Origin of the sequence: Methanobacterium sp., assembly GCA_030017655.1 — an archaeon.
In the GTDB taxonomy this organism is placed as follows: domain Archaea; phylum Methanobacteriota; class Methanobacteria; order Methanobacteriales; family Methanobacteriaceae; genus Methanobacterium_D.
Genome location: JASEIM010000014.1, coordinates 1 through 57027 on the forward strand (window position 1 = coordinate 1; position 57027 = coordinate 57027).

Annotated in this window: 70 protein-coding genes; 28 read left to right on the plus strand and 42 right to left on the minus strand. The window is 32.8% G+C overall.

Going from position 1 to position 57027, the window contains the following annotated elements; genetic code table 11:
* Positions 1-41 precede the first annotated feature (41 nt).
* From QMD61_07240 to QMD61_07260, 5 genes are all read left to right on the plus strand, one after another.
* Positions 42-245: a DUF2795 domain-containing protein gene (locus QMD61_07240; GenBank protein MDI6724424.1), complete on the plus strand. Its 204-nt coding sequence runs from the start codon at positions 42-44 to the stop codon at positions 243-245.
* A 189-nt stretch (positions 246-434) separates the two neighbouring features.
* Positions 435-1289, plus strand: a complete 855-nt coding sequence (locus QMD61_07245; GenBank protein ID MDI6724425.1) for a hypothetical protein — start codon at positions 435-437, stop codon at positions 1287-1289.
* A 4-nt stretch (positions 1290-1293) separates the two neighbouring features.
* Complete coding sequence (locus tag QMD61_07250; GenBank protein ID MDI6724426.1) at positions 1294-1791, plus strand: MarR family transcriptional regulator; 498 nt, start codon at positions 1294-1296, stop codon at positions 1789-1791.
* A gap of 57 nt (positions 1792-1848) precedes the next feature.
* Positions 1849-2391 carry a flavodoxin domain-containing protein gene (locus QMD61_07255; protein ID MDI6724427.1) on the plus strand — a complete coding sequence of 181 codons (543 nt, stop codon included), beginning with the start codon at positions 1849-1851 and terminating at the stop codon, positions 2389-2391.
* A gap of 28 nt (positions 2392-2419) precedes the next feature.
* The gene (locus QMD61_07260; protein MDI6724428.1) at positions 2420-2992 is read left to right on the plus strand and encodes a flavodoxin domain-containing protein; all 573 of its coding nucleotides are present in this window, start codon (positions 2420-2422) and stop codon (positions 2990-2992) included.
* A gap of 14 nt (positions 2993-3006) precedes the next feature.
* Here the strand turns inward: QMD61_07260 and QMD61_07265 are convergent, their stop codons facing one another.
* A complete protein-coding gene (locus tag QMD61_07265) occupies positions 3007-3912 on the minus strand; it encodes a DMT family transporter (GenBank protein MDI6724429.1) in 906 nt (301 codons plus the stop codon).
* Positions 3913-4112: 200 nt separating this feature from the next.
* Here QMD61_07265 and QMD61_07270 point away from each other — a divergent pair, with 200 nt between their 5' ends.
* The 5 genes from QMD61_07270 to QMD61_07290 all read left to right on the plus strand — a co-directional run bounded on the left by QMD61_07270 (position 4113) and on the right by QMD61_07290 (position 6898).
* Positions 4113-4544, plus strand: a complete 432-nt coding sequence (locus tag QMD61_07270) for a hypothetical protein (GenBank protein MDI6724430.1) — start codon at positions 4113-4115, stop codon at positions 4542-4544.
* Position 4545: 1 nt separating this feature from the next.
* Entirely contained in the window at positions 4546-4893 is a 348-nt protein-coding gene (locus QMD61_07275) for a hypothetical protein (GenBank protein MDI6724431.1), read from the plus strand.
* Positions 4877-5086 carry a helix-turn-helix transcriptional regulator gene (locus QMD61_07280; protein MDI6724432.1) on the plus strand — a complete coding sequence of 70 codons (210 nt, stop codon included), beginning with the start codon at positions 4877-4879 and terminating at the stop codon, positions 5084-5086. The genes QMD61_07275 and QMD61_07280 overlap by 17 nt, the downstream gene beginning before the upstream one ends.
* A gap of 68 nt (positions 5087-5154) precedes the next feature.
* Complete coding sequence (locus QMD61_07285) at positions 5155-6246, plus strand: ABC transporter permease (GenBank protein MDI6724433.1); 1092 nt, start codon at positions 5155-5157, stop codon at positions 6244-6246.
* On the plus strand, positions 6239-6898 hold the full coding sequence (locus tag QMD61_07290; GenBank protein ID MDI6724434.1) for an ABC transporter ATP-binding protein: 660 nt from the start codon (positions 6239-6241) through the stop codon (positions 6896-6898). The genes QMD61_07285 and QMD61_07290 overlap by 8 nt, the downstream gene beginning before the upstream one ends.
* A 41-nt stretch (positions 6899-6939) precedes the next feature.
* Here the strand turns inward: QMD61_07290 and QMD61_07295 are convergent, their stop codons facing one another.
* Complete coding sequence (locus QMD61_07295; GenBank protein MDI6724435.1) at positions 6940-7644, minus strand: CDGSH iron-sulfur domain-containing protein; 705 nt, start codon at positions 7642-7644, stop codon at positions 6940-6942.
* Positions 7645-8017: 373 nt separating this feature from the next.
* On the opposite strand from QMD61_07295, the gene QMD61_07300 reads away from it, so the two are divergent.
* Together QMD61_07300 and QMD61_07305 are read left to right on the plus strand one after the other, a co-directional pair.
* Positions 8018-8398, plus strand: a complete 381-nt coding sequence (locus tag QMD61_07300; protein ID MDI6724436.1) for a 4Fe-4S binding protein — start codon at positions 8018-8020, stop codon at positions 8396-8398.
* Positions 8399-8624: 226 nt separating this feature from the next.
* Positions 8625-9683, plus strand: a complete 1059-nt coding sequence (locus QMD61_07305; GenBank protein ID MDI6724437.1) for an alpha/beta fold hydrolase — start codon at positions 8625-8627, stop codon at positions 9681-9683.
* Here QMD61_07305 and tsaA read toward each other — a convergent pair whose 3' ends face one another.
* From tsaA to QMD61_07385, 16 genes are all read right to left on the minus strand, one after another.
* A complete protein-coding gene (tsaA, locus tag QMD61_07310; GenBank protein ID MDI6724438.1) occupies positions 9684-10079 on the minus strand; it encodes a tRNA (N6-threonylcarbamoyladenosine(37)-N6)-methyltransferase TrmO in 396 nt (131 codons plus the stop codon).
* 105 nt (positions 10080-10184) lie between these two features.
* Positions 10185-11021, minus strand: a complete 837-nt coding sequence (locus tag QMD61_07315; protein MDI6724439.1) for a UbiA family prenyltransferase — start codon at positions 11019-11021, stop codon at positions 10185-10187.
* Between the two features lie 98 nt (positions 11022-11119).
* A complete protein-coding gene (gene ftsY, locus QMD61_07320; protein ID MDI6724440.1) occupies positions 11120-12280 on the minus strand; it encodes a signal recognition particle-docking protein FtsY in 1161 nt (386 codons plus the stop codon).
* 259 nt (positions 12281-12539) lie between these two features.
* Complete coding sequence (pfdA, locus tag QMD61_07325) at positions 12540-12974, minus strand: prefoldin subunit alpha (protein ID MDI6724441.1); 435 nt, start codon at positions 12972-12974, stop codon at positions 12540-12542.
* A 5-nt stretch (positions 12975-12979) separates the two neighbouring features.
* Positions 12980-13210 (minus strand): 50S ribosomal protein L18Ae, encoded by a 231-nt coding sequence (rpl18a, locus tag QMD61_07330; protein ID MDI6724442.1) that lies wholly within the window; start codon positions 13208-13210, stop codon positions 12980-12982.
* Positions 13207-13881 (minus strand): translation initiation factor IF-6, encoded by a 675-nt coding sequence (locus tag QMD61_07335; protein MDI6724443.1) that lies wholly within the window; start codon positions 13879-13881, stop codon positions 13207-13209. Before QMD61_07335 ends, rpl18a begins: the two co-directional genes overlap by 4 nt.
* Before the next feature lie 9 nt (positions 13882-13890).
* Positions 13891-14136 (minus strand): 50S ribosomal protein L31e, encoded by a 246-nt coding sequence (locus tag QMD61_07340; GenBank protein ID MDI6724444.1) that lies wholly within the window; start codon positions 14134-14136, stop codon positions 13891-13893.
* Between the two features lie 9 nt (positions 14137-14145).
* Positions 14146-14301 (minus strand): 50S ribosomal protein L39e, encoded by a 156-nt coding sequence (locus tag QMD61_07345; GenBank protein MDI6724445.1) that lies wholly within the window; start codon positions 14299-14301, stop codon positions 14146-14148.
* Positions 14302-14344: 43 nt separating this feature from the next.
* Positions 14345-14935 (minus strand): hypothetical protein, encoded by a 591-nt coding sequence (locus QMD61_07350; protein MDI6724446.1) that lies wholly within the window; start codon positions 14933-14935, stop codon positions 14345-14347.
* A complete protein-coding gene (locus tag QMD61_07355) occupies positions 14932-15267 on the minus strand; it encodes a DNA-binding protein (protein MDI6724447.1) in 336 nt (111 codons plus the stop codon). Before QMD61_07355 ends, QMD61_07350 begins: the two co-directional genes overlap by 4 nt.
* Before the next feature lie 36 nt (positions 15268-15303).
* Positions 15304-15741 carry a 30S ribosomal protein S19e gene (locus QMD61_07360; GenBank protein ID MDI6724448.1) on the minus strand — a complete coding sequence of 146 codons (438 nt, stop codon included), beginning with the start codon at positions 15739-15741 and terminating at the stop codon, positions 15304-15306.
* A gap of 214 nt (positions 15742-15955) precedes the next feature.
* On the minus strand, positions 15956-16198 hold the full coding sequence (locus QMD61_07365; protein ID MDI6724449.1) for a YhbY family RNA-binding protein: 243 nt from the start codon (positions 16196-16198) through the stop codon (positions 15956-15958).
* Complete coding sequence (locus QMD61_07370; protein MDI6724450.1) at positions 16191-16562, minus strand: ribonuclease P protein component 4; 372 nt, start codon at positions 16560-16562, stop codon at positions 16191-16193. The genes QMD61_07365 and QMD61_07370 overlap by 8 nt, the downstream gene beginning before the upstream one ends.
* A gap of 252 nt (positions 16563-16814) precedes the next feature.
* Positions 16815-17363: an adenylate kinase family protein gene (locus tag QMD61_07375; GenBank protein ID MDI6724451.1), complete on the minus strand. Its 549-nt coding sequence runs from the start codon at positions 17361-17363 to the stop codon at positions 16815-16817.
* Positions 17364-17367: 4 nt separating this feature from the next.
* Positions 17368-18147 (minus strand): sulfide-dependent adenosine diphosphate thiazole synthase, encoded by a 780-nt coding sequence (locus QMD61_07380; protein MDI6724452.1) that lies wholly within the window; start codon positions 18145-18147, stop codon positions 17368-17370.
* 44 nt (positions 18148-18191) lie between these two features.
* Positions 18192-19286, minus strand: coding sequence for a GTP-binding protein (locus QMD61_07385; GenBank protein ID MDI6724453.1), 1095 nt, complete (start codon positions 19284-19286; stop codon positions 18192-18194).
* A gap of 231 nt (positions 19287-19517) precedes the next feature.
* On the opposite strand from QMD61_07385, the gene QMD61_07390 reads away from it, so the two are divergent.
* Positions 19518-19898 (plus strand): CBS domain-containing protein, encoded by a 381-nt coding sequence (locus QMD61_07390; protein ID MDI6724454.1) that lies wholly within the window; start codon positions 19518-19520, stop codon positions 19896-19898.
* Positions 19899-19958: 60 nt separating this feature from the next.
* On the opposite strand, the gene QMD61_07395 is transcribed toward QMD61_07390, so the two are convergent.
* The 7 genes from QMD61_07395 to QMD61_07425 form a co-directional block, all read right to left on the minus strand.
* Positions 19959-22361, minus strand: coding sequence for an STT3 domain-containing protein (locus QMD61_07395; GenBank protein MDI6724455.1), 2403 nt, complete (start codon positions 22359-22361; stop codon positions 19959-19961).
* Positions 22362-22547: 186 nt separating this feature from the next.
* Entirely contained in the window at positions 22548-23330 is a 783-nt protein-coding gene (locus QMD61_07400; protein ID MDI6724456.1) for a class I SAM-dependent methyltransferase, read from the minus strand.
* A gap of 429 nt (positions 23331-23759) precedes the next feature.
* The gene (locus QMD61_07405; GenBank protein ID MDI6724457.1) at positions 23760-24383 is read right to left on the minus strand and encodes a TMEM175 family protein; all 624 of its coding nucleotides are present in this window, start codon (positions 24381-24383) and stop codon (positions 23760-23762) included.
* A 26-nt stretch (positions 24384-24409) separates the two neighbouring features.
* Positions 24410-25051, minus strand: coding sequence for an NAD(P)H-dependent oxidoreductase (locus tag QMD61_07410; protein ID MDI6724458.1), 642 nt, complete (start codon positions 25049-25051; stop codon positions 24410-24412).
* 95 nt (positions 25052-25146) lie between these two features.
* Complete coding sequence (locus QMD61_07415) at positions 25147-25338, minus strand: 2-hydroxymuconate tautomerase family protein (GenBank protein ID MDI6724459.1); 192 nt, start codon at positions 25336-25338, stop codon at positions 25147-25149.
* A gap of 16 nt (positions 25339-25354) precedes the next feature.
* Positions 25355-25828, minus strand: coding sequence for a nuclear transport factor 2 family protein (locus QMD61_07420; protein ID MDI6724460.1), 474 nt, complete (start codon positions 25826-25828; stop codon positions 25355-25357).
* Between the two features lie 61 nt (positions 25829-25889).
* A complete protein-coding gene (locus tag QMD61_07425) occupies positions 25890-26399 on the minus strand; it encodes a nitroreductase family protein (protein ID MDI6724461.1) in 510 nt (169 codons plus the stop codon).
* Positions 26400-26589: 190 nt separating this feature from the next.
* On the opposite strand from QMD61_07425, the gene QMD61_07430 reads away from it, so the two are divergent.
* Complete coding sequence (locus QMD61_07430) at positions 26590-27027, plus strand: MarR family transcriptional regulator (protein ID MDI6724462.1); 438 nt, start codon at positions 26590-26592, stop codon at positions 27025-27027.
* A 41-nt stretch (positions 27028-27068) separates the two neighbouring features.
* Here the strand turns inward: QMD61_07430 and topA are convergent, their stop codons facing one another.
* A complete protein-coding gene (topA, locus tag QMD61_07435; GenBank protein ID MDI6724463.1) occupies positions 27069-29198 on the minus strand; it encodes a DNA topoisomerase I in 2130 nt (709 codons plus the stop codon).
* 367 nt (positions 29199-29565) lie between these two features.
* On the opposite strand from topA, the gene QMD61_07440 reads away from it, so the two are divergent.
* A complete protein-coding gene (locus tag QMD61_07440; protein ID MDI6724464.1) occupies positions 29566-30093 on the plus strand; it encodes a metallophosphoesterase in 528 nt (175 codons plus the stop codon).
* Between the two features lie 141 nt (positions 30094-30234).
* Positions 30235-30840 (plus strand): SAM-dependent methyltransferase, encoded by a 606-nt coding sequence (locus QMD61_07445; protein ID MDI6724465.1) that lies wholly within the window; start codon positions 30235-30237, stop codon positions 30838-30840.
* A gap of 316 nt (positions 30841-31156) precedes the next feature.
* On the opposite strand, the gene QMD61_07450 is transcribed toward QMD61_07445, so the two are convergent.
* Positions 31157-31279, minus strand: coding sequence for a hypothetical protein (locus QMD61_07450; protein MDI6724466.1), 123 nt, complete (start codon positions 31277-31279; stop codon positions 31157-31159).
* A 651-nt stretch (positions 31280-31930) separates the two neighbouring features.
* On the opposite strand from QMD61_07450, the gene QMD61_07455 reads away from it, so the two are divergent.
* Complete coding sequence (locus tag QMD61_07455; GenBank protein MDI6724467.1) at positions 31931-32152, plus strand: hypothetical protein; 222 nt, start codon at positions 31931-31933, stop codon at positions 32150-32152.
* Between the two features lie 40 nt (positions 32153-32192).
* On the opposite strand, the gene QMD61_07460 is transcribed toward QMD61_07455, so the two are convergent.
* Positions 32193-32627 (minus strand): hypothetical protein, encoded by a 435-nt coding sequence (locus tag QMD61_07460; protein ID MDI6724468.1) that lies wholly within the window; start codon positions 32625-32627, stop codon positions 32193-32195.
* A gap of 153 nt (positions 32628-32780) precedes the next feature.
* On the opposite strand from QMD61_07460, the gene QMD61_07465 reads away from it, so the two are divergent.
* From QMD61_07465 to QMD61_07485, 5 genes are all read left to right on the plus strand, one after another.
* Positions 32781-34781, plus strand: a complete 2001-nt coding sequence (locus QMD61_07465) for a minichromosome maintenance protein MCM (protein ID MDI6724469.1) — start codon at positions 32781-32783, stop codon at positions 34779-34781.
* 126 nt (positions 34782-34907) lie between these two features.
* Positions 34908-35315, plus strand: a complete 408-nt coding sequence (locus QMD61_07470) for a translation initiation factor IF-2 subunit beta (protein MDI6724470.1) — start codon at positions 34908-34910, stop codon at positions 35313-35315.
* A 45-nt stretch (positions 35316-35360) separates the two neighbouring features.
* On the plus strand, positions 35361-36446 hold the full coding sequence (locus QMD61_07475; protein MDI6724471.1) for a 60S ribosomal export protein NMD3: 1086 nt from the start codon (positions 35361-35363) through the stop codon (positions 36444-36446).
* Between the two features lie 130 nt (positions 36447-36576).
* The gene (locus QMD61_07480; GenBank protein MDI6724472.1) at positions 36577-37536 is read left to right on the plus strand and encodes a tyrosine--tRNA ligase; all 960 of its coding nucleotides are present in this window, start codon (positions 36577-36579) and stop codon (positions 37534-37536) included.
* Positions 37537-37572: 36 nt separating this feature from the next.
* Entirely contained in the window at positions 37573-37770 is a 198-nt protein-coding gene (locus QMD61_07485; GenBank protein ID MDI6724473.1) for a hypothetical protein, read from the plus strand.
* A 17-nt stretch (positions 37771-37787) separates the two neighbouring features.
* Here QMD61_07485 and QMD61_07490 read toward each other — a convergent pair whose 3' ends face one another.
* Both QMD61_07490 and tmk read right to left on the minus strand, forming a co-directional pair.
* Positions 37788-38225, minus strand: coding sequence for a hypothetical protein (locus QMD61_07490; protein ID MDI6724474.1), 438 nt, complete (start codon positions 38223-38225; stop codon positions 37788-37790).
* A gap of 136 nt (positions 38226-38361) precedes the next feature.
* A complete protein-coding gene (gene tmk / locus QMD61_07495; protein MDI6724475.1) occupies positions 38362-38976 on the minus strand; it encodes a dTMP kinase in 615 nt (204 codons plus the stop codon).
* Between the two features lie 216 nt (positions 38977-39192).
* Between tmk and QMD61_07500 the strand changes: the two genes are divergently transcribed.
* Positions 39193-41778 (plus strand): DUF3656 domain-containing protein, encoded by a 2586-nt coding sequence (locus tag QMD61_07500; GenBank protein ID MDI6724476.1) that lies wholly within the window; start codon positions 39193-39195, stop codon positions 41776-41778.
* Positions 41779-41800: 22 nt separating this feature from the next.
* Here the strand turns inward: QMD61_07500 and QMD61_07505 are convergent, their stop codons facing one another.
* Complete coding sequence (locus QMD61_07505) at positions 41801-41953, minus strand: hypothetical protein (protein MDI6724477.1); 153 nt, start codon at positions 41951-41953, stop codon at positions 41801-41803.
* A gap of 722 nt (positions 41954-42675) precedes the next feature.
* Here QMD61_07505 and QMD61_07510 point away from each other — a divergent pair.
* The 3 genes from QMD61_07510 to QMD61_07520 all read left to right on the plus strand — a co-directional run bounded on the left by QMD61_07510 (position 42676) and on the right by QMD61_07520 (position 43818).
* Entirely contained in the window at positions 42676-42885 is a 210-nt protein-coding gene (locus tag QMD61_07510) for a hypothetical protein (GenBank protein ID MDI6724478.1), read from the plus strand.
* 73 nt (positions 42886-42958) lie between these two features.
* Positions 42959-43414, plus strand: coding sequence for a universal stress protein (locus QMD61_07515; protein ID MDI6724479.1), 456 nt, complete (start codon positions 42959-42961; stop codon positions 43412-43414).
* A gap of 68 nt (positions 43415-43482) precedes the next feature.
* The gene (locus QMD61_07520; GenBank protein ID MDI6724480.1) at positions 43483-43818 is read left to right on the plus strand and encodes a hypothetical protein; all 336 of its coding nucleotides are present in this window, start codon (positions 43483-43485) and stop codon (positions 43816-43818) included.
* 12 nt (positions 43819-43830) lie between these two features.
* Here QMD61_07520 and QMD61_07525 read toward each other — a convergent pair whose 3' ends face one another.
* From QMD61_07525 to QMD61_07555, 7 genes are all read right to left on the minus strand, one after another.
* Positions 43831-46539: an HAD-IC family P-type ATPase gene (locus QMD61_07525; GenBank protein MDI6724481.1), complete on the minus strand. Its 2709-nt coding sequence runs from the start codon at positions 46537-46539 to the stop codon at positions 43831-43833.
* 37 nt (positions 46540-46576) lie between these two features.
* Positions 46577-46924 (minus strand): P-II family nitrogen regulator, encoded by a 348-nt coding sequence (locus QMD61_07530; protein MDI6724482.1) that lies wholly within the window; start codon positions 46922-46924, stop codon positions 46577-46579.
* Positions 46921-47631, minus strand: a complete 711-nt coding sequence (locus tag QMD61_07535; GenBank protein ID MDI6724483.1) for a DUF1538 domain-containing protein — start codon at positions 47629-47631, stop codon at positions 46921-46923. The genes QMD61_07530 and QMD61_07535 overlap by 4 nt, the downstream gene beginning before the upstream one ends.
* Positions 47631-48335 (minus strand): DUF1538 domain-containing protein, encoded by a 705-nt coding sequence (locus tag QMD61_07540; protein ID MDI6724484.1) that lies wholly within the window; start codon positions 48333-48335, stop codon positions 47631-47633. Before QMD61_07540 ends, QMD61_07535 begins: the two co-directional genes overlap by 1 nt.
* Before the next feature lie 105 nt (positions 48336-48440).
* A complete protein-coding gene (locus QMD61_07545; protein ID MDI6724485.1) occupies positions 48441-49688 on the minus strand; it encodes a preprotein translocase subunit SecD in 1248 nt (415 codons plus the stop codon).
* Entirely contained in the window at positions 49661-50503 is an 843-nt protein-coding gene (locus QMD61_07550) for a protein translocase subunit SecF (GenBank protein MDI6724486.1), read from the minus strand. The genes QMD61_07545 and QMD61_07550 overlap by 28 nt, the downstream gene beginning before the upstream one ends.
* Positions 50504-50840: 337 nt before the next feature.
* The gene (locus QMD61_07555) at positions 50841-51023 is read right to left on the minus strand and encodes a hypothetical protein (GenBank protein ID MDI6724487.1); all 183 of its coding nucleotides are present in this window, start codon (positions 51021-51023) and stop codon (positions 50841-50843) included.
* A gap of 661 nt (positions 51024-51684) precedes the next feature.
* Between QMD61_07555 and QMD61_07560 the strand changes: the two genes are divergently transcribed.
* Positions 51685-52104: a hypothetical protein gene (locus tag QMD61_07560; GenBank protein ID MDI6724488.1), complete on the plus strand. Its 420-nt coding sequence runs from the start codon at positions 51685-51687 to the stop codon at positions 52102-52104.
* 355 nt (positions 52105-52459) lie between these two features.
* Here QMD61_07560 and QMD61_07565 read toward each other — a convergent pair whose 3' ends face one another.
* The 3 genes from QMD61_07565 to QMD61_07575 form a co-directional block, all read right to left on the minus strand.
* A complete protein-coding gene (locus QMD61_07565) occupies positions 52460-52618 on the minus strand; it encodes a hypothetical protein (protein ID MDI6724489.1) in 159 nt (52 codons plus the stop codon).
* Positions 52619-52665: 47 nt separating this feature from the next.
* Positions 52666-53106 carry an SHOCT domain-containing protein gene (locus tag QMD61_07570; GenBank protein ID MDI6724490.1) on the minus strand — a complete coding sequence of 147 codons (441 nt, stop codon included), beginning with the start codon at positions 53104-53106 and terminating at the stop codon, positions 52666-52668.
* 480 nt (positions 53107-53586) lie between these two features.
* Positions 53587-53976 carry a hypothetical protein gene (locus QMD61_07575; GenBank protein MDI6724491.1) on the minus strand — a complete coding sequence of 130 codons (390 nt, stop codon included), beginning with the start codon at positions 53974-53976 and terminating at the stop codon, positions 53587-53589.
* A gap of 439 nt (positions 53977-54415) precedes the next feature.
* Here QMD61_07575 and QMD61_07580 point away from each other — a divergent pair, with 439 nt between their 5' ends.
* Positions 54416-56482 carry an ATP-binding protein gene (locus tag QMD61_07580; GenBank protein MDI6724492.1) on the plus strand — a complete coding sequence of 689 codons (2067 nt, stop codon included), beginning with the start codon at positions 54416-54418 and terminating at the stop codon, positions 56480-56482.
* 209 nt (positions 56483-56691) lie between these two features.
* Here the strand turns inward: QMD61_07580 and QMD61_07585 are convergent.
* Positions 56692-57027 (minus strand): sulfite exporter TauE/SafE family protein (locus tag QMD61_07585; GenBank protein ID MDI6724493.1); only part of this gene is annotated, 336 nt, incomplete at its 5' end.

Here is a 57027-nt window from a genome sequence, read left to right on the forward strand (position 1 = left end):
TGTTCGACGGCGCAAAAATAAAAAATTTTTGAGGTGATACTATGGCCCGACGTGGTGGAATTACTATAGAAATAGAAAGAGCCCTGAAAGGTATGCATTACCCTGCAAAAAAACAGGACCTGGTAAATCAAGCTAAACAAAATAATGCAAACCAGGATGTTATTCAAACCATAGAAAACTTACCTTCAGATAATTTTAACTCTCCACTAGATGTTCAAAAAGCATTTGGACGGGGACGAAGGTAAATTTAAACTTTTATTTATTTCTTTACACTTATTTTTAAAAATTAGTCTTTCTGAATACAAAATTTAAGGATGAATTATTTTTGAAGATAAAATTTTCAATAAACCAAAAAGTTTATATACTATGTCTGCATTATTAGGTAATATATTACCTAAATATGTAATATGTTACCTATGGAGTTGAAGATAAAAATGAACAAAAAAATAATATATATAAATTCAATGGCCATCGCCCTTCTGGCACTGGTGGCAACATTATCCGGACTTTTCTGGAAAGGACTATATAAACACGACACAATATCCGGTGTAGCTCAAATGATGGGGCAGGATTTAGTTACATTGGTAATCTGCATTCCAATATTAATTGGAACACTTTATTTAATCTCTAAAGATTCATTCAGAGGACGATTGATTTGGATGGGGACGATCTTCTATTTCCTGTATTCATATGCATCAATGTCTTTTTTGACATCATATAATCAACTATTCCTTGTTTATGTGGCCATATTTTCTATATCATTATATACACTGCTTGGAGAACTATTGTCTCTTGATATTAAAAGTATCAAGAAAAGTTTCTCTCCAGGACCCGTTAATAAAATTACTGCAGTACTCCTTGTAATCATTGGATTAATGCTTGCTGCAATGTGGCTTAAAATGATTATAGATTCTTTATTAACCGGAATTGCACCTTCTGCACTTGAAAGCTACACAACACTCGTAATTCAAGCTTTAGATTTAGGAATAGTTGTTCCTGCTGCTGTAATTACAGGAATACTTCTATTTAAAGGGAAAGAATGGGGATGTGTACTTGCTTCCATATTTTTAATAAAAGTTTCACTACTAGGAACCGCAATACTTTCTATGATATATTTCATGGTTCAAAATGGTGTAAACATTGAATTAGGACAGGCTATGTTCTTCATAATTATCACTGCACTTGGAATTATAATTTCAGCAGCATTCTATAGTAAAATAAAAGGTTCTATAAATGGAAATAAATATATGGAAGTCAATAACGGTGATAAAGGAACAGTAAGCAGGTAAGATAATGAAAGATTCAGATGAAATAAAAGCTGAGTTCTATGCGGAAAGAGTAGGAATGGAAAAATATATACTTGTTGTTTTATTCTTAATACAGCAACGATGGGGCTATATAATCAATAAAGAACTTTCAGAAGATCGAATAACAACCAAACAATGGTTAATGATGATTGTTATATCTAATGCCTTTAATCACGCCCCATCAATGCAGGAAGTCGCAGATGCAATGAGTATAACCCATCAAAATGTCAAACAGCTTGCTGTACGGCTTGAAGATAGAGGTTTCCTAAAAATTGAGCGGGACCCCAGTAACAGACGTATATTGAGATTGAAGGTAACTGATGAATGTCATAAATACTGGGAAAAAAGGACACCTGAAGATATTAAATCAGTGAATGCACTCTTTAGAGGTCTGGAAGATAACGAATTAAAAACTCTGTTTGAAATTATGGGTAAACTTGAAAAGATATCTGCAAATCTATATCAGGAAGCTAAAAAAATGTAAAAAACTGAAATAAGATTATTTGGGATTAATAATTGAAATAATTAAGGAGAAATGAAAATGAAAGCATTAGTTGTTTATGGTACCAGATACGGTACAGCAACCGGGATTGCTGAAGAAATTAGTCGAGTTTTAGAAGATGAAGGACTTGAAGTGGATTTAAAGAATGCGAAAAAACTCAAAAAACATGATATAGCTCCTTATGAACTTGTAGTTGTTGGAAGCGGGATTAAAATGGGTAAATGGACTAAAGATTCACTTAAATTCCTGAAAGATAATAAGACAGGTTTAAAAGATAAAAAAGTGGCATTATTTGTCACCTGTGGGGCTGCAAATGATCCTGAAACCGTGGCTGAAGGGCAGGAGAAATATTTAGACGAAGTAGCAGAAAAATACCTCATTAATAAACCAGTGTCCACAGGACTCTATGGAAGCTATTATGATCCTGAAGCAAATCACGGTTTGTTATATAAATTAACATCAAAATGGATTAAAGACGAATTAAAAAAACAGGGCAAAGATATAGATAAACCCTATGATTACAGGAATTGGGATGAAATACGTGCATGGGCCCGTAAATTAGCTGAAGTAGCAAAAAAATGATTAATAGTTTAAAATAGGGGCAAATATAATGGAAATCAATAGATTATTAAAATTGACAGGTTTAGGGGCAATTATAGTCATACTTGCAATTTTTGGTGTAATGGGATTTGTTATGTACGATGTTATGAGTTATACTGCTACTGATTCCCAGAATCTTAGCCCCACAGTACCAGAGGTTGGAAAAGCACTTGTTGTTTATGATCCCGGTATCAGCGGACAGGGGAAAGATGCGGCAGAGGTAATCTCAAAGGATTTACAGGAAAAAGGATACTTTGTCACTTTAGCAGGGATTAGCAGTGAAAAAGCTAAAAATACGGCCGGATACAATATTATTGTTGTTGGAGGGCCAATCTATGCTGGAAATGCCAGTAAATCTGTTCAATCTTATTTGAGCACTCTTAAACCAGATAATGGTGCAAAGATTGCTGTATTTGCAGTAGGTGAAGATGCAGATGTACTAAATAATCCAGAAATGCTTAAAAAAGAAGTTGCAACACTTCCCAAAGGCAGTTCACTCCAGATAGTTGCTGTAACGAAATTCATCCAGAATGAAGATTTTAATAAAAAGAGTGAAGGGTTTATAAACTCTATTTTAAACTGAAACCTTTAATTTTTTTATTTTTCATCAATATAAAGAATATAAACACCTGCAACCATTAAAACTCCAAATGAAAGTTGTACGATAGTTAAAGGTTCACCAAGCACTACAAATGCGGTTATGGCTCCAAAAATTGAACTTAGGGCAAATATAGATCCTGTTCTTGTTGAACCAATAATCCTGATTGCATAATAAATTAAAGGCAACGAAAAGCTTAGACAGATAAGTCCAATAAAAAGCAGCAAAGGAAGTTTATCTAAAGGCAGTGAAAAGTCCAGTCCCATAATCAATGAAATTAAAAGCAAAATTGAACCGCCTATTGCAGTTTTTAAAGCTGTAATGAATATTATATTCCTTTTATGGCTTAGATATTTGCTTAAAATTGTATCCATGCTCCAGAAAAAGGACGCTGAAATTACAAGAAGACTTCCAAACATGCTCTGATTAAATGAAAGGTCTTGCAGGTTATTTGTGCTTAAAAATATAGCTCCAATCAATATGAAACCAAATCCAAAAATATCTTTTTTACCAACATGCTCCTTTAAAAAGAGAACTCCAAGAATGATAATGAATAAAATCTCTGAATTAGCCAGAAGAGCAGCATTTACAGCAGTTATCCTAAACAATCCACTTAAATACAGAGCAGGTGCAATAAATGAACCAAAAGTTGCGGTTAAAAATAGAATAAAATATTCTTTTCGTGTTATAAAATCTTCAACATCACTTTTGCGATTTATGAAGTTTAATATTCTACTTTTAAGGGGAGAAAAGTTAACAAAAAACAGGAACATACTTGCTATAAGATATGTTGATGCTGCAAGGGCAAAAGGATGAAGATATCCAAGAAGCGTTTTATCCAGTGAAAACCAGACTCCAAAAAGAAGAGCAACCATCAATGCACTTAAATATCCCCATAATTTCATATTTAACCCCTCATTTAAATTTAATTAAAGGTTCTGATTCTTAATGTTAAAAATCATTATCTTTCTGTTTTTACGGCATGTCTAATTTAATTTCCTTTAAGAATGTAATCTATTTTTTACAAAATCAAAACATTTATATAGAATGTAATATATTCGTTACATTAAATGTAATATATTTTTTACAAAAGGGGTTAGAAAATATGATAATCGCACGATCAGAATGGTTTGGAAGAAGAAAATACGGTGGATGGGGAGTAAGTATAAAAACCTGGCAAGGAGCCGTATATTTTGCAGGAATGTTTGCACTTCTAATTGCGCTACAACTTATACCTAATCTACAAACAGAATTCAGATCAATCATTACTGGAATATGGGTTGCATTTTTACTTTTAGATATGGCAGATGTTATGTGGAATCTTAAAAAGGATGAAAGAGAACGAATACATGAAGCAATTGCCGAAAGAAATGCTGCATGGGGAATGATGCTGGTTCTGGTCATTGGAATTTTTATTGAACTAACCTATTATGCATTACAGCAGCAAATATATGTAGATCCATTCCTTATAACTGCTTTAATCGTTGGAGTAATAATAAAATCTGTAACAAACTATAAACTCGAAAGAGAAGATTAAAATGAAAAATACACTTTGGTATCTGGGATTTTTAAGTCCGCTGAGCCTGTTATATCTTGTAACTGGAGAAATTGGATTTTTAGGCTTTGCTGTCTTTGCTCTTTATTTTACCATCTACAAAGAAAATGATGAAAGATTACAGATTAATGCAGGTTTAGCTACAAGAAATGCTTTTCTATACGTGATATTAATTGGAGCTGTATCATTATTCTACATAAATATAACTCAAGATAAGTCATTATTCCCAATAGCTTTTGTGCTGGTGTTTTCAGGCAGCATAGTTATTAGCGTGCTCTCCTATGGATATTATAACTCAAAAGAAGAGAAAATGTATGAAAACCAGAATTAAAGAATACCGGAAAGAACTCAAAATGACTCAGGAGGAATTAGCAGAAGCTGTAGATGTAACGAGGCAGACCATCATAGCCTTAGAGCAGGGCAGATATAATCCCTCCCTTATACTTGCCTTCAAAGTTACCAGGGCGTTGAAAAGGAGGTATATTGAAGAAGTATTTGATCTTGAAGAAATAGAAGTTAAATAAATTGTTAATTGAATAATGATGATATTATGATGATTTATCATTAATTTATGGTTAAACGGAGGAATGAAATGAGTATTTACAAATTATCATTTAAAAATCTTAATAGAAGAAAACTCAGAAGCGCTTTAACAATGTTAGGGATAGTTATCGGAGTTACAGCACTTGTTGTTCTTATGGGCCTTGGCTCTGGAATGACTTCTTACATGAAAGGGCAAACTGAATCCATTATGGGAGATGTTTCCATCATGAACAGCTCTGCAGCGGCGTTTATGGGATCTACAGGCGATTCATATATAAATAAGGAAGCAGTAGCCAAGATAAAGAATATGTCACAACTCTATGACATTAGAGAAGAAACACAGTTTCAAACTAATATTCAAAGGACACCAGTAATAGTAGTCGGGATGAGTGACTGGAAACAGATTAAAATAAATGGAACTCCAGGTGTTGTTATTAGTAAATCCCCATTTGTAGACAACTTTGGTTATAAAATCGGAAGTAAAATAAAAATTAAAGAGGAAGAATTCGTAATAACTGGGATAACAAATGAAGGTGGATTTGGTATGGGAATTGTTTTCTTAAACACTAGTCTGGCGCTCCCTTTAAACGATAACAAAGTATCAAGTATTACTGCAAGCACTAAAAAAGATCCAGAAGTTGTAAAAAAAGAAATAGAAGCTCAAGTAGATGGTATATCAGCTTTAACAAAATCTGACTATGCTAAACAAATTGATGAAATAATGAGTGGAATCACACTTTTTGTTGGATTAATAGCAAGCATTGCCCTTTTAGTTGGAGTTATCAGTATTGTGAATATTATGCTTGTAAATGTTTCAGAGCGTACAAGAGAAATAGGAGTATTAAAAGCGATAGGATTTACAAATAGAGAAATATTGGGAAGCATACTAATGGAAGCGGGGTTATTAGGTTTGATAGGCTCTGTTGCTGGTTTGATTATTGCTGCACTTCTATTAGAACTTGGAATCATATATTTGGCCCCACAATTAAATATGGATGGCATTAAATTAGTTCAAATGCTTCCTTTATGGCTAGTTGTAGGTGTAATTGGCGGATCTGCAGTTTTAAGTGTTTTAGCTGGTTTATACCCTGCATGGAGAGCATCAAGACTAAATGTCGTGGAGGCGTTAAGATATGAATGATAACGTACTTGAATTCAATCATGTGTGGAAAACATACAAAATGGGGACAGAAAAAGTAAAAGCACTCCGAGGTGTTAATCTAACCATCAAAAAAGGATCATTTATAGCCATAATGGGGCCTTCAGGTTCAGGTAAATCCACATTACTTCATCTTGCAGGAATTTTGGACACCCCGACTGAAGGAACTGTTCTAATGAACGGAAAGAATATCAAGGATTATTCTGGAAATGAACAGGCAAAACAAAGAAGAAGTGACATTGGATTCATATTCCAGAGATTTAATTTAATGCCCCATCTTACAGCCCTTGAAAATGTGATGCTGCCCATGATTTCTCCCAATGAGGAAAAAGCTAAAATTTTACTGGATAAAGTTGGATTAAAGGATAGATATAAAAGATTTCAAAAACAGCTTTCTGGGGGAGAACAACAACGTGTGGCAATTGCAAGAGCTCTTGCCAATGATCCTGCCATTTTACTTGCAGATGAACCCACAGGGGAGCTTGACACCCAAAATACAAAATTAATAATGGAACTACTTAAAAACCTGAATGAAAAGGATGGATTAACTATTGTGGCCGTTACACATAATCCACTGGCTGCCGAATATGCAAATGAGATAATTAAAATGCAGGACGGGAATATAATCACCTGAAAATCGAATTGGAGATATATTCTTCCCTTTTCTTTATTTTATTATTTCTCGTCAAGGCCCCATTTTCTACGGAATTTTATTTTCTGCTCTGCCGTCATCCAGTGACTGCCATCACAGTAAGGTTTGTTCTCTGATTTACCGCATCGACAAAGAGTTTGCCGATTTCGAACCTCGTAAATGGTTCCATCTGCAGATTCTACAGGAATTCCTCCACGAACCCATATTGGACCTTCACATCCTTTCTGTTTGTCATGTACCATTACAATTGATGGTTCAAATTCCTTTTCAAATGGTTTACCTGTCTTTTTATCCCATAGAACAAGTCTTCCTGAAGGGCATATCATGGCCTCTTCTATAGCTGTTTGTCTGGCCTCTGGATCATCAGATTTCTGTATTAGATTCCTTATTCCGCCTGATCGAAGACAGAAACGTGAATGATCGCAGAATTCATGTGCATCAGTTAATTTCAGGTCTTTTCCTTCGAATATTTCAGCTTTTTCTATATATGGTTTCCTGCTGGCTGTTTCTGTACCATCAAAATCGATCTTATTATGAGTTCCATCACAGTAGGGTTTATTTTTTGATACTCCACAACGACACAGAATATATTTATCTTTAGGAGGGTATTCCCTGACATCCAGCAGTTCACGAGTATGACCTGCTTCATCAGTTGTAATTACTTGTTCAAGAAGAGGTACACCCCCTGAAACTAAATATGGGCCGTTTTTTAAGATTTTTATTTTCATATTCTCCTTTTCAGCTGCCAAATTTATCTTCCCCCATATTTTAATTATATTTAAAATTATTATAATTTTTCCATAATAGTCATAAAGATTTATTTTTTAACTTATAATATAATTATATAATTTCCCTCTAAATGTCTATTTTTATATTTATAGAATTTAAATGTTATATTTATGAATAAAATTGCTAATAAATTAATATATTATATAATAAGTCCATTTTAGGCATTATTTTAATTATTTCATATCCAAATATTTTTATACTATAATTATTAATAATTATAAATAATGATTAATCATTATTAATATTATAAGATATCTTGAAATACCCAAGGTCAGTTAAACCGTCTGAAATAAAATTAAAAGGAGGGATAAATTGAATCCAAAAATAACGGTTTCAGACCCCTTAAGGTGCACAAAATGCCATAATTGCGTAACTGCATGTCAAAAAACCCATGGAAGCAGTAGAATAAGAAAAAGTGAGGGTTTAATATTTTGTAGACAGTGTACAGAAGCTCCATGTATGAATATCTGTCCTGTAAACGCTATTCAATCCCAAAATAATATTCCAATTATAGATAAGCACAGATGCATAAGTTGTAAACTTTGCGTAGAATCTTGCCCAAATGGAGTCATATACATAGAGAACATGGTTGCACACAAATGTACATTATGCTTTGACACTGACAATATACTTCCTGCATGTATAGTTGCATGTAAAGATAATGTATTAAGTTTAATTGCAGATGATCAGTGAATATTCTCAGTATGTATTTTTTATCATTCCTTTTTTTTATGGTAAATTTTAACCTGATTTTTTAAATATCTCATGAATACCAATTAAACCAACAAATAATCGAAAACACTTTAAAAATATCGAAACATAGTAATAATTGATATAAATGAAATTTAATTTCCCAGTTGGATATCATGATTTTCATAAAGTAAAAATTATTGATTTCCAGCTAAATAGATGGTATTCATTGGGTTATACCAAATTAGAAGACACTATTGAAGTATCTAAAAATATCCATAAGTTAGAAGACTGGAAACCAGAAATGATCAAATTAGCCGAAAAAACTCTTGAAGAAAAAAGATATTTAAATGCTGCATTTTATTTTAGAGCTGCAGAATTTTTTACACTGCCATCCGATCCAGATAAAGAAAAATTGTACGATAAATTCATAAATATTTTCTATAATGCTGCTTTTAAAGATGAACCTATAGAAAGGTTTTCTGTTCCATATGAAAGTTCATTTTTACCCGCAATAAGAATTAAATCCCAAAAATCAAAGAGCATAGGTACTATTGTAATACATGGCGGATTTGATTCATTTATAGAGGAATTTTACTCAATGGCAAGTTATTTTGCTGATTTAGGATATAATGTCATCATGTTTGAAGGCCCTGGACAGGGTGCTGCTTTGAAAAAACAAAAATTACCCCTTAACTATAAATGGGAAAAATCTGCTAAAGCAATCCTTGATTATTTTGAACTTGATGATGTAACATGGCTCGGTATTTCCATGGGAGGATGGCTTTGTTTTAGAGCAGCTGCATTCGAACCAAGAATTAAAAGAGTAATCGCATTGAGTGTCGCTTTTGATTATATGCAAATACCCAATCTTTTTATCCGGTTAGTGGCCAGATTCTTCCTTCTATTTCCCAGATTTTTAAATTATGTATCCAGGTTACAAATGAAAGGCGACTATCAGGAAAGATGGGGAGTAAATAATTTAATGTACATTACCAAGAAAAAAACACCATATGATGCCAGTCAGGTATTGTTACAGTTTAATGAAAAAAATATACATTCAGAAAAGGTAAAACAGGATGTTTTAATTCTTAGCGGTGCTGAAGATCATTTTATTCCACTTAAAATGCATTATAAACAGGTGGATGCATTAATAAATGCTAGTTCGATTGAAGAGCATGTTTTTACCAGGGAAGATCAGGCGCAGAATCACTGCCAGATTGGAAATATTGGTCTTGCCCTGGATGTTATGTCCAGATGGATATCTGAAAAATCAAGGAATAAATAACTATATACAATCTGTTTCAGCCCAAAAAGGCTTAATATCAATAAGAGGAGACCCATCAAGAGCATCCAACCATTTTACGCTTAATGTATTCCCTTCAATCTTAACAATCTCTACAAGACACATTGCTATTGGATTTGGTCTTGCAGGGGATCTTATAGAAAAAACTCCCCTTTCTTCTGTTCTTCCCGGTGGAATCCCCTTTAATTTATCGCGTTCAGCCCTGTCCAACCAGTAGAAGACATAATAATATTTTTTACGCCCAATATCTTGTAAACCCTCTTTATATTCATCGAAAACAGTTATTTTACTTATCTTTTCAGAATATCGTCCCTGCCGAGGAGCATCTCCCCTTTTTTTATAAGGTGAGTTTATTATTCCTATTGGCTTTAACTTCATAAATGAATATTATGATTTACAAAATAGTTATAAATTGTGTTTATTTTTATTTTCTAAAATATATTTTAATCTCAATGCATCTGTACGCCCTTATTAATCTTGGATTTAAAATAGAGAAGCTAAAAATGGCGAACCCAGTGCAAAAGCCAGAAATGTTATTCCCATACCAATTTTAATTCTTTTTGATACTTTTGCAGAATTTATGGCTGATTGATCTTTCAATATTGACGCTGCACCTATCAAGAACACCACAATAGCAGCAAAGAGTACTGCAAGGTAAAGTAAATTAAAAATTCCTATAAAATAAAGCACGGGACTGGTGATACTTGCAATTATCATGAAGCTTGCTGCAAGGATTGATGATATTTTTGCTCCATAGATTATTGGTAATGTTTTTGCCCCTTCTTTTTTATCTCCTTCCACATCTTCCATATCCTTTACAATTTCTCTGGCCATGGTCATCAGAAATGCATAAAACCCTAAATATATAGAAGTAATGATTTCACCTACAGCTATCCCACCAAAAACAAAACAAAGGCCTGTAAGAAATGAAATACTTAAATTTCCAATTAAGCATTTACTTTTCAAGCTGTATGCATAATATATCATTAAAAGGGAGCTCAAAAACGCTATCATGCCCAATAAAAAATTTATATAGAAAGCAGCGATGATTCCAATGATAAACAGGGAAAGTGAATAAATTCCTGCGGTTTTTCTTGAAATCCTTCCAGATGGAATGGGTCTTTTTGGTTTATTAATAGCATCAATTTTATAATCAAAATAATCATTTATGGCATTCCCTGCACCAGTAACAACAAAAACAACGAATCCTGCTAAAAATGCACCTAATGTAAAATTTCCACTTATAATTATCATTAAAAAGATTGCTATTACTGCCATTACTGCATTTCCCGGTCTTAAAATTTCTAAATATGCATTCATGAAATCACTTTAAAATTAGATAGAATTAATTTGTTTATATAATATTTAAGTTAATGTGATTATTAGATAATTTAATAAATTAAATTTAAAAAAATGAATTAAATAAGCTGATCAACCATCCATTCAGACTTAAATTCCATTATATCTTCATAAGATTGACCTATGCCTAAAAATAGAATTGGTTTACTGATTACATAACCAATCGAAAGTGCTGCACCGCCCTTTGCATCGGCATCAGCTTTTGTGAGAATTATTCCATCAACACCCACAGCTTCATTGAATTTCATCGCCTGTTCCACTGCATCGTTTCCAGTAAGGGAATCACCGACATAAATTATGACATCGGGTTTTACAACACGTTGAATTTTCTTCATTTCATCCATAAGGTTAACATTGGTCTGCATTCTCCCCGCAGTATCTATTAAAACTATCTCTTTTCCTTTAGCCTTTGCATGTTCTACTGCATCATAAGCAACTGCAGCAGGATCTGCACCCTTTTTATGCTTTATTAGTTTAACCCCAATATTTTCAGCATGATGCCCTATCTGTTCAATAGCCCCTGCTCTGAAAGTATCTGCAGCGGCAATTACTGGCGTATATCCTTCATTTATAAAATAAGTAGCAATTTTTGCTATTGTGGTAGTTTTTCCAGTTCCATTTACCCCTACAAACATTATCTTAAGAGGTTGGCCAGATTTCTTTGCATCTTCTGCCATTTTTTTAAGATCTCTGGTTTCAACACCTAATATTTCAGAAATAGCGTTTTTCAGGGCATTTCTTGTAAATTCTGCAACGTCGCTTCTTCTTTTAATTTTTTTTCCCACAAGATCTTCTTTTACAGAATTAATTATCTTTTCTGCAACTTCTAGAGCAACGTCACTTTCTAAGAGTGCCATTTCAAGTTCAAATAGAATATCATCAATATCTTTTTCTGATATTGTCTTTTTAGTGACAAATGAGAACATTCCAGATTTTTCTTCTTCAGAAGGAACTTCTTCCTGCTTCACTTCAGGTTTTTGCACTTCTTCTTTTTTTTCCCTGGAAAAAATTCCGGATATTTTTCCTTTAACTCCACTTTCCTCATCTTTCTTAGAAGGTCCTTCCATTTCTTCAGAAACTTTTTCTGGAATAGTTTCCTCTTTTTCCTGTGGAGTTTCTTCTAAAAGAGTATTTTCTTCTGCTTTCTCATCTTCTTTAGAAATCTTATCGCTGATTTTTCCAACAGTACCACTAAATTTCTTTTTAAGTGATTCAAACAAAATACTCACTCCTTTTTAAAACCCTCAAAAACTTTGTTCTTGGTTAAGAAAAAAGTTAAGCATGCAAAAACTTCGTTTTTGCGGCCTGCAATCTATGATTTGCAGTTCAGGAAATCAAAGCATACGAATCTTCGATTCTTTGCGTCAAAATTCGTAGAATTTTGACAGATTTCTTTCAACGTTAAAATCGGAGCTTACGAAACTTCGTGTTCGAAGGCTCCAAAATCCGTATGATTTTGACAGATTTTTTGAATGCAAGTTACTGGTGTTTAGCTTCTTCAGTTTCAACTTTTCTCAGCAGTGCTTCTGCTTCAGGGCTCTTTTTGACAATATAATCTGTTAACTTCTGCACATCTCCAACCATTTTATCAACTAACTGTTCAAGCTCTTTTTTTTGGGAAGATATGCTCTCTTTAGCTTCTCCAATATTTTTCTTTGCAGCGGCACCTGCACCAAGACCCATTACAACCTGATCTGTGTTTTTAATCTCTGCAATTACAAAAGAGCCTGCACCAATTGGAACAAAGGTTTCAGTGTTCTCTTTTCCTTCAATTGCATTTAAAGATTCTTCAGCAGATGTTAATTCTGCAATAGAAGCTCTTACTGTTTCAATTTGTTGTTGTAGAAGTTCCAGCTGGCTCTGATACATGTTAATTTCATTAACCATCTGTTCGAGCCTTTGTTTATCATCCATAAAAATCACCCTTCAATTAAGGCTTTGATTATTGGATCCTGTACTTCATCTTCTGAAATTTCTTTAATCTCTTCTATGATTATTTTGTTTCTCTTGATTCCGTGTTTGCTTCCAAAATCAGAATAAATCTTTTCCTGTATATCTTCTTCTTTTATAGCTTTTAACTCCTTTGTAAAAGGTTTAAAGCTTTTTCCCATCATAAATTTGCCTTGAATTCTAAATATTTTTGTTTTCATTCATATCCCTCAAGAAAACCTAATGCTTCTTCAATTCTTGCAAGTTCAGGACCTGTTGTATCTAATCCGACAATAACACCCTCAGAATTTGCTATTGTGCATGCGCCAACAAGCCTTATGCCTTTGTTTACAGTTCCAATATCTGCTGGAACCTTCATCACATTTTCAATAAATTTAAGTTCTTCTGCTGATGCAGATGGATGAGCTAATACTCCTTTATTAGTGGCCACTGCAACAGATCCTGTTATTTTAAAGCCGGCTATACTTCCTCTTTGAACTTCAACGTCTAGAACGTTTTCGATTATCTCCAAGGATTCATCAGAAAGCAGTGGATTTACAATTGCACCGTTATCATTTGCAAGGACTATATTACCTACAGCAGTGAATCTATCAGGAATTCTTTCCACTTCTATATCCATTTCTTTAATGGTTTCTATTTCGCTTTCAAGAGCGAATGGAGAAACTAAGAATCCCTTTGAATTTCCCACTGCCAGTGCTCCAGCAAGATTACTACCACTAATTGGGGTTTTAATTACTGTTACTCCTAAAGTGTTTTCTATCAGATTTTCCATTGCTTCTGATAAATTAGAGGGAACTATAGCTGCATGATCTGTAGCTGATATTGCAACTCCAATATTTGAGTTCCCGTACAGGTTAGCTTTCCTAATCATTAAGTTCACCTATTCAACCAAGGTGACTGCCACTGAACCGTCTTCCTCTTCAACAGCTTTTACTTTAATTTTAGGAGGTATTTTCTGGATTCCTCTTTCCCATATTTTTTCGTTTACAGATGCATCGATCTTAATGTCTTCTGCTTTCATATGTTGTTTTATAAATTCTTTTACGTAACGTACTGCTCTCGGGGACCTCATTGTCCTTGGAACATTTTTTACTTTTCTTAAAGGTATAACATAGACTCTTTCCATTTAAATCCCCTACACTTTTAGTTTACTTCTTCTCCATTGTCTCATTTTAGGATGAGTTCTTACTTTTCTATTTGTTTTAAGCATAACCCATAAAGGTACACGCCTGTTCTGCTTATTGGCTTTAGCAAGCCTTAATTTCTTAGCTAATGGCCTATTCCTACTCATTTTTTCACCACATTAATTTAAGTTTTTATAATTATAATAAATTTTATTTTTTCCAGCCTATTACTCTTGATTGAACATGTTCTGGGAATATTTTCTGTGCAAAATTTTCCCCCTTAATTGCATCTATAAGATATCTTATTTCTATCTCATAATCAGAATTATTTTCCATATTTGTCTGTTCTTTTTTAACTTCAAATATCTTTTTTGAGAGATCGTTTATGGTCTTATGTCCAAATCCTCGTAGATTAATATATTCAACATTTCCCCGCGCTTCAAGACTGTTTATTTCACCAGATTTAAGTTTTGGAATTTTATCATCCCTTCGCGTTCCATCTGCCACCACTTCATAGTTTTCTGAAACCAGATATAATACTTCTTTATGAATGTAATTTATTCCATTATTGGGAAACCCATCATTAATAATAATACTGGTTGCATTTTCTATAAGGGATCTGTCGGCTTTAAAAACACGATGCTTAAATCCAAGGGAAGATGCTGATTCTACTGCAGGTTTAAATGAATCAAAAACCCCGAAATTCAGAGTTACAAGTTCAATTTCGTATCCTAACTTTTCGAGAATCACAGCCATTAAAGAGCTGTCCTTTCCTCCACTGTATAGAACACATGCTTTCATTTTCTTGTTATATTAATCTCTCTTCTTTGACCGGCAAGGTTTTTTAGAAGTTCTTTCAGCTGTTCATCAGTTATTTTTGATTTAATTCTTCCCATCTGGGCAAGTTGAATTAACTGAAGTTCAATCTGATCAACCATTTCCGGTTTAGTTAATCTGAGGTTTGCAAGTCTGCCCCTGGCTTCAGGGGTAAGGATTTGCATCATAGCCTGTCTTTTTTGAGCTTCTAATTCGCGTCGGGCCTGTTCCTGCTCCTGAGATGCCGCTTGCTGTGCTGCAGCTTGCTGTTGTAATTCCTGCATTCTTTTACGTCTTAATTCTTCAATATCGCTCAAAATTGGACCTCCATGATATTATATGTTACCCTCAATCTAGTAGTTTGCAAGTTCTGGAACTTCTTTTTTAACAATATTTGATGTTTTGTCAAGGAAAGATTTTCCTTCAGGAGTTACAATTCTTCCTTCTTTAACCTTTGCAATGTATCCAGCATCTTCAAGCTGTTGTAGGGCTGTTCTAATTATGGAACCGCTTCCTTTTGCAAATTTTTCAGGACTGGAACCTCTATCCTTTTTTCCACCGTAGTATGATCTTAAACTGTTCATTCCGACAGGGCCGTCTATGTACACTCTTCTTAAAAGAGATGCACATCTTGTGTACCACCAGCCCATTTCTTCGGGTCTTCTTTCTTTGTGAACTCCTGTTTTAACAAATTTAGCCCATTCTGGCGGGTTTATTTTCTTATTCTGGCTTAATTCTTTTGCAATTGTACTTATCAGTAAATCTGCAGGTACATCATAAACTGTAGTCATATTTATCCTCCTAATTATCTAATTATCTCACTCAAAAATTCTTTCAAAATCTTCGATTTTGATGTTTACGAAGCTTTGCTTCGTAACCTCGAAAAATTTCATTTTTCACATGCAGCAAAAATCAAAGATTTTTGCATGCTATGAATTTTTGGTGCTTGCAAAACCAAATGTTTTGCAGCCGTGAAAATTTTCAATTTTCACATGCCCTGAAAATCTATGATTTTCGAGGGCTTTTTTTAAATATTACAGCAACATTTCCTCTTAAATCAACTAGTTTAGAGTTAGATTTTTCGATTATATTGTTTATATAATTTTGTTTTTCTGAAGATATATTTTTTGCAAACTTTAATTTTATTACTTCGTGAGCTTTAAGCTGTCTTTTTATTTCATCAATAACATTCTGGTTGATTCCAGATTTTCCAATATTAATGGTGATTGTTGAAAGTGATCTATTCATTAATTCCTTTTTTGATAATGCAGGATTCAATCTTTTTCCTCCTTTTATCCTTTATCTCTCTTATATATGGAACCTTCATTACATTTCCACATTCAAAACATTTAATAGTAACCGATGAATCTTTTAACCTGATCTGGCAGTTCTTTCCTGGTTTCAGGAATTTATAACAGTTTTTACAGAATCTCCTCTTCCAGATTCTGGGCATTCTTATATTGTATTTGGTTGCAATGTTTCTGGCCATCTGGACGTATCGGTGCGACCGTTCAGGATGGGTATTGAATGATTCATCTGCAAGTTTAAAGAGAATATCAATCCTTTCTCTTGCTATTTTTAACATCCATTGCGGTCTTCTTCCCCTTCTCAAATTATGGCCCCAAAGCAATCGTTGTTAATATTCAGAACATAGAAATTGGTCTTAAGCTCTTATGCTGGGGGTTTGAATTGTTAAATCCATATTTAATACAGTATTTTATTTCATGGAATTAACATCATCAATAATCCTCAATATAACATATAATATACTTAAGAATAATATTGTAATTTATTTAATATTCTCTTTAAAAAGCTTTTCCCTTTTCTGTTAAATAATAAAAATGATTTTATATTAAACTTTATGTTAAAAATCATTTAAATATTCCAAAAAATCCACACTACCTGCTGGAAACTTTTTATCACCATTTATCACATCAATTATTAAATCTACAACTTCTTCAGGCGCAATACTGCTTGTATCTATTTCATTTACCTTATCTCCATGAATTTCGTGTGCTTCATAGGAACAGAGATCAATTGCCTCTGCTTCAATATTTTCACGGATTTTACTTTTTTCCCATCCTTTGGTTTCCATACGCCGCTTCAAAACATCAGGATTGGCTCTTAAAACTATGACAATATCAGAATTTTCAAAAAGATGTGAAAGATGCCCTTCAATGATAGTAAAATTATTATTAATTTCACCTACTATTCTGTTCATTTCATCAAATAAAGCATCTAAATCCACAATTTTATATTTCCGTACTTCATCAATACTTGTGTACAGATGTTTTTCCTCTACAAGTTGATTGATATCAATAAGACATGCATCTAACCTTTCTGCAAGCAGGCTTGAAACTGTTGTTTTTCCAACTCCTGGTGTTCCAGTAATGAGTATGATCATGCTATTCATAATTTTATTTTAATTTTTCAATGAGTATCTGGGCTATTCTTTCCCCTGATAGGAGCATTCCACCAAATATTGGACCCATTCGTGGGGATCCATAAACTGCGTTTGCAGCCATTCCTGCAACGTACAATCCCGGATAAACTTCTTTTGTATTATCCATCAGGGCTTTTTCTCCAATATCCGCCCACATTGGTTTTTCTCCAATGATTCTACCAGTTTCTGTGTTGAGTTTAGGCCCTACCTTTCTTTCTACAACTTTTACCACTTCACAATCGTGTCCTGTGGCATCAACAACTGCTTTTGTCCGTATGGTGAGTGGATCAACATGTAATCCTCCCATTTCAACTGCACTCCAGTTTAAAACAAGTCCAGTTATATCTGGCTTTTCCTGGATCATTACATCTTCAATACTCATTAAATTAAAGACTTTAAGACCTGCTTGTGTTGCTTTAGAGCATAAAGTTGATACAGATTCTATAGAATCAGCCAGATAATAATCCTCTTCATATCTCACTGTTTTTATACCAAATTCGTCTAGAATTCGCCTACTTTCTTCCTGAACAACTATTTTATTAAACATCATGCCGCCGCCCCACATTCCGCCGCCGATGCTTAATTTTCTTTCAAATAAAGCTACTTTAATGCCTGCTTTTGCAAGATAATACCCTGCTGTAAGTCCTGCAGGGCCTCCTCCACCAATAGCAACATCAATATCAGTGTAATCCAGGAAATCTTCCATAAAGCTTTTTATTATCGCTTTTGATATAACCACATCATCTAATTTCATTTTTTCACCATTCTATTTTATGATCATTCTTTAATTAACGACAGTTATTTTTTAACTATTATTCTTAAAACATCTTTATCATTTAACACATGTTCAAGGCCCACCTTCTGCCCTTCGAACTTTACCGATGTCCCCCAAACTTTTGCATGCCTGAAATTCCTTACAAAATCACGATGGAGCTTATTTGCCACATCCCTAACAGTTGATCCTTTTCGAATTATTAAGGGCTCTTCATAATCTGCTTTTTTACCCTGCGGTTTCAAAAAGATACGGATTAAAGCGAGCTTATCAAATATTTTTCGTTTAAGATCCTCAATATTAGTTTGCTTATTTGCAGATATAAAAATCGCATCAGGTATATCTGATTTAAGTTCCTCCAGATATTTTTTATCAACCAGATCTATTTTATTTACAACCTTTAGCATGGGAATGTAGCAGCAGCTTAAATCCAGACTGTCAATAAATTGATCCATGGTCACATTATCACGAATCAGAATATCTGCACTGTGTATTCCATATTCATTCAGGATGGATCTGATCGTCTTTTCATCTATATTGGTAAGTTCTACTGTAGAAGAAATTGTAAGGCCTCCAAGCTTTTTAGGCTTTACAGTAACATCAGGTCTGGTCTGGTTTGGCCTTATGCCAATATTTTTCAACTCTTCTGTAATTACGTTAATATGCTGGGGATTAAAAACGTCAAGAACTATTAAAACCAGGTCTGCATTCCTGGCAACAGATAAAATCTCCTTTCCTCTCCCTTTACCCTTGGAAGCTCCAGTAATTATTCCAGGAATATCAAATATCTGGATTTTAGCCCCTTCATATTCCATAATCCCAGGGATTATCTCAAGTGTTGTAAATTCGTATTCTCCAATTTTAGATTCTGCATTGGTAAGATCATTGAGAAGCGTTGATTTTCCAACAGATGGAAATCCAACCAGCACTACTGTAGAGTCTCCACTCTTTTTAACATGAAATCCTTTCCCCTTAGTACCTGAACTGCTCCTTTGCAGGGATTCTTCTTTTAACTTTGATAATTTAGCCTTAAGTTTACCTATGTGGTGTGATGTGGCCTTATTATACGGCGTTTTTTGAATTTCTTCTTCAATTTTTTTAATTCTATCTTCAAGAGCCATAAATCTCACATAAAAGTAGTTAGATTAATAAAATGATTTATAAAAGTATATTCTAAATCAGGGTTTTCTAATAATTTCTAATACATAAATACTGCATATAAAATTCTACTTTAAATCATAATAATGATTATTTAGTTAAATTTGATTAATATTAATCTTTTCATCCTTAAAAAAGTTTTTAATTATAAAATTTTATATCGTATAAAACTCATATCTAACCATGGTGATATGATGAATGTTAAAGAAATTATGATTGAAGGTGTGGAAACCATTGGTGAAGATGAAACTCTGGATACTGCTTTGAAAAAATCCACCGAGGAGGGTGAAGGTGGAAGCCTTATAGTGGAAAAAAACGGAGAAGTTGTGGGAATAGTGACAACATGGGATGTTCTGGAAGCCATAAGCAGTAAAAATAAATTAAATAATACTAAAGTTCATGATGCAATGGAAACTCACCTTGTAACTGTCCATACTGATACCCCTATTGAGGAAGCAGCGAAAGAAATGGTAGATCATGGTATTTGGAGATTACCAGTTGAAGAAGCAGGCCAGATAGTGGGAATCATCAGTGCAACAGACATTCTTCTAAATGAAATACGAAGCATGATGTAAATCTAAAAAATGACAAAAAAAATAAATTATTAGATTCCAGCAGTAGGAATCTATTCATCTTTAACTTACATTCCAGACAATTACACCTGGTTGAGCATGGGCGAGCTTAAATCTGGTCAGTCCATAACCACCCATAAACATCAATCTTGTAAACATTGAATCTTCAAGTTCTTTATTCATAGCCACTGCTATTAATGAATTGTTCTCCTGTATGAACAGGATACTTACAGGACTATCATTAGTGACAATCTGATTATATACAAGTTTACCATTTTGGATAAATATGAGTTTATGGGGCTCAATTCTTGTATTGTTTGCCTGTAACCATGCGCTAAAGCTGGATCCGTTAATCTGACCACCAACCCCATTTTCAGCATTAATGGTTACAGTACTTCCAGTAACATTTGTAGTTGCTCCACTTACTGAATACATATAACCCTGTCCTGTATTTTCCTTAAAGTTCCAGCTTCCAAAGTAAGACCACCAGCCCGCTTTTCCTATCATGTCACTGCTTGTTATAAACACATGAGGGCTTGGTTTATCTGGATGGGTGTATTTTAAGACATTTTGAGCCTGATCAGGAGTTAATTTATATTCGTTCAACATAATGGTTTGAGCAGCGTTTTTGTCAACTTGCAGGATCTTGTCCAATATCTCAACACTTTTAGCTGTATCTCTGGTATAATTTTCAAGAGTTAAATAACCTAAATCACCACTTGAAGTAAGCATTCTAAGTATACCTGCCGATAAGTTCTCATTATTTGTTAACAGGGCTTTTCCAACCCAATATGCCCTCGGATTATTTTGAGATCCACCATCAAAAGTTGTAGGTCGATCGCCAACAGCTTCAAATAAATAACCGTAATCCCACCATGAAGTTATTACAGTTTCATTTGAGGTATTATTTTTAATCCAGCTCATGGAGTTATAAAATGAATCATCAGAACCTGGAACTACTGAATTTGAAATACCATATGCTCCGGATACTGCAGGGTATGAAACCAGCGCTATTAGCAACAGAATAGCCACCGCACAGTATTTAGTATTTTTAATGTATTTATTGACGGATGGTGCAATTAAACCTATGAAGATACCCGCACCTAATGCAATTGGTAATGAAAATGTTGCAATGAATCTGGAACCCTTTGTCATTGCATATGCGGTAATTAAAAGCCATATGGAGAATAAAACCGCATATAAAACATATTCTTTCTTAGTTTCCATTAACTTACGCTTATCTGCAGTTCCTTTATTTCCTTTTACAGTATCTTTTCTTTCGGTTTTTTCTTCAACATTTTTCTGTATATTTTTTCTTCTTCCCTTTCTCCGGGGCTTCTTTTTTATTTTAGGAGCTTCTTGCTTAACAGCTTTCTTCCCATCTTTTGACTGTAATTTCCATATAAGTAATGGAACACTTAAAATACCTAATAAAAATGCCCCGATGCCTCCAACCCCATTTAGAACTGAAGAAAATGTGGGTATTTGAAGTTCAGATATAGAAACAAGCACACTTGGATATGCTGCATTTGTAGCAGATGAAAGGAGCTGATTCACCACCAAAGGCCGGAATAACGTATTGATAAATCCTGATAATCCTGAATTAATTATTATTAGGATAGAACTGGCCAGTACAACTACGGCAACTGAAAATAATGCTTTTTGATCTATAAACCATTCAAATTTGCTTGAATATTCTTTTACAGGCTTGATTGTTTTCATTCCCAATAAATAATTAGAAACAAGCAAATAAATCACTGCTGAGCCAACGATGATGTAAAATATGTACCACCATCCTTCCCAGGCAAGAGTAAAAAGGAAAAGTGAAATAACCGTCAATATTACAAAAATTGACCTATTTCTGATGCTTTTTACCCTTATACTTTCAATAAAGAACCATACAATCAAAATGGGGAAAAGCATGTTAAACATGTCTGTATCAAAAAAGCCCGCAAATGTATGGGAAAAGTAAAATGGCGCTACACCAACTAAAATTCCCGCGGTTATTCCTCCAAAATCATTAGTAATTCTTCTTATAAATAAGTAAGCAGGAATTACACAAATAGATGCTATGAACGGGGCCATCCAGAAGGCTACCGTTACTAAAGATACATCGCTGAATATATTGACAAATTTATAGATAAATGCAGTAAGATATACTATTAGAGGAGGATATTCCGCTGTTCTTCCAGGAGGAAAATATGAATGCAGATCCCATTGAGTATTATTTATAATAGTATCTCCTAAATGTCCATTATTCAGATAATTTTGAGTCAGCCTGTAATTATAATATGAATCCATTTCACTGAAATATGGAAGGCCATCTTGATCCTGATAAAAAGCCTTCATATCATCTGGAATTATATTTAAATTAGCTGATTCAGCCCTAAGGAAAAATGATAATGAAAAAAGCAAAATTATTATAATTATTGGTTTGGATTTAGATAAAAACTCTTTTGCATTCATATTGAAACCTCTGGTTTTGTTGAAATCACTTATTTCAAGAATTTATTTTAAAAGTATTTAAAAGTTTATAATGAAAATCCGGCAAAATAACCATGAAATCAAGAAGATCAAATTAAACCTATCAAAATAGATTTAGTTGCATAATATTAATTACAGTCAATATCTCATTTTTTAAAGCATAGATTCTTATTTTCTGATTACATACACCGTTTGAAAGAAAATATTGTTTTTATTAAGTATATGAAACTTTTTTTTAAGGCAATGTTCTAATTTTTTATGATTAAATCCTATATGGCTTTCAAATCTCCATTTTTTCTCAAGATCATCCGTTCTATTAAGAAATCCTGCATAAAACAATTCTTTCCATGATAATTCTTCTTTATACATTCCAAGAATGGAAAGACCAAATCTTTGTAATAAAAAGCTTAAACCAACCATATTGGGCACGGAAATAATTATTATTCCATCCTCATTAACCAGCGAAGATATCTCACATAAAAAATCAATTTTTGATTCATATAATTTGTTTTTATCCCCAATATGTTCAAGAACTTCCAGTAAAAATAATACATCAAAAGAGCCATCTATATTTGACATTAACTCTTCAATTTTCATGCCCTGACTACATATACATTGACAATTTTTCAAATTCATTTTATTAATTAAATTCTGGGAAATTTCAATATAATCAGGATCAATATCCACCCCTAAAACTTGAGGAAAATAATTAGATAAAGTAGGTAAAAAACATCCGTCAGCACAACCAAAGTCAATCACATTGGCCTTATTAAAATATTTTTCAGTTAACTTAAGGGCCTTTTCAAAATGAAATCTTTTGATTTTAGAAACTACTGGATTTGAACTGAAATAATTATACTCAGAATATGTTTTAAATTTTTTATTATCTACCCAGAAACCTTTAGTTTCAAAGTCGTAATCTGGTTCAATAAACCTATTTTCAAAAACCATTTTCAAATCCCCATTTATACCATTATTTAGAATTATACTATTTAAAGATTATAAATTAATTCAAATAAACCAAACAGAGATAAAGAACTAAATTGATAGATTATTTTAAACATATTACTGCCTAAAAGTTTAATAAAATACTTCGAAAGCATTAAATTTTAAAAAAGGGTTAGGATTAATAATGAAATCCCTGACTTACCTCATTTAGCTTCTTGCTCTACTGACTTTGTGAGTCAGAGGATAAAAAAGTCAACAAAAGATTTCATTCATTAATTGGAATTATAAAATAAAAAGTAGAACATACAAAAAAATCACTTTCAACCCAAACATGCCTACCATTGCTTTCGGTGATTTTCTTTACAATAGCCAATCCCATTCTTGCTTTTTGATATTCACCAATGGAAATGTATTCTTGAAAATTATTATGATTTAACTTTTTTCTTCCATAGGTGCGGGTATGAGATAATAAATTGCTATTAAAGTATAAATTAAATAAGATACTGGCAGGAATATTAGCGCGCAAATAGCTCCTATTGTATAGAATATTGGACTTACCATAGCTCTTTTAAACCCTTTTCTTATTAATTCATGTGAAATGGATTCATCAACTAAATCATGTTTTGGAATATATATGTACATCAAAAGGAAGCTTAACCCCATAAAAGCCATTACTACTCCATAAATAACCGCAGATACAGGTTGTAACGGATATTCTCCAACTAAAGCCGTTGGAAATGGAATTAAAACTATAAAAAATAGTAACAATCCATTTAACAGCATTAAAGCGCGGTTAGACTTAACTATCATTTTAAATGTTTGGTGATGATTCATCCAGATAATATAGATTACCACAAAACTCAATGCAAAAACAAAGAATTTAGGCCATAAAAGCATTAATTCATTGACAAATTCGGCTGATAAAAATTGATGGGGCATTTCAGGAACTTTAATCTCCAATACAAGCAGAGTAATCACAATGGCAAAAACTCCATCACTGAACATTTCTAAACGATTGGTATCAGAACTTTCTGCTTTCAAAATATTTTTTATCATCTTAAGCTCCAAAAAAGATTATTGAATTACAATTTTATCAATAATCCTTTAAATTTTTCTATTTCTGCATTTACATCATTTTCAGACATGGCAATAGGCCCAAATAATCCAAAAGATGGTAAAACTTCCATTCCGACGAATTCCAGCATTCCATGAGTGATGTAGGTTAAAAGCTGGTTTATATCACCATGAGGGCCTTGTGCAGAGTATACTATTTGTGGAGCTCCAGTGGTGAACGATAACATTGCTTTTTTTCCTTTAAGTAATCCTCCATTGTATATTTTATTTTCTGCAGCATTGAATGCAAATCCATTATAGAAAACCCTGTCAATCCATCCTTTCATAATGGCCGGGAATGATGTCCACCAAATAGGGAACTGGAATATTATTAAATCTGCCCATTTAACTTTATCCATCTCTTCTTTAATGTCATCCGGAATTGATTGCTCATTCATTGCATTATACTGTTCCATTATAGGATTTAAAACTTCTGGATTCATTCTTTTAGGGAAATCTTCTTCATCCAGCACGGCCTTGAATTTCATGGCATAGAGATCAGAGACTTGTACTTTATGACCATTTTCCGTTAGAATTTCCAAAGCTATGTCTTTTAATTTACCATTTAACGATTTAGGTTCTGGATGTGCATATACTATCAATACATTCATGTTTTTTCCTCCAAAATATCTAAATTAAACAAAATTTAACACATTCTTATCAATTTTTCTTATTCATTTCACCAATTTATTATCTTTATTTGCAGTTAAGGATGGGGGATGTTGGAGAGTAAAGCTCCCCCTACTCCTACATGCTCATGATCTATCTCTTTAATGAGAATCATGATGGATTCTTTGGGCATTTCTAAAATTTCAGCGGATATTTCAGTTATTTGTTTTACTAAGGATTCTCTTTGTTTTTTCGACATTTTAGGTGATTCAATATTTATTACTGGCATCTTTAATCTCCCATAATTAAGGTACTAGTCGCTTTTTTCCATCATTCTCAATTTCCCACTGACCATCCAGCCTGAAGGATTCAGCAATAGCGTAGGTGTTTTCATAAAATTGATACTGTGCAATTTTGCCCCCACTTAAAGTGATTTTTATGGCCACATCACTTTCAACCACTTTTCCAGTAGGATTGCTCTTGTATTTGAACCAGCCAAATGCAGCAACAATATTGTTTTCTCCACCTACGATATCTGTGAATTTTATATCTATAAACTCAAAGTTTTTCTCAGAAAATAGTTGTTCAAAGAAATTTTTAACTGCTTCTTTTCCTTTCATTATCTTACCAGTCCATGGAATGGCTGCTCTGGTTAATGGATGATTTGCAGAAGCAACGATCCATTCAATATCCTCAGTCACATAATCTTGCCAATTTCCACCAGTTGATATGGCTTCAATGAATTTTTCAACTACTTTTAGATTCTTATTTTTTTTCATGTTTATCACTTCATTTTATTGTTAAAAATTTAAATCAAGCTAATTATTGTTGATTTTTTATTCAAAATTTGTTATAATGAACCCGAGATTCATCATATAATTCTCTGGGAGCAGGTTTTTCTCCAGGATAACCTATGGGGATTAAAGACAACGGCCATATATTTTTAGGTAAACCCAGTACCTCCTTTATCCCCAATACTCGATCTTCAAGGGGGTAAACTCCTGTCCAAACCGCTCCCAGTCCCAAACTGTGGGCGGCCAGTAAAATATTCTGAGAAGCTATGGAACAGTCCTGAACCCAGAAATCGGGAAATTTTAAAAGTTTTTCATCTGCACAGACTAAAATTGCCAGTGCAGCATCAGCCACCATCTGCCCATTAGGATGGACCTTGGGAATTTCCTTTAATAATTGGGGCTCATTAATCACTATAAATTGCCAAGGCATTTGATTAACAGCTGTGGGGCCACTCATGGCAGCTTCTAATATTTTTTTAACATGTCCCTCGGGAATTATCTTGTTTTCATACTTACGAACACTTCTTCTGGTTTTAATGGCAGTCAAAACATCCATATTTACACCTCAAAATTTATATTGTATGTACAACTAATTTTAATTTGTATGTGCAAACAATATATAAATGTTTCTATAAAATCATAAAATAAAGATAAATTCATATATATTCAAAGAAGAATTATTTTATTAAAGAAAAATAGAACAAAATAATTTAATTAATATAAAATACTAATTAATAGGTGAATAAATGGTTAAAGAGGATTCATGTGACATTTTTTGCAATTGTCTTTATTTTACCAGCAACAAATTAAATAGAATAATAAGTAAAATGGCAGAAGAGGAATTTATAAAAACAGGGCTTTCACCATCATATGCCATTGCTTTAATGTTAATTAATACCGAACCGGGATTGTCACAAAACGAAATAAGCAAAAAACTTAATATAAAGCCTTCTACAACTTCAAGATTTCTGGATAAGCTTGAAATTAAAGAATTGGTAACTAGAAAGGTTAATGGAAAAGTATCTTACCTTTATCCTACAGAAAAAGGGATGGAATTAGAAGAAAAAATAGAAAAATGCTGGAAAAACTTATATAATCGTTATTCCGAGATTTTAGGATTTAAAGAAGGTGATGAATTAACCAAATCCATTTATAATGCAGCTAATAAACTAGAAAGATCTTAAATATAAAAATAGATTTCTAAGACTTAAATCCAATTTAAAGCCTATGCAGCCTCATTCAAGGACTTTGTAAATCTACACTTAGGAAAGCCGCTGCAGCCGATAAATTCACCGTATCTGCCCATTCTTTTTATTAATTGATTCCCGCACTGAGGACAGACACCAACAGCTTCATTTGAAGGTTCCTGCCCTTCTCTGCCGCATTTTGGATCGAGGCACGCCCTCTGGCGAGGTTTTCCAAATGATATCATTGGAAGGCCGCATTTTTCACATTTTGTTTTAAGTACATTGGTGCCTCGAGGTATGGGATAAGTAATTTTACAATCAGGATAATTAGAACAGCCTACAAAAGTGCCCTTTGTTCTTGGAGAGTATTTCATAACCAGGTTACCGCCGCATTTACATTCTCCAACAATTCGGCTTTCCTGATAAGCCTCATAAAGTTTTTCACCGATTTCTAATTTATTCTTTTCAATATCATCAAGAATAGATGATACCTCTTGTTTCGCCTCTTCAATAACCTGATCTTTTGTTATTTTATCTTCCATAATCCCTTTAAGTTCCATTTCAAACTTTCTTGTTAGTTCTTCGCTGGTAATATCCTCTGAATATTCTTTAAGTGTGTCTATAAGGTGTTCACCGAGTTCATTGACTTTTATTTTCTGCCCTTCAATGTATTTTCGGTCATAGAGTATGGAGATTATGTTTGCCCTGGTTGATTTTGTTCCAAGACCTCTTTTTTCAAGTTCTCGTATCAAAGAAGCTTGATTGTATCTGGCAGGCGGCTTTGTTTCTTTTTCTTCACAAATAATCTCTTTAACCTTTAAAGTGTCTCCTTTTTTGATTTCAGGGAATGTATCATTTTCGATTTTTCTAAAGGGATAATGATCAAGCCATCCCATTTTAGCCATTCTTTTCCTGCTGAAGCTAAACTCCTGTGAATTAATCTCTAAGTGTGTTTTCATAGATTCTTGAATTCCTTCTTCGCCAAATACTGATATAAATCTAAAAGTTATGAGTTCATAAAGTTTTTGATCGTCTGTATCTAAATTCTTAGGTAATGTGCCTGTTGGATGTATAGCTGGGTGTGCTTCATCTGTTTTTTTACCTTCATTTGGTTTTAAAGGTTTTTTGAGTGCTTCCACATGTTTTTTGAATGTAGTGCTTTTACTTAATTTTTTAAGTATTTTGTCGTATCCAATGCTTTTTGGAAGTTTCTGTGATGAAGTACGTGGATATGAAGTGTATCCTTCAGTATAAAGATTTTGAGCTATTTGCTGGGTCTTTTTAGGGCTGAAACCAAAGACTCCGTATGCTTCTGACTGAAGGCTTCCAAGATCAAAAGGAAATGGGGGTAATTTTTTGGTTTCTCTTAGAGTAATGTCCTTAACAACTGCATCTTTACCTTCACAGTCAGCCAGGATTTTATCTGCATCCTTTCTTTCAAATATTTTCCCTGTTTTATGATCAGCAATTATATCCCCTTCAAGAGCAGCTTTTATAAGCCAGTAAGGAATAGGGACGAATTTTTTAATTTCTTTTTCCCTATCTACAAGTATAGATAAAGTTGGTGTTTGTACTCGCCCTGCAGAAAGTTGAACATATCTTTTTGTGGCAGAACTTATTGAAGAAGTTAAATATTTCGATATATTAACCCCAAATAGAAAATCAAGCACATGTCGGGCAATACCACTATCTACCTGCCTGAAATCGATGTCAATTGGATTTTCATAAGCTTTTAGGATATCTTCTTTAGTTAAAGTTGAAAATTTCATTCTTGAAGCCTTTTTTATGCTATCTTCACCGCAGGCGTATTTCAGTGCATTGTACCCTATTAAAGTTCCTTCTATATCATAATCACATGCATGAATGAATTTATCTGCACCTTTGGAAAGCTTTTTGATGGCATCTATATATCCTTTAACATATTTTTTCTGTTTATCTTTTTCATAGAGTGGAACCCATTCAATATCAAAAATTTTTTTCTGCCCGGAGCTGGTGGGAGAAAGAGAATATAAATGACCTACTGCAGATAATACTGTTGTTTTTTTCCCATTTTCTTCAAATTCATAGTATGGAACTTTTTTATAGCTGTTCTTTATTGAATCTTTAGATAATGCCTTAGCTATTTTTTCAGATGATTTTGGCTTTTCACAAATTATGACTTCATGCATGGTATCACTCAAAATAACCCTCGAGAAACCGTTATAGTTCGGATTTAATAATAATTTGGTAATATTTTATAATATTTTTATGTATATTAATTAACATAAATATAATAACCTTCCTATATTTAAAGCATGATGATATTCAGTATCTCACTTTAAGAATAATAGTACAACTTATAACGACTTAAAAAAGGCTAATCCAAAAATAAGCCAAAATTATTTATATAAACAATAAAATACTCAAATAATAATCCGGTTATGTTTTAAATATCATTTTACCATTGACAATATACACACATAATAATTTTGTTACAAAATAGTTAAACCCAAACATAATTAATTTATAATTTTATTGATTCAAAGGAGATTGTAAATGTTAATCGGCGTTATATCTGACACACATATTCCTGAAAGAGCATCGAAAATACCTGAAGTAGTTTTTGACTTGTTTAATGAAGTGGATATGATTCTACATGCAGGAGATCTTGTTTCATTAGATATTTTAGATGAACTTCAAAAAATTGCCCCAACAAAATGTTCTCAGGGAAACATGGACAGAGCTTATGGTGTTAAACTACCCAAAAGCGTCGTTTTCGAGGTTGAAGGAATTAAAATTGGGCTAAATCATGGTGAAGTCTATCCAAGAGGAGATACCCAACAGTTAAAGTATATTGCTCTTGAAATGGATGTAGAAGTATTAATAACCGGACATACCCACTGGCCCTTTATTAAAGATGTTGGTGATGTTCTTCTTTTAAATCCAGGGAGTCCAACTGTCCCCCGATTATCAGATCCTTCAATAATGCTTCTGAATATTGAAAATAAAAAATTAGATGCTGAAATTGTTAAAACAGGAGCCCCGGTATGTAAAGCTCTTAATTTCAATGGTAAATTAAAGTAATTATTAGAGGTTGAAGGAAAATTTTATTTTTCCTGAACTTTTGGAAATCATAGATTTCGAAGGGCACAAAATATTGAAAAAAATTGAGGTTGAAGGAAATTTCATTTCCTGAACCCAAAAACAAAGTTTTTGAGGCTTAATATGGGAAAAAGATGGGAAATTGAAAAAAAGAAAGAACATTATTATAAACTGGCTAAAAAGGAAAAATACAGATCACGAGCATCATTTAAACTTCTTCAGTTAAATAAGCGCTTTAAAGTAATTAAACCTGATGATTATGTGGTTGATTTAGGTGCCGCTCCAGGAGGATGGTCACAGGTTGCTCTAGACATTGTTGGAGATAATGGACTCGTTGTGGGGGTTGATCTTCAAAGGATAAAACCTTTTGAACATGAAAACTTCATTCAAATAACTGGAGATTTTACAGAAGATGAAACCATAGAAAAAATTAAAAATGCACTTAAAATTGATGCAGATGCTATTTTATCAGATGCATCTCCCAAACTATCAGGAATAAAAGATATAGATCATCTCAAATCCATTGATCTGGCTGAGAATACCCTTAAAATTGCTGAAAAAATTTTAAAACCCGGAGGTAACGTTATTATAAAAATTTTCCAGGGAGAAGAGTTTGAAAACCTTTTAAAGAAGTTAAAAAAGAAATTTAAAACCGTTAAAACAACTAAACCCCCATCTTCTAAAAAGGGAAGTATGGAGATGTATATAATAGCCAAAAAACTATATTAGGTTTTCACTTAAAACAAATGCAATTTATAAATTAAAAATCGTTATTTTTAAATATTATTTTATTTCATCAGATATTAAATTCATTTCCATGCAGCAAATATAATTGTTAAGAATCAGTTTTTTTTATAATTTCATTCATTTTTAATGGCAAAATGGATGCAATAAATAATCATAGTTATATCTTTTTTTTAATTCTTTATTTTCAATAGTTGATACTATTAAACCTCCACCTATCAAACCACTGAAAACTATCATATTGGGTTTTTTCTTTACAATGAAAACATTATAACGATGAATATCAGAGCCAATAGAAACGCTAAAATCCTTGTTTTGCTGGAACACCCTCTGCAACTTTTTCGTGATGTATATTTCCAGCTCTTTGGGAAAATTTCCCGATGTCGTGCAGCATTGCTGCTAATTGCAACTCCTTTAAACTCATTTATTACACCGCAATATTTTTTTAATTATTTTAGTTAATACTAATAAATTTGAAGTAATAATGGAATATAGGAATTTATTTTTATAATGATCGTGATATGATGAGATGATTATAAATATTTTTCTATTTTAATCTGGTATAATGGGCTAATTAATAAAAAAATAATTAATAAATGTGATTGGTGCCATTTACTAATTGATATTCAAGGAAATTTGAATAAGATAATTGATATTTGTATGGTAAGAAACCATAGATGAATAAACGCTGGAAGCAAAAATGGCTCTTAAGGCAATTTGTAAACTTATTTTACCGGATAACCATCTGCAACGAGTTTATATTCTTTTATTGTTTATTCCTTGATTCTTCTATTATTGATGAAATCTATGGAGTGCGGATTGTTCTCTATATTAATAATCAGGCTTATTTTTCATGTCTCGAATACTATTAAAGCGTAAATTATTTACATGACTATGTATTATAGCCATAAGGTTGTTATGATATGATATCATTTTCATTAATGTAATACTAATTTAATAAAAAGTGTTAATATCTTCTGAAATCACACATTTCATCCTATAAATATTTATAATAATAAAAAAAAGTCACAAAATTTATTAATGATAAAAATCAATATAATATGGCATGGAACACATGAATGAAGAACTATTTAAAAACTCCTTTTACTTCCTTATGGAAAGCGAATCCATGCCGAGAGAAACTCTTGCCAAGCGCATTAAAGAGTTATCGCGTGATGAGCTTGAAGATATGGCCCAAAGGGCAATTAGCCTCGCATTAAGAGAACGAGAAGCCCGCCATGCTTTACAAACCAGAATTGACAAGCAATTCCATGAAACTCTGTATATGGCTTTTTAAAAGCTATTTTAAATTTTTCTTTTTTAATTTTGGTTTTTGTTTAAATCTCCCCTCTTACTTTACTCAAGCTGGCTTTGGCTTTTTGCATCTGTGTTTTTGCGGTATAAATTCTGTTATTAACTTCTTCTATAGGTTGATTTGCAGATAAAGCGCTTTCAACATCGCCAATAGCAGATTCCGCCTTTACAGCCTCAAGTTCAGCTTCCACAAAATCCTTCTTAGCTTTTTTATTTCCTGTCTTATAGACCTGCATTTTTGTAGAGTCCAGCTGAGATTTTAAAGCAGAAAGATCTGATTTTAATGCTGCAAGTTCATCATAAGCAGTCCCTGTATCCGCATTGGTTGTTAACTTTGAAGAAATTCCTTGGACTCCTATATAAGCAAAAATAGCTATGGTGGCTATCACCATTATTATTCCAAGAAGGGATATTGTCATTGAAGTTGCTTTAAATAAGTTTAATCTTGATCTTTTCATTATGTCACCATTAAAATGCATTTGAGTTGATCTTCATTTTGGTTTGGCCATTTAAGTTAAGATTTAATAATATAAATAGTTATAATTTATTTTAAATTTTGTCATATTTTTTATAGTAAAGATTATTATAGTTATTTGCTGATATAAGTATTGATGGACACCATAACCGAAAAATCAAAAACATCAGTAGCAAAGTTTGAAGACTTTTTTAGTACAGAATACAAAGATGCTGTATTTGAAGCCCTTGAAAAGTATCCAGATGAGCGATCTGTAGTAGTTGACTATTTACAACTGGAAATGTTCGATCCAGATCTGGCTGATCTATTGATAGAGAAACCCGAGGAAGTTATTAAAGCAGCTCAAAAGGCCATTAAAAACATTGATACCACAAGGAAAAATGCGGATTTGCAGGTTAGATTTGAAAATGTAAGTAATAATGTACCTTTAAGAGAACTTAGAAGTAAATATATCGGTAAATTCGTTGCAGTAGATGGGATTGTTAGAAAGGCTAATGAAATCCGTCCAAGGATTGTAAATGCAATGTTTGAGTGCAGAAGCTGCATGAGGCTTCATGAAGTTCCTCAAAAAAGCAATATGATCAGTGAACCTGCCCTCTGTAATGATTGCGGAGGCAGATCATTTAGATTACTTCAAGAAGAATCCGAATTCTTAGATACTCAAACCACAAAGCTTCAGGAACCTTTAGAAAATTTATCAGGAGGAGAACAACCAAGACAAATTAATGTAGTCTTAGAAGATGATCTGGTTGATATGATTACTCCTGGAGACATAATTCGAATTACCGGAACTCTAAAGACAGTTCGAGATGAGAAAACAAAGTTATTTAAAAATTATTTATACTGTAATTATATTGAGGCACTTGAACAGGAATTTGAAGAGCTTCAAATAAGCGAAGAAGATGAAGAAAAGATTAAAGAACTTGCAAAAGACCCAAATGTTTATAATAAAATCATTAACTCCACTGCACCTTCAATTCAAGGATACAGAGAAGTAAAAGAAGCCATAGCCCTTCAGTTATTTGGAGGTTCTGCAAAAGAGCTTGAAGATAAAACAAGAATCAGGGGAGATATTCACATACTGATTGTGGGGGATCCGGGTATTGGTAAATCCCAGATGCTTAAATATGTTTCTAAACTTGCTCCACGTGGAATTTATACAAGCGGTAAAGGTACAAGTGGGGTAGGACTTACTGCTGCAGCAGTTAAGGACGATCTGGGAGGCTGGTCCCTTGAAGCGGGGGCATTGGTCTTAGGAGACCGTGGTAATGTCTGTGTGGACGAACTTGACAAGATGAGGTCAGAAGATAGATCAGCAATCCACGAAGCCCTTGAGCAGCAAACAATAAGTATTGCTAAGGCAGGGATTATGGCAACTTTAAATTCCAGATGTGCCATGCTTGCTGCTGCAAACCCTAAATTTGGGAGATTTGACCGTTATAAATCCATAGCAGAGCAAATTAACCTTCCTGCACCCATACTTTCGAGATTTGATTTAATATTTGTTGTTGAAGACAAACCAAATGCAGAAAGAGATAAGAAACTTGCAGGGCATATTCTGAATATACATAAAAGTGCTGAAATACCCTTTGAAATTGATCCTGAACTATTAAGGAAATATATTGCATATGCAAGGAAAAACGTTCATCCACAGCTTACTCATGGAGCTATAGAGGTACTTCAAGAGTTTTATGTTGGGATGAGAGGTAGCGCTGAGGATGATGACTCTCCAGTTCCGATTACTGCCCGTCAGCTTGAGGCTTTAGTACGTCTGTCTGAAGCAAACTGTAAAATACGGTTAGGAAAAGAAGTTACTGCCGAAGACGCAAAAAGAGCCATTAAATTACAACAAGAATGTATGAAACAGGTTGGTCTTGATCCAGATACCGGTAAAGTGGATATTGACAAAGTTGAAGGTCGAACACCCAAATCAGATCGTGATAAGGCCAGAGTTCTTCTGGATATTGTTAAAGAATTGAGTGACGAGTATGGTGGCAGAGTACCTGTAAGTATACTCACCGACGAGATGTCAGATAGGTATAAAGTAAGTGAAGACAAAGTTAAGCAAATTATAACCAAATTAAAGCAGCAGGGATTAGTATTTGAGCCTGCAACCGGTTATCTTAAAACAGTATGATTGAAGTATTCGTTCAATCATCAATTTTTTATATACTTAAAAGCATAATATATATGCCTTTAAATTTAGAATATTATTTTTAAGATTATAATATTACAAATTTATTTTAGTTAAGGAGGTTAAAAAATGAGCGATTATGATAAATTATTAGATAGAGCAATAGATCAATTACCACAAAAGGTTTTTGAAACAACAAGATTTACCGTTCCTAAAGCTTATTCAGTAATTCAGGGAAATAGAACCATAATACAGAACTTCAAAGAAATTGCCGAAGCTTTAAATAGAGATCCACAGCACCTACTAAAATTTTTACTCAGAGAATTAGGAACTGCAGGAAATTTAGAAGGCAGCAGGGCAATAATGCAGGGGAAATTTACCCATTATCTCATAAATGACAGAATCGATGATTATGTTAAGAGATTTATCATGTGTCATGAATGTAACAGACCAGATACACGTATAATCAGAGAAGATCGTATATTTTTACTTAAATGCGAAGCTTGCGGTGCTAAAGCTCCATTAAAAACATTATAAGGGATATATTCCCCTTAATATTATTTATTTTAATTGATTGATATTATGTTTTGTCCAAAATGTGGAAAGACTGATGAAGAACTTTTTGACAATCTTTGTAAGTCCTGTTTTCTTGAAAATCTTGTTTTAGCAGAAATACCTGAGAAAATAGAAATTACTGTATGCGCACACTGCCAGTCACGCCTTATAAGTGGCAAATGGCATGAATTAGAGCTATCTGATGAAGAAATTATTCTAAATACTTTAAATAGCCACATAACCATTAATAAATATGCTCAAAACGTTGAAATTGAAGTTGAAACTTTATTTGCACGGGGTTCAAATATTGAATCCATTGTTCATGTAAAAGGAACTGTACTTGGCGAAATTATTGAACAGGAATACAATCTTAGGGTTAAAATCATTAGAACTGTTTGTCCAGAGTGCAGTAAGTTTGCATCAGGCTATTATGAAGCTGTAATACAGTTAAGGACAGATAAAAGAGTTCCTGATGATGAAGAAATAATGACAGCTGATGCAATAATTGCAGAAAATATCGATAAGATAGCAAAAAAGAACAAAATGGCCTATATTTCAGAACGTGCTGTGCTTAAAGAAGGTGTTGATTACTATGTTGGCTCTTATAAAGTTGCAAAAAGGCTTTCAAATTCTATAAAAGACCATATGGGTGGTATTATCAAAGAATCCCCACGTCTCATGGGTAGAGATAAATCAGCGGGAAAAGACCTTTACAGAGTATGGATTTCAGTGAGAATACCCTATTTTAAAATTAATGACTTCATAAAACTTGATAAAACTGTGGGGCAAATATTAAACATTGACGGGAAGAGAATTTTGATTAAAGATTTAATTTCAAGAAATCAAATTTCAATTCAATGGAGAGATTATGATAAAATAACGCCTATTGCAAGAAAAGAAAATGTGATGGAGACTACAGTCACTGCAAAAACTCCAGATTCAATCCAAATACTTCATCCTGTAACCTATGAACCTGAAGACCTTGAAATCAATGATGAATATGCAGGGATTGGGATTGGATCCCAGATACATGTAATTGAAATTGACCATGTTCTTTACATTTTGGATACCGTCGAAAGATCGATAGATTTTTCGGGCCGTAAAAATTCGTAGAATTTTTACAGGATTTACACAATATTTAAATTGTATAAAATGAAACTTAAATAAAGATTTAAATTAAAAATATTATCTAATTCTTTAAATTACTCAATACAATATATTTTAGATAATTTACGGTGATATGATGGACATTGATGCTAAAATTGACATGATAGAGAGCGGAACGCTTGAAATAATTTCCCATGATGAACTTAAAGAAAAACTTCAAAAGGATTCTCCTGTAGCTTATATAGGTTATGAACCCTCTGGGAAAGTTCATCTTGGACATGCTATTACCGTAAAGAAAATGATAGACCTCCAGAAAGCAGGTTTTAAGATTAAAATCCTTCTTGCAGATCTTCATGCTTATCTAAACGGAAAAGGCACCCTTGAAGAAATAAAAGTAATTTCAGAATACATGAAGCAGTGTTTTCTTGCCCTTGGCTTAAATGAAGAAACTGAATTCATTTTAGGGTCTTCCTTCCAGACAGATGAAAACTACACACTTAAGATTTATGAATTAGCACTTTCAACTACTTTAACACGTGCAAGAAGAAGTATGGCCCAAATTACAAGAGATAAAGAGGATCATAAAGTTGCAGAGGTTATTTATCCTATAATGCAGGTTATTGACATGCTATTTTTAGATGTTGATCTGGCATTAGGAGGGATGGAACAGCGAAAAATCCATATGCTTGCAAGGGAAAATCTGCCCAAAGTAGGGTCACCTGCACCTGTCATCATCCACACTCCTCTTCTTCATGGGACTGACGGCAGTGAAAAGATGTCTTCGAGCAAAGAAAACTTCATAGCCATTGATGATTCTCCTGAAGACATAAAAAAGAAGATAAAAAACAGTTACTGTCCAGCAGGAGAAATTGAAGGCAATCCAGTGATAGAAATAGCAAAATATTTTATTTATGATGTTCAGGATACTCTGTTAATTGAAAGACCGTCTAAATTTGGAGGAAATCTTGAATTAAATTATGAAGAGCTTATGGAAGCCTATGAAAATGGGAATTTACATCCATTAGACCTTAAAAATGCAGTTGCTGATAATTTAATCAAGATCTTAGAACCTGTAAGAGAATATTTAAAAAATTGAAATTAGCTTAAAATTACTCAAAGAATAGGTGATCAAATGGAATATGAAATGAAAATACCTGCAGGAGTTCCAGGACAAATACTTGCAGAAATCATGGAAAAATTAGATGTAGATGTTAAACAAACTGATTATGGGCCTGTTATTATTGGTGAAAAAGAAGATCTTGAAATTGCTCAAGATATGATATTAAGATCATTAAATGAAAGGATAAAAGAACTGGAAGGTAGAAAATAGATTATTAATTTTTTAGATTATTCCAGTTCATCAATGATATCGTCGATGATATCATCAACTATATCTTCGATATTATTTTGATCGCTCCATGTGCATAATTCAGTTCCAGGAACATCCCCTATGTCTTCAAATGTGCTTTCATCACTCCATGCTCTTTCTAAGTCCTCTGAACAAAAACTTAAATCAGTATCATGGTTTTCATAAAGAACATCCCATGTTTCAGAGTTTCTTATTTCCCAGTACCATGTATATGTAATGGCACACTTTTCTTCATTCATTCCACTTGTTAATCCCTTTGTTAGAACTTCGCATACTTTTGATTCCTCTTTATAACCTACAATTAAAGTTTTTCCATCATCAAGGTCAATATGTTTTTCCCAAACATCTTTAGGACCATCAACCTTTTCCAGATCCGTGTTAATTATCATGTCGCTAAGTTCATCTTTATTTACCATATCACTGCTCCCATTTTCAGTGAATAAACTCAAAATTATTTTAGAACTTCATTATTGTATATAAGATATTATGATTAAAATTATACTTATTTTTATGTATATAACTGATTTTGAATATAATTAATTAAAATTATAATTAGATGCATCTGCCGATTTTTGGCGAAATTACTTTCTTTATATCTTCATGTACTTTATTAACCCCATTATTGGCATTTATAACGAAGAAATCATTTGTTCTGGCGAGTTCCAGGTATCTATTCCTGATTTTTTCAAGGAATGCTTTATTTTCGAAACTATCATTACCATCACATCTTGAAATTGCCTTTTCAACATCCAAATCAAGCAATATTACTATATCTGGCTTTTTAACGAATTTATTTAACTCATAAAGCCATGAAGTGTCACTATCTTGTTTTTGATTCGAGTCACTAACACTTTGAGGATTCTGATAAGCGATACTTGAATAAAAGCATCGATCACTTATTACTGCTTTGCCAGATTCCTCTGCGGCTCTTATTGTGTCCATCAGGACCATGCGATCAGCTGCAAATAAAAGTGCAAGTGTTTTCTGGAAATTATCTTCTGTTGCTCTTGGATCTTTAAGAATTTCTCTTATTAATTTACCTGTAGCCGAATCTGTAGGCTCAAAAATCCTTAAAACTTCATATCCATAATCATTTAGCCATTTTTCAAGGAGAAGTATCTGTGTTGATTTCCCCGAGCCGTCAATACCTTCTAAACAAATATACATGTTATCTCCTTATATTAATCATCCGAAATATGATTATAATCTGTTATTTATTTATCAAAACTGTAATTTTCTAATTAATAACGGAAATATTATTTAATTATAATCTTCTATCTACTTTATTAAACATATAATTATCTTAAAAACAAAATAATATCAATCTAACACATTCTACAGATTAATTTTATTAATTATTTCACACCTAAATGGAGAATAATAATGAATAAAGATATTCCCGAGCTTCTGGCACCTGCAGGGTCAATGGATGCACTTAAAGCTGCTGTAAATGCTGGTGCTGATGCTGTTTACCTTGCTGGAAAACAGTTTGGGGCAAGATATTATGCAGATAACTTCGATAATAAGCAGCTGCAAGATGCTGTAAATTATGCTCATTTAAGAGGTGTAAAAGTTTATGTAACAGTTAATACTCTCCTCAATGACCATGAACTCCAAAAAATGGCAGAATATCTTTTATTTTTGTATGAAATAGGAATAGATGCGATTTTAGTTCAGGACATTGGTGTTGCAAAACTGGCAAAAAAACTTGTCCCAAATTTAAAACTCCATGCATCTACCCAGATGACCATTCACAACCTTGAAGGCGTTAAATGGGCATCAGAGTTTGGATTTAAACGTGTAGTTCTTGCCAGAGAAATGGAATTATCCCAAATAAAAGAAATCAGTAAAAAAATTAAATCAGAAGAAATTGAACTTGAAATATTTGCTCATGGAGCATTATGTTATTCTTATTCTGGACAGTGCCTCCTATCTTCATTTATAGGTGGTAGAAGTGGAAACAGAGGGATGTGCGCCCAGCCTTGTCGAAGAAAATATAAAGTTATTTCCGGAGAGAAAGATGAATATGGGAGGCCCACCAAATTATCTAAAGCACCTGTAAAAGATGAATATGTATTATCTACTCGCGATCTGGCACTTTACAGGCATCTGACCAAAATTATTAATTCAGATGTGCGTTCTCTTAAGATTGAGGGAAGAATGAGGTCTCCAGAGTATGTGGCAATTGTAGTAAGCATATACAGAAAAGCTTTAGATTCCATTGCAGAAGGCGAATGGAAATTTGATAAAGAAGACATCAATAACCTCAAATTAGCGTTTAACAGGGATTTTACAGGAGGATATATCTTAGAAAAGGATTATAGCAGAATAATGGGTCGAAATCTTCCAGGAAACCGCGGTGTTTATGTTGGTTCTCTGATTGAACATAAAAAGAAAGAAGCGTTAATAAAAATCAAAGGAGATATTATTCCCCAAAAAGGTGATGGGATTGTTTTCATACCATCAAATCCCAAGGAAAGAGAGTATGGAATGGTGATGAATGAATTTCCTGAAATTCATAAAAATAAGATTAAATTTAAAGTTAATTTTCCATTAAAGAAAAGAACATCTCTTTATATTACTCGGAGAAAAATATTGATTGATAGAGCAAATGAAATTATCAATGGAATCTCTGATGATTTAAAAAATCAAATTATGGTTGATCTGGAAATATTAATCCAGGAAAACGGCACCATTACGCTTAAAAGCCAGTTCGATGGAGCTAAAGGATTATTAAAATTAGAAACACGTGCTGATTTTAAAATGGAGAAAGCTGTAAAAAGGCCTCTTGATAAAAAGACGATAGAAAATCAAATGACTAAAACTGGTGGAACTCCTTTTAATATTAAAAAAATTCGAATTCAATATCCTGGAAATCTTTTCGCATCCTTAAGTGAACTTAATAAGCTCAGAAGAGATTTATTCAATGAAATAGCAGATAAAATTATTTCATCATATCTTCCACCAGAAGAAGAATTGATAAATTCAAAAAAAGGTCTGAATAATATTTTACTTGAAACCCTTCCTTCAAAAAGACCTCTAAAAAAAATTCCTGAATTAGGCATATACGTCAATGACCTGAATGTCTTGAATGGAGCTATTAATGGAGGTTGCAGGCGGATTTATTTTGATCCATTTATTCAGAGTAGTTTAAAATGCAGATCAGAAGATTTAAAAATTGAAAAAATGAAAGAGTTCATATTAGAGGCCAAATCTTTATGTATATCTGCTGATGCTGTATTTATCCTGAAATTGCCAAAAATAACCTACGATTCAGATTTAAAGATGTTATTAAAGTTACTAGGGCAGTTATCTAAATCTGGAATTAATGAATTTATGGTTGATGGAATTGGAACTGCAAAGGCTTTGTTGGGTTTGAATAATTCGATTAAGTTATATGGATCCTCGGGGCTCAACATCTGGAATCATCTATCGGTAGAAGAATTATCCAAACTTTTTAATGGGCTTACAATATCACCTGAACTTTCAAAAAATGATATTATTAAGACACTTACTCATAATTGGGGCAGTGATGTTTCTTTGGAATTTCTTGTTCAGGGAAACATTGAATCAATAATTTCTAAAGACTGCATTCCATGTATTAGCGGTATAAATAAAAATAATGGTAACAAATTTTTAGGGCTTAAAGATGTTAAAAATCGAGTTTTTCCAGTACTGGTTGATAACCGATGTCATACTTACATTTTAAACTCTGTAGAGTTATGTCTGATAGACCATTTACCTTTTATTTCAAAAACAGGTGTTGATACAGTTATTATAGATGCCCGGGGGAAAACTGAAAAGTATGCCTTTAAAATATGTTCTATTTATGTGAATGCACTTCAAATTATTGCTTCAGGAGGTCCCAACATTAAAAATAATCTTAATTCATTGAAAAATAAGATAAAAAAGATTTCTCTTGGAGGAATTACCACAGGGAATTTTATCAGGGGAATCAAAAATAATTAGTGAAAGATCATTTTACAAATTCTCACCTTTCTTTAAATATAAAAGTAAATTCTCCCGTTTTTTTATCTTCTGTAACTGAAGATAATACATATCTACCTTTTAATCCATTACGAAGCATGTTATAAAGTTTTGAAGATTTTTCTTCTTTTGAATCTGGTTTAATTCTTATTTCCAAGCGTATCACCCTTAAACATATTACAATTATAATATTTATTATTACAGATTAAAATATTATGAATACAATTATGTAAAAAAAAATCTTTTCTTTGCTTATATAATTCTTGAAAATATTACCTAAAATTCCAAATAAAAAGATCTACTCTCTACAATCCATGGAAAACACAAAATCAAATTATATTTTAACTAAATCCTTATTACATGATGAATTGACAATTCAATGGAATACTAAATTACTACAATCTCACTAATTTAAGGTCTAAAACTTTAAATAGAACTGATATCAATAGTGACCTACTTCACATTATATTTCATAATGGTAAATATTCTTTAACGTCTTTTAATTTTAAAATAATTAAATTTTATAATGTGATATCCTTGAAAATTCAATTAACAAATTTAATAAGTGATAAAATGTTATTTCAACTAATATTTACATCTGCACTGACATTAATATTGTTATTAAATGCCATAAACCCCCTATATGCAGCAGAATATGGAAATAATAATTCAAAAAGCATTATTAGTCTGGATAATCTCTTAAGTTTTAATCGGATACCTGATAAAAGTTCCTTCAGTCAATATTAAAAATCCATATGAAGAAAGTGAAGAAATAAAAAAATTTCAGGAATTCTGGAAGAAGGATCTAAATTTAAGTATATAAGAGGGGTTAATAGCAGTGCTTCCAGACTTACTGTAGATGGTGGTGACTGCTGGGCTATGTCAGACTGTTTATATAAAAATATTAAAAAAATGGGTGTAGAATGTAAAATCCTTCAATACGAAACCACACTTTCTACAAGGCATAGAAGTGTACAGATAAAAAGTAATGATGAGTGGATTGATTTACCCTATGGAAAGTATGGATTTGACCACAGATTTGCCGCAACACACTCCAAACCAAGAATGTTCGTTTATAAGGGAGGTTAACTTAACCTCTTAATCTTTTAGCATAATCTAATTTAGATAATTATTAATTCTATGAACTCTAATATATTATATGATGAATTTCCACAAATATAATAGGATATTAATGCCCACAGATGGTTCAAAATGCTCTATAAAAGCAAGTAAACATGCATTATGGGTCGCAGATATGAGCGATGCAGTTATTATAGTTTTACATGTGGTTGATACACATATACTCCAATTAGGTTATTCAGGATTTTTTAGTGAAGACATATATGAAATACTCAAAAAAGAAGGAAAAGAAACAATTGAAAAATTTAGAAAAAAATTGGAAGAAAATAAAAGCAAATGTTCCCATGATATTAAAATAATAACTAAAATCAGAGATGGAGAACCATATGATGAAATAGTAAAGACTATTGATGAAGAAAATATCGATTTAGTTGTTATTGGAGCATCTGGTAGACACGGTATAGATCGACTTTTACTTGGAAGTGTGACAGAACGGGTTATAAGAAAATCAGCAGCCCCTGTTTTAGTGGTTCATTAATTTAAATTAGTATTTGACTCTATTTTTATGTTTTAAATCATATAAATCAGATTTATGAGAATTTAGGTATTTTACTGGTTTCTTTTGGTACATCACTTCCCGAACTTGCGTTTGAGACTATTTCAATGCTACATGGATATAAACTTCTTGCAATCGGTGATTTAATGGGAAGTACTGTAGCAAATTCCACTTTAATATTAGGAGTAGTGGCGCTTATAAACCCAATTTCAGTTCCTGATCTAACAGAGTTCCAGATAGTATCCTTCTTTTTATTTGTTTTAATCTTAATTTTTATAATATTTTTACAAAGTAAAAGCGGAATAACCCGTCTAAAAGCGTTATTATTAATAGTTATCTATGTTATTTTTTTAGTTATATCTGGATATGGCCAGTTAATGTTTTAAATATTTTATCAATTATTGCATTTTACTTCTTTTCACCAGATACTTCTCCATTTCTATTAGGAAGAATCCAGGTAATGCAAAGAGCACTATGGTTATCCACCACTCCAGTGGTATGGCCTCTGTTCTGAAGATGAATTCAAGCGGAGGAAGATACACTATCATTAATAAAGATATTAGCATTGCACTAATTCCCATAAGCAGCCATTTATTGGATATCGGGCTGAAAGTAAATGCAGAATCGTAGATTGATCTTGCAGTTAGGATATAAAAGATATGGGCCAGTATAACGGTTGCAAAAGCTGCTGTTTGTGCCTGTATCACCGTAAATGCATCTACAGAACCTGAAAAGGCGGGTATCCCGTAAATATAAAATACGGATAAGCCTGCACCTGCTATGGCCAGGGAAACTATACCTACCTTCCTTAAAAATAAACGATTCACTATCTGCTCTTTAGGATCGCGTGGTGGAAATTTAAGCAGTCCTTTCTCCTTGGGCTCTTTAATCAATGGTAAAGATAAGAATATGGAAACAAAGAGATTTATCCACAGAATCTGCACAGGCTCTAAAGGAAGGCTGAACACAAAAAGAGGGATAAATGGTGAAAGCAGTACCGCGCCAAGTATTATTAATCCTTGCCCCCCATTTGCAGCAAGAGTATATAATATGACTTTTCTGATGTTTTCGAAGATGTATCTTCCTTCTTCTACTGCTTTTACTATGCTTGCGAAGTTATCGTCGGCTAGCACCATGTCTGATGCTTCTTTACTTACATCAGTCCCGGTTATTCCCATTGCTATTCCTATATCTGCAGCCTTCAAGGCCGGAGCATCATTTACCCCATCCCCTGTCATTGCAACAACTTCCCTTCTTTTCTGTAATTGGGTGGTTATCCTGTATTTATGTTCGGGTGCGACCCGGGCATAAACTGAAACTTCACCAACAATATCAGAAAGCTCTTTATTGGCCATTTTGTTTATTTCTTTTCCGGTAACTACCCTATCTTCCCCTAAACCAATTCCTAACTGTTGAGCAATAGCTTTTGCAGTTATGGCATGATCCCCGGTTATCATAACAGTCCTTATCCCTGCCCCTTTTGCTTTTTCAATTGCACCTATAACTTCCTCCCTTGGAGGGTCAATCATCCCCTGAAGCCCCAGAAAAGTGAGATCATCAATTTCTTCGCGGCTGACTTCTTTTTGGTTCTTTGAAACGACTTTATATGCAAAACCGAGTACTCTTAAAGCATTTTCAGCCATTTCATCGGCAACAGATGATATCTGCTTATTTTGGACATGCCCTATTTTCCCATTTATAAGCTGGTTACTGGACAATTTAATCAGCTTTTCAGGAGATCCCTTAACATAGATGATGTTTTCATTTTTGCCCTGATTTAGGGTGGCCATGAACCTGTTTTCTGATTGGAAGGGCACTTCATCCAGTTGAGGTGGCTTTTCAGTGATATCTGCCTTAAATGCAGATACAATTAAAGCACCTTCTGTGGGGTCTCCCACCACTTTATATTCATTATCATCTTCAACTAAAGATGCGTTATTGCATATCATGCCTGTTTTCAGTGTTTGAATGAACTCTGGAGGTTCCTGGGATAATTTAACCTGATTACCCTCAAATATAAATTCACCCTGTGGTTTGTATCCTGTTCCAGTAACATGGTATGCTTTTTCTCCGCTGTAGATGCTGACCACAGTCATCTGGTTTTTGGTGAGTGTACCAGTCTTATCCGAACAAATCACCGTGGCACGGCCCAATGTTTCTACGGAGGGTAATTTTCTTATAAGCGCATTTCTGCGTGCCATGGCACTAACACCCAGTGCTAAAGTTATGGTCAGTACTGCGGGCAATCCTTCAGGTATTGCCGCAACAGCAAGTGAAGATGAGGCCATAAAAGAGTAAATAAGTCCATAACCGAATAAGTAAGAGATTATAAAATTTAAAAATGCAATAAGTATAATGGCCACCACTATGATTTCAGAAAATTTGTCCATTTTTTTAATTAAGGGAGTTTTAATTTTATGGGTTTCCTTCATTATCTCTGCAATTTTACCCATTTCTGTATTTTCACCAGTAGCTATAACAATTCCCTGACCAGAACCTTCGGTGATGAAAGTGCCGCTGAAGGCAATACAGTTTTGATCTGCAGGAGGAATTTCTGAGGCGATTATATCTTCAACACTCTTTGAAACAGGTACAGACTCTCCTGTAAGGGCTGCTTCATCAGCATGTAAGTTTTTAACCCGGAAAAGACGAAGATCGGCAGGTACTTGAGCCCCACTTCCGAGTATAACCACATCTCCAGGAACAAGTTCACGTGCCAAAATAGATTTTTTCTCACCATCCCTCAGCACTGTGCATTCTGGAACCATCATCTTTTCAAGAGCTTCAATTGATGATTCTGCCTTTCCCTCCTGAATAAATCCTATAATTGTGTTAGCAATTACCACTCCTAAAATAACTGCTGTGTCGATTAATTCACCTATGAATGTCGTAAATACAGCTGCTGCAATTAAAACATATATTAAAGGATTGTTGAATTGCCTTATAAATCTTAAAAACGGACTTATTTGCTTAAAACTTATTTCATTATTTCCATATTTTTTTAGTCTCTTTTTTACCTCTGTAGAGCTGAGTCCATTAGAACTGGTTTTTAAAATTTCAAAAGTCTCATTTACTGACCTTTGATACCACTTGATTTCACCTGACATGGGTTGACCTTATCTTATTCATTACAAGAACCTATTTTTAGAATTCATCTTCAATTGAACATGATGGATCATGACATATTCCCGCCACCTTAGAAACATTCAGCACAAATGCAAGTCCTTTACCGGGTTCATTTAATTTTCCTGCTCTTACAATAGCATCAAGTACTTTGTCTGCAAGTTCTTTCTTAATCAGTATCATGATTATTTCTTTAGCTGGCTCGATTGGAATCCCTAAAATCTTTTCATGTTCATGTACACCAGTTCCTCGCCCATAGAAAACTGTTCCCCCCTCTGCCCCTGCTTTTTGTGCTTCTTCTAAGATTTCACTTCCCCTTTCTGCCTCAACAATCGCAAAAATAATCTGAAATGGGTTTCCATTGTTCATTTTTTTATCCTCCTTTTAATCATGATTCCAAATAATAACATGAGAATTATGGGGCACATGGCTATTACTCCAATGGTTCCAAGTCCAAAAACACCAGATTCACCACCCAGCATACCGATGGCAATACTGGTTATGATTGGTAGAGCAAAGGTAACAACTACTGGCCCTGTAGCAACAGCCCCTGAGTCGAATGCTATGGGAATGATATCTCCGGGAGATATATACGTTAAAAACAGTAATAGAATATATCCTGGTATTAAAATAAATGCAATAGGAATTTCAAAGTAAATTCTCAAGATTATAAGTGTTAATGCAATTCCAACTCCCAATGCAATAATTGGAATGATATATTTTCTTTTTAAATATCCTGCCGAAACTTTTTCTATTTCATAAGCAAGAAGACTAACAGCAGGTTCAGCAAAAACAACGATAATACCTATAACAAATATCAGGAAAATCACTAAAAATGAATTTGTTTCCGATAAAAATGCGCCTATTTTTTCTCCCATGGGAATTAAACTTATTCTAGCCCCTAAAAGGAATAAGAAAAAACCTATTGTGGTCATTAATATACCAACAAGCATTCTCTTAAAATTAGGGGGTACTTTTTTAAGTACAATAAGCTGGAAAAATATAAATAACACGATAACTGGAGTTATGGCTTCAATAACTTCAATAAAAACTTCAAGTGGTAAATTGAAATCCATTAGATTCCTCCTTTGATTAGGCCATATACCAGAAGTGCCATAATCGGCCCTATAGAACCAATTGCCATGACTCCAAATCCAGATGTTAATCTATCCCGTCCACCCAGAACAGATGCTATTCCTATTCCAAAAGCAATTAAAAAAGGTACTGTCATTGGACCTGTGGTTACTCCTCCCATGTCAAATGCAGTGGTTAAAAACTCTTCATTAGAAATTAGGGCAAGTGCCAAATTTATTGTATATCCTGGTATTAAAATATATTTGATAGGCGTATTAAGGATTATTCTTAAAATAGCTACAATAGCAAATACCCCTAGCCCTAAAGCCGTTACATAAATAATCTCTCTTTGAGTTAAGAAAAAGAGCACTATATTTTCGATCTGATATGCCAATAACCTAACGTCAGGTTCTGCTATGGTAAGGGTTACTCCAAGGAGAAATCCAAAAAATAATATCATAAATAGTGCCTTTTTTTCTATAAAAGAGGCTCCTATCTGCTCTCCCATAGGTAAAAGCCCAAATTTAGCTCCCTGAATAAAAATTACAAATCCAAATAATGTAAAAATTAATCCAACCACAATGGGGATAAATTCCATAATACTCATTCTTATAAAAAATATCTGAAATATAAAAATCAGCAATATGGCTGGTGAGAATGATTTTAATGTAGATTTAAATTCTTTTTTAAAGGCCTTGAATTTCATAGAATTCTTTAAAACTTTTATTATCGACATATACTTTTAAATATAATCAAATGGATTTGAGAGTCCAATTGAGAAATGTTATCTACTTCTATTATTTTGTTTTTCCTACTGGATGAAACTTTCTATGAATTTTGCATATACCGGCCTTGTAATGAATATTCCAACAAGTATTCCTATTATTGTGGTGAATGCAAACCCGGAGAGAATTCCTATTCCTGCATAACCTCTGGAAAATCCAATGTAAGCTAATGGAAGCATTGCTGCAATAAGCGTAGCTGCCGATGCGAATACTATGAAGAATGCGCCTTTAATTCTCATTCTTAAAGAAGCGCTCCTTTTTCTGGATTTTTTATCTTCTTTTGAATCCCCTTTTTTTAGAACTTCATCAGTTATAATTAACTGGTCATCTACCCCCGTACCAATAGCTGCAATTATTCCTGCTATGGCAGCTAAATCTATATTCCATTGTATAATAGACGCTATTCCCAGTATTAAGAGCAATTCAGTAAGACTTGTAAATATTATTGGAATTACAAGTAAAGGAACCCTATAGCGCAAAAATATGATAATAGATACTACTATAACTGCCAGTAAACCTGCAATCAGTGCCCCTGTTCTGAATTGATCTCCTAATTCTGCTGATACACTGCTCACTCCCGCAATACTAACCTGTACCGGTAATGCACCAGACTGTAACACAGTTTGTATGGTTCTTGCTTCATTTTCTGCAGCCTCTGCGGTTTCAGCAGTTCCTGAGACTTCTATTTCAGTTACCGGTGTTCCTGTTGCCAGTCCTTCACTTAAAACTGGTGAAGATACTAATTCACCATCTAAATACATTTCTACAGGTTCTCCTGCCCTACCTTGGGCTACCTGTGCAAATCTGTTTGCTCCTTGAACAGATACAGTGAATGGCACACTCCACTGATTTCCGCTGATTTGATATGGTCGGACATTTGTTATATCAGTTCCAGTAAGGGCTGTCTGGTTATCTATTCTTGCTTCAAACACGCCCGGGGTTCCCACTACATCTGTAACTTCTTCTGGCCTCACTCCTGCAATTTCCACAATTACGTCCTGATTTCCGCTTGCCCGCACGTTTACGTCTCTTACACCAAATATGTTAAGTCGCCTGTCAAGGACTGTTACAACTGTATTCATGGTGGCCTGATCAACAGGCTGCTCTAAATGAATTTGAATAACTGATCCGCCCTCCAAATCCAGTCCCTGTTGTATACCTAACACTGAAATTGAAGTTATACTAACTATAATCAATATTATAAGTAGTATAACGCGATAATCCTTTAAAAATTCGGTGATTTTACTCATCTGCGACCACTCTCCATGTACCATCTGAGTATTCCAAGATTCATAAGCCATGTTACTAAAACGTCAGCAGTTAACCCTATTATTAAAACAGCTGCAATATTTGCAAGAACTTCTGCAGAAGGTATTAATAATATTACTACAATGTACAATGTAATCATGGCGCTTATTGATGTAATGGCCATTGTAAGCCCTGTTTTCATTGCGTCGATTGCTCTTTCTGTAATTGTTCCTTCCCTACGTTTTAATACGCGCGTTGTAAGTAAAACGTCCGTATCTACACTGTATCCAATAAGCAAAAGCAAAGCACCAACTGATCCAATGGATAAAGGTATTCCAAATAAGGACATTCCTCCTGCAGCTATGATAATATCAGATAATGCCGCTAAAATTACAGCCATCGAGGGCACAAAACTCCGGAATATGATAAATATAGTTACAGCCATGAATAGGAATGCAAATCCTATCGCCCAGTAAACCTGTATTAATGCTTCTGAACTTAAAACAGGTCCTACAGATCTAAAGCTCTGTATAACTGCTGTTCCATTTAATGTATTTGCTAAAGTTTCGTATTTTACTTCTCCACCCATTTCTACAGTAGCTTGTGTAGAGCTAATTGAATTAACATCAACCTCAGTTAATCCCAGATCACCACCAATTAGACTTTCTAATTCAGTTTGAGTTATTGGGTGTTGAAGCTCTAGATCAACTATTGTACCTCCCTGTAATTCTATTCCCTGATCTAAACCATTGAAAGCTAATATGGCCAATGCAATTATGGTTATAATAACTGGAATTGCAATTAATGATTTATAAGATTCCATGATTTCTTCAATTTTCATAAAATCACTGGTTAAACAAAATTTAGAAATTATAATTTTCCTAAATTTGGAATTATATGGATTTTTTTTGACTGGTCGATGATCAGACCACCAGACATTTATTAATTATTTTAATTTTTATATTAATTATTATTTATGGCAAAATGAATAAAAAAGTCAATGAAACCCTTAATAATTCTTATTCAAATTTTACATGAAAAATAAATTAGATATTTCCACTTAATAATAAAATTTTATATTCTAATTTCAAAGAGCAATTTAAGGTGCTTAAATTCATTTTACTGAACTTGTTGACAGCTGAATCCCATTTAATATCATTAAAAAAAAAATTATTTTTTTATTTATGATATCTATAATTAGCTGCTAATTTGCTGGTTACTACTAGTTTAGCCCTCAATAGTTCTTCATCTACATGTTCGCTTTTTTTGACTGCAAGTTCTATTTTTCCCAGCAAAGACTCTAAATCAGAGGGTTTACATTTATACGCCTCATTTAATAAATTAAGATTTGTATTCTTCACTTTAGTTCAAACCTCAATCTTTTTAATGTTTTATTTTATGTATTTTATAATACTTTAATTTTAAGTTTTATTACGTTACGTGGTGTAAATAAAAAATTCTATGAGCAAAAAACAAAATAATTCGCGAAACGAGATTTAAGCTCTCAGCCATAGTTTTGTTCCTTAGACACTATATATTATTAAATATTCATTATGACAGACAGAACCTGTATCTTTAATAGATAAGATTTTCAAGATATCAGTAAATCTTAATCATTTAGACTCACGTTCATCACATCCATGCCTTCCTCATAATTTTAACGAAAGGTTAATATGATTAAAAGAGCATTTTTCAGTCGTTCCATGGATTTCAATAGAAATTTCACATTTTTAAAAATTTGAAGAATTATATTATAGAATTCAATTGAAATATCAAAATAGCACCAAATTTAGTAATAAGATAGACAGTACATCCTATTTCACACATAATGTCACTAAATACATATCGTTTAGTTTTACATTTTTGGACCCAATAAATCTTATTTTTCTATTTTAAAGTATTAACTTATGCCTCATATCATGTCAATACGCATCACCAAATCACGTTAGCTGTTAATATAATATTTAATTTTGTGACAACAAAATAAAACACCCAAAACAAAAGGGACGGAGGTAATAATAATTGGAAGAAATCAATAAAATTGACATCTATTTAATGAAATACAGCCCTCCTAAATCCCTAATAAATAATTTAAAACATCCTGATATTAATATACATATTTTTAAAGACTTAAATAAACTTATACAAACATTAAAACAATATTCTAACCCAATAACAGAATTTGAACATAAAATAATAATTATTTACTCCAAAACCCCCTTGAACAACATTGTCCAGATAATAAGGAGAATAAAAGAAGATCCAATAATAAAAACTGTACCTGTTTTTGTAATATCTGAGCCTGCAGACAAAAAAGAGATAAATGACGCTTACTGCCATAACTTGAACGGTTATATAGTCCTACCCAGAGATCCTGAAAGCTTTAAACATTCTATAAAATCATTTAAAGACTTTTACCTTAACAACGTGAAACTACCCTAATTCTACATTCTATTTTGAACTTAATTTTGAACTTAAATTAATGGAATAATTTCAAAAACAATTTAGTAAGATAAATATATTGAAAGTTAAAAAGATTTTTATGCAACTCCAAAGCAAGTCATAATATGAATAAATTGTTGAAAAAAATCATCTTATTTGATATAATTATAATTACAATTTTGTTATATATTTTGAATGTAATATTTACTAATTTTCATCGTTGAATCCTTAAAATTAATTTGATCCTTTAACTAATTCCTTTTAAGGTTCAATACCTTAATAATCCTATTTTTTCATCATACTTGAATTTTAGACTGCCCAATACAATCCGTCATGATAGTTTCACAATCCGGGATTATACAGTTTCCTGAGCTTTGCATGTTAAATTCTCTTTTAATTCTTTTGAACTGCTCTTTAATTTGATTGAAAGGTTACATAAAGCAGTTTCATAATCTTCACAAAACTTAGCAACAATTAAATTTTCTTTTATACAATTTGGACATATTTTTGCCAATTTAGTCGCCATCTATTGGGTATTTGTCCTATAAATAAGGCGCGAGATTATATTATTCTCTTCTTTAGTTTTACAAATTCTTCTTCTGTTATTGCTCCTGAATCTAAAAGTTCTTTGGCTTTTTTAATTTCATCAATTGGATTGCTTTTTTTGGAATTATTTTCATTAATATCTCTTAAATTAGCAATCTGCTCCTGTACTGAAGACACAAAATCAGATCCATCTACTTTATCTATAAGGCCTATTTTGATTTTTCCCCCAGCAAACATGATATCAATACGGTCATATACCAATCCTTTTTCTAAAGCTATACTCGTTATATCCCCATATCTAATGAATTGATCCCCTTTATCTCTTTTTGTAAATGTTCCCTTCCAATGCAAATTTAAACCCGTTTCATGTAATGTTAATATAGCATCTGTGTATTTTTCATCATCAAATCCCTGTATTTCAAGTCCAAATTTAGATTTAATATTATTTTTTGTCAATTTTAATTCCCCGTTATAATCTAAAGTAAATAAGAGAATACACCCGCATACACTTGAACAAACTGAAAAAATAATTTCTGTGATTTTAAATGTCTTTTCTGGCCATGAAAATGTACTTAAAAATTTTTTTCATATATTGCTATTTTTGAATTTTGGTTATTCATGATTTCTAATTATGGATAATCAAAATATCATTATAATATTTGCTATTCAATAAAAATAGAAAAGATTATATTCACTTTAACAGATAAATTGGTACCTTATTTTTAATTGATTAATAAAAACTAAAACGCTTTTTAATTAAATTTTTACGAGAAAATGGCTAAATTAGAATTAAAAGACGTTGAACAAATATAATATAAATTAGATTAAGTATTAGTATGAATATAATAATAAACCTAAAAATACTTTTTTTATCTCTTAGTATTGATACTTTTTGCATCTTTGAATCATGACATTAGTAACATTCAATTTAATCCTTTATAATCCCATTAAACACTGTATTTGCTCTCTCTGTATATTATTGACATTAGTAGTTTTATTTTTAGGTTCTATTTTCTTAGGAATTCTTTTATTAAAGGAGTTTAGTGTTGTTTGTGTATTAAATTTAATAAGGAAGTCCATATCATCTTTTATGAGGTTAATCCAGTCTTCTATATGTTTTAAATCTGTTTGGGGGTCTGTGGTTGATTCAGATTTTAGAGAATCTTCTATCATGCTTTTTACAACATTCAGGCTGCTTACCGTTTCATTATAGAATTTATCAAACTCTTTGAAGGGAAATATTATCAGATCCTCATCTTCCTGGAATACTGCAGGATTATAGAAGACTATTTCATTTTTTGAGTGTTTTATGACACTTAACCTCATGATCAATAGACCTCCTTATCTTTTTTTGATTGGTTCAATCCATTATTATGGGCATATAATAAAAAATTAGTTGTGCAAGAGAGCATTTGAAAACTAATATAAAATCACAAGTGCACGACCCAAAACTCAAAAACTAATAATATTGAAATACTTACCATAAAACGTATTTCTGCTTTTTAAATCGAAGTTAAAGCAGGTAAACCTGCCCATTTTTTATTAAAAAGCTATTCCTATTAAATGCTTTTAGGAATCAATTCTGTAATTTGATAAGATATCGCTTAGATATTTTTCTTTTGCTGCTTGAAATTAATTTAGGCTCTAATTAACTTGATTAAAGTTAAAAAAGCCATGAATAAGTAAAAATTTAAATAGTAATTTATTATTACTACTTGATTCAATATTATATTAAACTTTTTTAAATAAACATAAAGGGTTCTTCATGAAACAGAATGATAAATTCAGGGAAATCTTTGAAAAATCACCGGTAGGTATTCTATTTTTTGATAATGGAGGAAAATTAACTGATATAAATAAATCAGCTTTAGAAATAGCTGGTGTTTCCAAATTAGAAGATGTTAAAAAAATTAATTTATTTGATAACGCTACAATTAGCTCTAAAAAAGATGAATTACTTAAAAAGGGATTAATTAAACTCCAATTCCCAGTAAATTTTGATAATATTAGAAGATTAAGTATTCACAATTCTACACGGTCTGGAATTGCTTTTATTGATTTAACTATTTCTGTTATTGATTCTGGTTTTTTGGTGCAAATTCAAGATATCACAGAACGTAAAAAAAGTGAAGATCATTTCCGCAAAGAGGTGGAACGGGAAAGTTTTCTTCTTGAACTTTACAAAAAAGCACCTCAACTTACAGACAAAGAACTTTATGAATGTACCCTGGATTATACAGTTAGCCTCACAGACAGCACTATTGGATTTTTCCATAGGATCTCCGATGACCAGAAAACTATTGTTTTAACAGCATGGAATAATGAAGCATGGAATACTTGCAAAGCTTCATTTAAAAATCATTATTCTATTGAAGAATCAGGAAACTGGACTGACTGCGTAGAAGCTAAACGTCCGATTGTATATAATGATTATAAAAATTCTCCTAATAGAAAAGGGTTTCCAAAAGGACATCCACCGGTAAAAAGATTCATAAGTACACCAGTATTTGATGAAGACAAGGTTAAGTTCATTTTCGGTGTGGGAAATAAAGTAGATGAATATGATGACTATGATGTAATACAAATTCAGTCAGTGGCTAATGAACTATACCGGATCCTTAAACAGCGTTATTCAGCACAAGCATTAAAAGAAGCCCATGATAATTTAGAAAAAAAGGTTGAAGAGCGTACAGCAGAATTAAAACAAGCCTATGACTCATTACAGCAAAGTGAATTAAAATTTAAAACCCTTGCTGAAAACTCACCAGACATTATAAACAGAATGGATAAAAGGTTTAAAAACGTCTATGTAAACCCTGTAGTCATAAATATATCAGGTATGCCTCCAGAACATTTTATGGGCAAAAAAATTGATGAATTAAGAATACCTGAGGAATTTACAGTCCCGCTTATAGAAAAAGCTAAAAAAGTTTTTGAAACAGGGATGATGGAAGAATTTGAAACTGAAATACCCACTATAAACGGCTTAAAGACTTTTTATACATACTTAGCTCCTGAATATGATGAAAACGGAGAAACAAATACAGTTCTTTCAGTTTCTCATGATATAACTGAATTAAAACGGACTGAAAACCAATTGAAAGAAACAATCACCGAATTGGAACGTTCTAATGAGGAATTGCAGAGTTTTGCTTATATCACAAGTCATGATCTGCAGGAACCATTACGTAATATTGCCAGTTTTGCTCAATTATTGCAGAGACGTTACAAAGGAAAATTAGATGAGGATGCCGATGAGTTTCTTAACTTTATGGTTGAAGGCGCAACCAGAATGAAGAACATGATCCAGGGATTACTTGAATATTCACGCATTGATAAGACAGATACAGGATTTAAAGAAACCAATATCAATTTTAAAGTTGAAAAAGCCATTGAAAACTTACAAAGTATTATCAATGAATCAAATGCAGAAATTACACATGATAACCTTCCAGCCGTTGTTGCAAATCCTAACCAGATGATCAGAATCTTCCAGAATTTGATCTCAAATGCCATTAAGTTCAAAAAGCCCCAATACCCCCCAAAAATCCATATTTCATGTAAAAAGAAAAAAGATGAATATATTTTTTCAGTAAGTGACAATGGTATTGGAATTGAAAAACAATACATTGACAGAATATTTGAAGTTTTTAAGCGTTTACATACCATGGATGAATATGAAGGCACTGGAATAGGTTTAGCAATTGTTAAAAGAATAATAGACCATCATGGTGGAAAAATCTGGGTTGAATCAGAGTTAGGTAAAGGCTCAACCTTTTACTTCACATTACCTATCCCTAGAAATGAAAATAATTTATTGAATTACTTTTAATAGTTTTTAGTGATTTTTCCAATTCCAATTACCCTGTGAGGTAGTATTTCCTAAAATCTGAAAAAATTAACCGATTTGTCTATTTCATATTCAAAAGGGTTAATGGTGAACTTCATCACCTCAACTTTAGTTGTCTTTAAAATCAGATGAAAATAAAGATGCTTGAACCCCCAAGGGATTTATCAATGACATTGCCCCCCCCCATTTATTTATAAAATCCCCATCATCTTCAGACCTATATAAACTAGCATTAATATAAAAATATAGTTCAAATGTTTGGATGGAAGGCTATGTGCAGCTTTAACTCCCAACTGCGCCATAGGAATGCTTGCACCAGCTAAAAAAACAAATTGAAACATGTTTACATATCCAATGGAATAGGGAGGTAACCCATATATCCCCAATCCATTAAGGATGTAGGAAATTATCCCTCCAATTGAAGTAAACACAATAACAGCGGTGGATGTTCCAATAGCTTCATGCATACTGTATCTCATAAAAATAGCCATGAATGGAACCGTTATAAATCCACCGCCAACCCCAAG

Bases quoted from the DNA above. Each gene is read 5' to 3' on its own strand.
- QMD61_07440 (MDI6724464.1), top strand. From the start codon at position 29,566: ATGTTAATCGGCGTTATATCTGACACACATATTCCTGAAAGAGCATCG.
- QMD61_07515 (MDI6724479.1), top strand. From the start codon at position 42,959: ATGAATTTCCACAAATATAATAGGATATTAATGCCCACAGATGGTTCA.
- QMD61_07245 (MDI6724425.1), top strand. From the start codon at position 435: ATGAACAAAAAAATAATATATATAAATTCAATGGCCATCGCCCTTCTG.
- QMD61_07390 (MDI6724454.1), top strand. From the start codon at position 19,518: ATGAATGTTAAAGAAATTATGATTGAAGGTGTGGAAACCATTGGTGAA.
- QMD61_07280 (MDI6724432.1), top strand. From the start codon at position 4,877: ATGAAAACCAGAATTAAAGAATACCGGAAAGAACTCAAAATGACTCAG.
- rpl18a (MDI6724442.1), bottom strand. From the start codon at position 13,210: ATGAAAACAAAAATATTTAGAATTCAAGGCAAATTTATGATGGGAAAA.
- QMD61_07540 (MDI6724484.1), bottom strand. From the start codon at position 48,335: ATGAAATTCAAGGCCTTTAAAAAAGAATTTAAATCTACATTAAAATCA.
- QMD61_07380 (MDI6724452.1), bottom strand. From the start codon at position 18,147: ATGAAATTAGATGATGTGGTTATATCAAAAGCGATAATAAAAAGCTTT.
- QMD61_07400 (MDI6724456.1), bottom strand. From the start codon at position 23,330: ATGGTTTTTGAAAATAGGTTTATTGAACCAGATTACGACTTTGAAACT.
- QMD61_07335 (MDI6724443.1), bottom strand. From the start codon at position 13,881: ATGATTAGGAAAGCTAACCTGTACGGGAACTCAAATATTGGAGTTGCA.
- QMD61_07455 (MDI6724467.1), top strand. From the start codon at position 31,931: ATGAATGAAGAACTATTTAAAAACTCCTTTTACTTCCTTATGGAAAGC.
- QMD61_07430 (MDI6724462.1), top strand. From the start codon at position 26,590: ATGGTTAAAGAGGATTCATGTGACATTTTTTGCAATTGTCTTTATTTT.
- QMD61_07295 (MDI6724435.1), bottom strand. From the start codon at position 7,644: ATGAAAATAAAAATCTTAAAAAACGGCCCATATTTAGTTTCAGGGGGT.
- pfdA (MDI6724441.1), bottom strand. From the start codon at position 12,974: ATGGATGATAAACAAAGGCTCGAACAGATGGTTAATGAAATTAACATG.
- tmk (MDI6724475.1), bottom strand. From the start codon at position 38,976: ATGTATATTTGTTTAGAAGGTATTGACGGCTCGGGGAAATCAACACAG.
- QMD61_07490 (MDI6724474.1), bottom strand. From the start codon at position 38,225: ATGGTAAATAAAGATGAACTTAGCGACATGATAATTAACACGGATCTG.
- QMD61_07350 (MDI6724446.1), bottom strand. From the start codon at position 14,935: ATGAAAGCATGTGTTCTATACAGTGGAGGAAAGGACAGCTCTTTAATG.
- QMD61_07580 (MDI6724492.1), top strand. From the start codon at position 54,416: ATGAAACAGAATGATAAATTCAGGGAAATCTTTGAAAAATCACCGGTA.
- QMD61_07315 (MDI6724439.1), bottom strand. From the start codon at position 11,021: ATGAATGCATATTTAGAAATTTTAAGACCGGGAAATGCAGTAATGGCA.
- QMD61_07485 (MDI6724473.1), top strand. From the start codon at position 37,573: ATGGAATATGAAATGAAAATACCTGCAGGAGTTCCAGGACAAATACTT.
- topA (MDI6724463.1), bottom strand. From the start codon at position 29,198: ATGCATGAAGTCATAATTTGTGAAAAGCCAAAATCATCTGAAAAAATA.
- QMD61_07445 (MDI6724465.1), top strand. From the start codon at position 30,235: ATGGGAAAAAGATGGGAAATTGAAAAAAAGAAAGAACATTATTATAAA.
- QMD61_07265 (MDI6724429.1), bottom strand. From the start codon at position 3,912: ATGAAATTATGGGGATATTTAAGTGCATTGATGGTTGCTCTTCTTTTT.
- QMD61_07415 (MDI6724459.1), bottom strand. From the start codon at position 25,338: ATGCCAGTAATAAATATTGAATCACCTAAAATGTCGAAAAAACAAAGA.
- QMD61_07535 (MDI6724483.1), bottom strand. From the start codon at position 47,631: ATGGATTTCAATTTACCACTTGAAGTTTTTATTGAAGTTATTGAAGCC.
- QMD61_07450 (MDI6724466.1), bottom strand. From the start codon at position 31,279: ATGAGTTTAAAGGAGTTGCAATTAGCAGCAATGCTGCACGACATCGGG.
- QMD61_07480 (MDI6724472.1), top strand. From the start codon at position 36,577: ATGGACATTGATGCTAAAATTGACATGATAGAGAGCGGAACGCTTGAA.
- QMD61_07375 (MDI6724451.1), bottom strand. From the start codon at position 17,363: ATGAATAGCATGATCATACTCATTACTGGAACACCAGGAGTTGGAAAA.
- QMD61_07460 (MDI6724468.1), bottom strand. From the start codon at position 32,627: ATGAAAAGATCAAGATTAAACTTATTTAAAGCAACTTCAATGACAATA.
- QMD61_07545 (MDI6724485.1), bottom strand. From the start codon at position 49,688: ATGGTACATGGAGAGTGGTCGCAGATGAGTAAAATCACCGAATTTTTA.
- QMD61_07530 (MDI6724482.1), bottom strand. From the start codon at position 46,924: ATGAACAATGGAAACCCATTTCAGATTATTTTTGCGATTGTTGAGGCA.
- QMD61_07465 (MDI6724469.1), top strand. From the start codon at position 32,781: ATGGACACCATAACCGAAAAATCAAAAACATCAGTAGCAAAGTTTGAA.
- QMD61_07575 (MDI6724491.1), bottom strand. From the start codon at position 53,976: ATGAGGTTAAGTGTCATAAAACACTCAAAAAATGAAATAGTCTTCTAT.
- QMD61_07405 (MDI6724457.1), bottom strand. From the start codon at position 24,383: ATGATAAAAAATATTTTGAAAGCAGAAAGTTCTGATACCAATCGTTTA.
- QMD61_07260 (MDI6724428.1), top strand. From the start codon at position 2,420: ATGGAAATCAATAGATTATTAAAATTGACAGGTTTAGGGGCAATTATA.
- QMD61_07550 (MDI6724486.1), bottom strand. From the start codon at position 50,503: ATGAAAATTGAAGAAATCATGGAATCTTATAAATCATTAATTGCAATT.
- QMD61_07290 (MDI6724434.1), top strand. From the start codon at position 6,239: ATGAATGATAACGTACTTGAATTCAATCATGTGTGGAAAACATACAAA.
- QMD61_07240 (MDI6724424.1), top strand. From the start codon at position 42: ATGGCCCGACGTGGTGGAATTACTATAGAAATAGAAAGAGCCCTGAAA.
- QMD61_07255 (MDI6724427.1), top strand. From the start codon at position 1,849: ATGAAAGCATTAGTTGTTTATGGTACCAGATACGGTACAGCAACCGGG.
- QMD61_07420 (MDI6724460.1), bottom strand. From the start codon at position 25,828: ATGAAAAAAAATAAGAATCTAAAAGTAGTTGAAAAATTCATTGAAGCC.
- QMD61_07275 (MDI6724431.1), top strand. From the start codon at position 4,546: ATGAAAAATACACTTTGGTATCTGGGATTTTTAAGTCCGCTGAGCCTG.
- QMD61_07385 (MDI6724453.1), bottom strand. From the start codon at position 19,286: ATGGCTCTTGAAGATAGAATTAAAAAAATTGAAGAAGAAATTCAAAAA.
- QMD61_07360 (MDI6724448.1), bottom strand. From the start codon at position 15,741: ATGACTACAGTTTATGATGTACCTGCAGATTTACTGATAAGTACAATT.
- QMD61_07340 (MDI6724444.1), bottom strand. From the start codon at position 14,136: ATGGAAAGAGTCTATGTTATACCTTTAAGAAAAGTAAAAAATGTTCCA.
- QMD61_07470 (MDI6724470.1), top strand. From the start codon at position 34,908: ATGAGCGATTATGATAAATTATTAGATAGAGCAATAGATCAATTACCA.
- QMD61_07395 (MDI6724455.1), bottom strand. From the start codon at position 22,361: ATGAATGCAAAAGAGTTTTTATCTAAATCCAAACCAATAATTATAATA.
- QMD61_07500 (MDI6724476.1), top strand. From the start codon at position 39,193: ATGAATAAAGATATTCCCGAGCTTCTGGCACCTGCAGGGTCAATGGAT.
- QMD61_07410 (MDI6724458.1), bottom strand. From the start codon at position 25,051: ATGAATGTATTGATAGTATATGCACATCCAGAACCTAAATCGTTAAAT.
- QMD61_07525 (MDI6724481.1), bottom strand. From the start codon at position 46,539: ATGTCAGGTGAAATCAAGTGGTATCAAAGGTCAGTAAATGAGACTTTT.
- tsaA (MDI6724438.1), bottom strand. From the start codon at position 10,079: ATGAAGTTAAAGCCAATAGGAATAATAAACTCACCTTATAAAAAAAGG.
- QMD61_07475 (MDI6724471.1), top strand. From the start codon at position 35,361: ATGTTTTGTCCAAAATGTGGAAAGACTGATGAAGAACTTTTTGACAAT.
- QMD61_07250 (MDI6724426.1), top strand. From the start codon at position 1,294: ATGAAAGATTCAGATGAAATAAAAGCTGAGTTCTATGCGGAAAGAGTA.
- QMD61_07510 (MDI6724478.1), top strand. From the start codon at position 42,676: ATGTCAGACTGTTTATATAAAAATATTAAAAAAATGGGTGTAGAATGT.
- QMD61_07345 (MDI6724445.1), bottom strand. From the start codon at position 14,301: ATGAGTAGGAATAGGCCATTAGCTAAGAAATTAAGGCTTGCTAAAGCC.
- QMD61_07285 (MDI6724433.1), top strand. From the start codon at position 5,155: ATGAGTATTTACAAATTATCATTTAAAAATCTTAATAGAAGAAAACTC.
- QMD61_07365 (MDI6724449.1), bottom strand. From the start codon at position 16,198: ATGAATAGATCACTTTCAACAATCACCATTAATATTGGAAAATCTGGA.
- QMD61_07425 (MDI6724461.1), bottom strand. From the start codon at position 26,399: ATGGATGTTTTGACTGCCATTAAAACCAGAAGAAGTGTTCGTAAGTAT.
- QMD61_07270 (MDI6724430.1), top strand. From the start codon at position 4,113: ATGATAATCGCACGATCAGAATGGTTTGGAAGAAGAAAATACGGTGGA.